Origin of the sequence: Desertibaculum subflavum, from assembly GCA_003576705.1 — a bacterium.
Lineage (GTDB): Bacteria > Pseudomonadota > Alphaproteobacteria > Ferrovibrionales > Ferrovibrionaceae > Desertibaculum > Desertibaculum subflavum.
This window is the reverse complement of record QOZS01000040.1, coordinates 1-50,842: the sequence shown is the minus strand read 5'-3', so window position 1 is coordinate 50,842 and position 50,842 is coordinate 1. Positions and strand designations below refer to the sequence as shown.

Genomic DNA, 50,842 nt, shown 5'->3' with positions numbered 1-50,842 from the left:
GATCATTGGATAGAGGTCGCGCCATCGATGCTGGCCTCCAGCTCCAGCCAGCATCTTGAATCACAAATCGACCAAAACCGGAATCCCCGCCGATTCAACAAAGCCGTGAACCGCTCTAATCTCGGCGCATGCCCGATTCACGTTACGCGATCTATCTCGCGCCGCCCGCCGATTCCGAACTGCACGCGACCGCCTCTGCCCTGCTCGGGCGCGACGCGCAGTCCGGCGCGGCGCTGCCGCAGCCTCCGATGGACGGCATCGCGCCGGCACGCTGGGCCGAGATCACGGAAGATGCCCGCGGCTATGGCTTCCATGGGACGATGAAGCCGCCATTTCGATTGGCCGCGGGCAGCGATATCGGCAACCTCGAACAGGCCCTCGCGCAATTCGCCGCGACGCGAGCGGCGTTCAACGGGCCGCCCTTGGTCCTGCGCGCGATCTCCGGCTTCCTGGCCCTGGTGCCGGAGCGTCCGGATACGCGGATCGATGGCCTCGCGGCGGATTGCGTGCGCGAGTTCGATCGCTTCCGCGCCCCGGCCGGCGAAGCGGAGCTGGCGCGCCGGCGCAGATCCGGACTGTCGCCGCGCCAGGACGAATACCTGCAGCGCTGGGGCTATCCCTATGTGATGGAGGAATTCCGCCTGCACTTCACCTTCACCTGCCGGCTCGGCGGGGCTGAGCGCGCGACGGCGGCGCAGGCCTTACGGCCGCATGTGGAGCGCTTCGCGGCCGAGCCGCTCCGTGTCGATGCGCTGGTCCTGTTCGAGCAGCCGGCGGCCGGCGCGCCGTTCCGGATCCGGCGGCGCTTCCCGTTCGGGGCTTAAGCGACGCGGCGGCCCTCGCGCCAGACCGCGCGGACGACGGGAACGTTCTCGACCACCCCGACCTGGATCAGGTCGGCGCGGCGGCCGGGCGCGATCTCGCCGCGATCGTCGAGGCCGACCGCCTCGGCCGGAATCTTGCTCGCCATCGCCACCGCGGCGGGCAGGCCGATGCCGCAATCGCTGTCGGTCAGCGAGAAGATCGAGATCAGCAGGCTGGACGGCACGTAGTCAGAGGACACGATGTCGAGATGGCCGCGCCGGGCGAGGTCGAGCGCCGAGACGTTGCCGGAATGGGAGAAGCCGCGCACCACGTTCGGCCCGCCCATGAGGACGCGCAGGCCCGCCGCATGAGACCGCGCCGCCGCCTCCACCGTGGTCGGAAACTCGGCGATCACCATGCGGTCGCCGATCGCCTCGTCGACATGGGCGGGCGTGGCGTCGTCATGGCTCGCCAGCGGGATGCTGCGCTCCTGGCACATCCGCACCACCCGCGCGCGGTTCGGCGCCGACCAGCGTTCCTGCTGCTCCTTCTTCTTGACGTGGAAATCGGCGATCTCCGCGTCCGACATGCCGAACTTGCCCTTGTAGTATTCGTGGTGCTTGTCGAGGTTGACGAACTGGCGCTGGCCGGGCGTGTGGTCCATCACCGAGACGAGGCGCAGGAAGGGCGTATCGACGAACGGATCGAACTGCGCCACCAGATCCGGCGTCGACACCTCGCAACGCAGATGCAGTAGATGCTCGGCGCGCATCATGCCGCGCTCGTTCGCCTTGGCGACGCCGGCGATCATGTCGCGCATGGTCTCGACGCGGATGCCGGTATCGCGGATCGAGCCGATCGAGATCGCATCCAGAACGGTGGTGATGCCGGCGCCGGCGATGCGGGCGTCGTGGTCCATCACCGCAGAAAGCATCGGCCAGCGCACGCCGGGGCGCGGCTGGACGTGGTTCTCCAGGTTGTCGGTGTGCAGCTCGACCAGGCCGGGCAGCAGGTAGTCGCCGCCGAGATCGACGGATGCGCCGGCGCGGCCTTCGTCGACGGCGGCGATTCTGCCATCCGCCACCTTGACGGAGCCATTAATCACCGCTCCCGCGGTGACGATACGCCCATTGCCGAACACCAACTCCGACATCACGCAGCCGCCTCCAACGGGGCCAGATCGACATAACGCGTCGCCACCGCCGCCCGGCTCGCCTCGTCATGCAGGATCGCGAGGATGGCCGCCCCGCGCTCCCGCGCTTCCCGCACCAGGTCGAGCACGAGCGCGCGGTTGGCGTCGTCGAGCGAGGCGGTCGGCTCGTCGAGCAGCAGGATGGGATAGTCGACCGCGAGCACGCGGGCAATGTTGACGCGCTGCTGCTCACCGCCGGAGAAGGTGGCCGGCGGCAGGTCCCACATCTTGGCCGGGATGTGCAGCCGGCCGAGCATGGTGCCAGCGCGCTCGCGCGCCTCGTCCGTAGGGACGCCGCGCGCCATCAGCGGCTCGGCCACGACGTCGAGCGCGGAGACGCGCGGAATGACGCGCAGGAACTGGCTGACATAGCCGATCGTGTTGCGGCGGATCTCCATCACCGTCCGCGGGCTGGCAGCTGAGAGATCGACCATCTCACCTTCGTGGCGCACTGCCACGCGGCCGCCGCCGATCCGGTAGTTGCCGGATACCGAGCGCAGCACGGTGCTCTTGCCGGTGCCCGACGGTGCCCGCAGCACCACGCATTCGCCGGTCTCGACCTGCATGGAGAAGGCCTGCAGCACGCGGAGCTCGACGCTGCCGCGCAGGTGCAGGGTGAAGGTCTTGGCGAGGCTCTCGATCGCGATCATCACGGTCTTGTCGTCGGGCATGGTCACACCGTCAGCACGGAGGAGACCAGCAGCTGGGTATAGGCGTGCTGCGGGTCGTCCAGAAGCTGGTCGGTGAGGCCCGCTTCCACCACGCAGCCCTGGCGCATCACCAGCATGCGGTCGGCGAGCAGGCGGGCGACGCCGAGATCGTGCGTCACCACGATGGCGGCGACGCCGGCCTCACGCACCAGGCGGCGGATCAGGTCGAGCAGGCGGGCCTGCACCGAGACGTCGAGGCCGCCGGTCGGCTCGTCCATCAGCACGATGGCGGGATGCGTGACCAGGTTGCGGGCGATCTGCAGGCGCTGCTGCATGCCGCCGGAGAAGCTCGACGGCAGGTCGTCCATCCGCGCCGGATCGATCTCGACAGCGTCGAGCCATTCACTGGCCGAGCCGCGGATATGGCCGTAATGCCGGCCGCCGATCGCCATCAAGGGCTCGCCGACATTGGCGCCGGCGCTGACGCCGAAGCGCAAGCCGTCGCGCGGGTTCTGCCGCACGAAGCCCCATTCGGCGCGCAGGATGGCGCGGCGCAGCGCTTCCGAGGCGGCGACGAGGTCGATCACCTCGCCCGAGCGGCGGCGGAAGCGCACGCGCCCGGCATCGGGCGGCACCAGGCCGCCCAGGCAGTTGAGCAGAGTGGTCTTGCCGGAGCCGCTCTCGCCGACCACAGCGAGCACCTCGCCGGGCCAGAGCTCGAACGACACGTCGCGGCAGGCGACGCGGCGGCCATAGGCCTTGGCGAGGCCTGTGACGGTGAGAACGGGATCGTCGGTCATTCAGCCGCCTCCTCGAGCGGGTTGGGCCCGCCATCGCCCCGGTGGCCGGCCTCGCGCCGCTCCTGGCAGAAATCGGTGTCGGAGCAGACGAACATGCGCCGACCCCGGTCGTCGAGGATCACCTCGTCGAGGAAGCTGGTCGTCGCGCCGCAGAGCGCGCAGGCCTGGTCCCATGTCTCGATGGTGAAGGGATGGTCCTCGAAATCGAGCGGGACGACATCCGTGTAAGGCGGCACGGCGTAGATGCGCTTCTCGCGCCCGGCGCCGAACAGCTGCAGTGCCGCCATGCGGTGCATCTTCGGGGTGTCGAATTTCGGGATCGGCGAGGGGCGCATGATGTAGCGGCCGTTGACCAAGACCGGATAGTCGTAGGCCGTGGAGACCCGGCCCTTGACCGAGATATCCTCGTAAAGCTTCACATGCATGACGCCGTATTCGCGCAGCGCATGCATCTTGCGCGTCTCGGTCTCGCGCGGCTCGAGCCAGCGCAAGGGCTCCGGGATCGGCACCTGGTAGACCAGGATCTGGCCGGGCGCGAGCTTGCGCTCGGGGATGCGGTGGCGGGTCTGGATGATGCTGGCCTCGGCGGTGCGCTCGGTCGTCGCCACATCGCACATGCGCACGAAGAAGTTGCGGATGCTGACGGCGTTGGTGGTGTCGTCGGCGCCCTGGTCGATCACCTTCAAGGTATCGCCCGGCCCGATCACCGCGGCGGTGATCTGGATGCCGCCGGTGCCCCAGCCATAGGGCAGCGGCATCTCGCGACTGCCGAACGGCACCTGGTAGCCCGGGATCGCCACGCCCTTCAGGATGGCGCGGCGGATCATCCGCTTGGTCTGCTCGTCGAGGTAGCCGAAGTTATAACCGTCGGCGGTCATTCGGCGGCCTCCTTGAACGGGCTTTCGGCCAGCGCCTTCTCCGCCTCGGCCCGCATGCCGCGCACGACATGCAGCTCGGACTGGAAGTCGACATGGTGCGGCAGCTTGAGGTGCTGCACGAAGCCCGAGGCCTCGACATTGTCGCAGTGATAGAGCACGAATTCCGGGTCCTGCGGCGGCGCGGTGATCTCCTCGCCGAGCTCCTCGGCGCGGAGCGAGCGGTCGACCAGCGCCATCGCCATCGCCTTGCGCTCGCCATAGCCGAAGACGAGGCCATAGCCGCGGGTGAATTGCGGGAGTTCCGTCTTCGAGCCCTTGAACTGGTTCACCATGTCGCATTCGGTGACGCAGATATCGGCGATGTCGATCGCGAACCCCAATTCCGGGGCCACCATCTCGACCGCCACCTCGCCCATGCGGATCTCGCCGGCGAAGGGGTGGTTGCGGGCATAGCCGCGCTGGGTCGAATAGCCCATGGAGAGCAGGAAGCCCTCGTCGCCGCGGGCCAGCGCCTGCAACCGCATGGCGCGGTCGGCCGGGAAGCGCAGCGGCTCGCGGGTCAGGTCGGCGATCGGGCCATCGTCCTGCTCCGCCGCGTCGGGCTCGAGCAGGCCCTCGCGGCCGATCGTGTCAGCGACGCGCGGCAGCGGATGGGCGACGCCCTGCCCGGCGGCCGGCGCGTCGGCGATCTCGCCCGTTTCGGCGAGGCTCGGATCGAGCAGGCGCTGGGTGTAGTCGAAGGTGGGCCCGAGGATCTGGCCGCCGGCGATCTCCTTGAAGGTCGCCGAGATGCGCCGGTGCACCCGCATTTCCGGCGTCGCCACCGGCTCGCTGTAGCCGAGCCTGGGCAAGGTGGTGCGGTAGGCGCGGAGCAGGAAGATTGCCTCGACCTGGTCGCCGCGCGCCTGTTTCAGGGCGAGCGCGGCGAGGTCGGGATCGTAGAGCGAGCCTTCCGCCATCACCCGGTCGATGCCGAGACGGAGCTGCTCGCGGATCTGCGCCGGCGTGATCTCCGGCACCGTGGGGTCGCCGCGGCGGTCCTCGGCCAGCAGCGCATGCGCGTTGGCGATGGCCTGCTCGCCGCCCTTGGTCGCGACATACATGGGCCTAGCCCTCCACTTTGGTGGTGCGCGGCAGCGCGACCACGCGGTCGCCGGCGCAGAAGAAGATGTCGAGCCCGCGCGGGAAGAGCGGCGCCAGCGCCGCCCGCGCCGGCCAGAAGCGGGCATCGATGCCGTCGACCGCGACGCGCCGCGTCGTCTCGATGCCGGGGCCGAACCAGACCGCGCCCGCATCCGCCGCGACGCCCCGCACCTGGACCAGCAGGCTGGCACCGAGCTCGGGCGATTCGTCGCTGCCGAGAGCGAAGCGGTCGAGCGGCAGGAGATCGTCGCCTTCCGCCAGCACGGCGAAGGCCGCGGCCGCCGGATCGGTCGCCAAAGGCGCGCCGGTATGGAAGGCGATCCAGTCGCCGGCCGCCTTGCCGATGCCGGGCGCGAGCCAGACCGGGGTCTCGAAATCGAGCAGGGTCAGGCAGGCCGAGGCCAGCGCGCGGCCGAGCGGCGCCGGCGCGTCAAGCGCGAGCTCGACCCGCTGCACCAAACCGGGCTCGGCGATGGCCGCCAGCATGGCGCGGAACGTGACTTGCGAATCGCGCGGCGGCTCGGCGAAGCCGGACAAGGTCACCGTCTGCATCGCTATTCTCCCCGCACCATGGTGAAGAACGACACCCGCGTTGCCGCCACCTTGGCGGCGCGGTTCGCGCGCGCCGCCTCGATCTCGGCCGCCTGCGGCTCGATCAAAGCCGCCATCAGCGATGCCCGGCGGTCCGAAAGCTGCAGCAGGGCGTCGAACACGGCGACCAGCTCGGCGCGGCGGCGGTCGCGGCCCGGCACATAGCCGATGCCGACCGGCCCCTCCTCCAGCGCGATGGCGGCCCGCGTCACCGTCATCTCACCGAGATTGAAGCGCGAGCCCGTGCCGCCGGCCCGGCCGCGCACCATGACGAGCCCGGCCTCGGCCGGCTTCAGCGGGCGGTAGCGCGGCGCCGGCATCAGTTCAGACAGCGCCGCCTCCAGTCGCTCGCGCGGCGTGCGTGCCAGCACCGCCAGCCAGCGCTGCCGCGCCGCCGTCTCGCTCCCCGTCCCGCTCTGGCCCTCGGAAATCGCCGCCATGGACCACTTCCCCACTTGTCTAGATGTCTATATCTGTTACTCTACGCCGGTCGCGATGTGAGGAAAGCAAAAGTTTCGCGACGGTGCTGTGACAGTGCGGGGAAGGACAGCGATATGGGCCTGATCGACCGGGGCGGCGCGCTCGCCATCTGGCGCCAGATCGCGCAGGCGATCGAAACCGATGTGGCCGGCGGGGCCTACGCCGCCGGCGCTCAGCTGCCAAGCGAGCACATGCTGGCCGACCGTTTCGGCGTCAACCGCCACACCGTCCGCCAGGCGATCGCCCATCTCGCCGATCGCGGCCTGCTCAGGGTCGAGCGCGGGCGCGGCATCTTCGTCCGCTCGCGCTCACTCGACTACGCGATCGGCCAGAGGACACGCTTCCACGAGATCGTTCGCCGCAGCGAACGTGCGCCGCGCCGCGAGGTGCTCGAGGTGATAGCCGTCGTTCCGCCGAAGGAGGTGGCCGCCGACCTCAAGCTCGCCGACGGCGCAGAGACTTGGCGGCTGATCGCCGTGAGCTCGGCCGATGGCAGGCCGGTCGGCACCTCCGATCACTACTTCCCGAGATCGCGCCTGGCCGATCTGCCGGCGGTGCTGCCGGCCGACAACTCGATCACCACGGCGCTGCGCCGGCTCGGCATCGAGGACTACACGCGGCGCTGGACCCGCATTTCCTCACGCCCGGCGACGGCGGAGGAATCCCGCCGTCTCGGCCTCAAGCGCGGCCGGCCGGTGCTGGTGACCGAAAGCCTGAATGTCGACCCTGACGGCGTGCCGATCGAATACGGCGTGACGCGCATGTCGGCCGATCTCGTTACGCTGATCGTCGAGCATTGAGGCGGCAGCGTCAGTTCGCTGCCGGACGCTCGGCGCCGACGCGCTGGGCCAGCGCGGCGCCCATGAAGCTGTCGAGATCGCCGTCCAGCACGCCTTGCGTGTCCGACGTCTCCACCTCGGTCCTGAGGTCCTTCACCATCTGATAGGGGTGCAGGACGTAGGAGCGGATCTGGTGGCCCCAGCCGATATCGGTCTTGGAATCGTGCATGGCCTGCTTCTCGGCCTCGCGCTTCTGCAGCTCCATCTCGTAGAGCCGCGCCTTCAGCATCGACATCGCCTGGGCGCGGTTCTTGTGCTGCGAGCGCTCCGCCTGGCATTGCACCACGATATTGGTCGGCATATGGGTGATGCGCACCGCACTGTCGGTGCGGTTGACGTGCTGGCCGCCCGCGCCCGAAGCGCGGTAGGTGTCGATGCGCAGGTCCTTCTCCTGGATGTCGACCTCGATGGTGTCGTCGATCACCGGGAAGACGCCGACCGAAGCGAACGAGGTGTGCCGCCGCGCGTTCGAATCATAGGGCGAGATGCGGACCAGCCGGTGCACGCCGCTCTCGGTCTTGAGCCAGCCATAGGCGTTAGGACCGGAGATGCGCACGGTGGCCGACTTGATGCCGGCCTCCTCACCCTCGCTCTCCTCGATCCACTCGACCTTGTACTTCTTGCGCTCGGCCCAGCGCACATACATGCGGAGCAGCATGTTGGCCCAGTCCTGGCTCTCGGTGCCGCCGGCGCCAGCATGCACTTCGAGGAAGGCGTCATTGCCGTCGGCCTCGCCGGAGAGCAGCGCCTCCAGCTCGCGCTGGGTGACGCGCTGCCGGATGCCGGCCAGCGTCGCGCGCGCCTCCTCGATCGAGCTCTCGTCGCCCTCGGCCTCGCCGAGCTCGGCCAAGGTCACCGAATCGTCGAGGTCACGCTCCAGCTCGCGGATGCCGTTGATCTGGGTCTCCAGGCGCGTGCGATCGCGCAGCAGCTTCTGCGCCGCTTCCTGGTCGTTCCAGAGATCCGGGGCTTCCGCCTTGGCGTTCAGTTCGTCGAGACGACGCAGCGAGACATCCCAGTCAAAGATGCCTCCTCAGCCGCTCCAGCGAGGCCTTGGCCTCGGCGGCTAGATTTTCGATATCGGCACGCATGACAAGCCCGTGGTCAGAAATGGTTCGGGGCCGCGGAACATAGGTGCCGCGGCCCCGAAGGTCAAAGGACGAAAGGCCCGGTTACTGGCCCTTGCCGTCGACGTAGTCGTATTTCCCGTCCTTCCAGACATAGACCTTGTAGGCCGGGTTGGAGACGTCGCCCTTGGCGTCGAACTTGATCGGGCCGAGCACGGTGTCGAAGCTGCCTGCCTTGACCGCCTTCAGCAGGTCCTCGTGCTTGGTCGACTTAGCCGCCTTGGCGGCATTGGCGAAGACCTGCACGGCGGCATAGGTGTAGAGCGTGTAGCCCTCCGGCTCGTAGCCCTGCGCCTTGAACTTCTGCACCACGGCGGCCGAGCGCGGATCCTTGCGCGGATCGGCGTCGAAAGTCATCAGGGTGCCCTCGCCCGCCTTCTGCGCGATGGCCCAGAATTCCTTGTCGACCAGCGCGTCGCCCGACATCAGCTGGGCGTTGAAGCCCTGTTCGCGCGACTGCTTGACGATCAGGCCGGCCTCGGGGTGATAGCCGCCGAAATAGATCACGTCGACACCGGCCTGCTTCAGCTTGCTGACCAGCGCCGAGTAGTCCTTCTCCTTCGGATTGATCGCCTCGTACATGACCTCCTTGATGCCAATCTTGTTCAGTTGCTTCTGCGTCTCGTCGGCCAGGCCTTTGCCGTATTGCGACTTGTCGTGGACGATGGCGACCTTCTTGCCCTTGAAGCGCTGGCTGATATAGGTGCCGGCCACCATGCCCTGCTGGTCGTCGCGGCCGCAGACGCGGAACACGTTCTGATAACCGCGCTCGGTGAAGACCGGATTGGTCGAGGCGGGCGAGATCTGCAGGATGCCCTCTTCCTTGTAGACCTCGGAAGCCGGGATCGAGGAGCCGGAGCAGAAATGCCCGGCCACGAACACCACCTTCTGGTTGGCCAGCTTCTCGGCCGCCGAGCGGGCCTCCTTCGGGTCGCAGCGGTCGTCAGCGACGGTCAGTTCCAGCTTCTGTCCGTTGACGCCGCCGGCCGCGTTGATGTCGGCCACCGCCATCTCGGCGCCGCGCTTCAGCTGCTCGCCGAAGGCCGCGAGATCGCCGGTGATCGGCCCGGCGACGCCAATCTTGATCTGCGCCGTCGCGGTGCCCGCCAACAGCGCCAGAGCGGCCGTGCCCAACAGAAGGGTCGAGAGTCGCGTCATGGTTCCCTGCTCTCCCTGAGTGTTTCCAATGTCGCACGCCGCAGAGCGGCGTTCATGCAACTGTAGCAAGCCGGCGCAGCCGGCAAAAGCAGCTCTCAATGGCCGCCTTCCAGATAGGCCGCCCGGACCTCGGGGTTGGCCAGAAGATCGCTGGCCGGCCCGGCCAGGGTGATGCGTCCGTTCACCATCACATAGCCGCGATGGGCCAGCCGCAGCGCGTGATACGCGTTCTGCTCGACCAGGAAGATGGTGACGCCCTCGGCCGCGTTGATCTCGCGGATGGTGGCGAAGATCTGCTTCACCAGCATCGGCGCCAGGCCGAGCGAGGGCTCGTCCAGCAGCAGAAGGCGCGGACGGCCCATCAGTGCGCGGCCGATCGCCAGCATCTGCTGCTCGCCGCCCGACAGCGTGCCGCCGCGCTGCGCCCGGCGCTCCTCCAGCCGCGGAAACAGCTTGTAGACCCGCGCGAGGTCGGCATCGTAGTGCTTCACGTCGGCGACGGTGGCGCCGAGCTTGAGGTTCTCCTCCACCGTCATGCGCGGGAACACGCGCCGGCCCTCGGGCGATTGCGCGATGCCGAGGCGCATGATCTCGAAGGTCGCGAGCCCGGCGATATCGCGGCCCTCGTAGCGGATGCTGCCGGCGCTGGCGCGCGGCTGGCCGCAGATCGTCATCAGCAACGTGGATTTGCCGGCCCCGTTGGCGCCGATCAGCGTCACGATCTCGCCCTGCGCCACGTCGATGTCGACGCCGCGCAGCGCCTCAATCGCGCCGTAGCGAGCATGCAGGCCGCGAACCTCGAGCATGGGGAAGCCCGGCATCAGGCGGCGCTCTCTTCCTCGCCGAGATAGGCGCGGATCACGTTCGGATCGCGGCTCACCTCGGCCGGCGTCCCCTCGGCGATCTTGCGGCCGTATTCCAACACGACGACGCGGTCGGAAATGCCCATCACCACGCTCATGTCGTGCTCGATCAGCAGGATGCCGCAGCCATGCTCGCGCCGGATCAGCAGCAGGATCTGGTTGAGCTCGGCGGACTCCCTCGGGTTCAGGCCGGCGGCCGGCTCGTCGAGGCAGAGCAGCACCGGCTCGGTGCACATGGCGCGGGCGATCTCGAGCCGGCGCTGGGCTCCGTAGGGAAGCTGGCCGGCGAGGTCGTCGCCGCGCTCTTCCATGCCCATGCGCGCGAGCCAGTAGCGCGCCTTCTCCACCGCCGCCGCCTCCGCCCGGCGGTAACCGGGCCAGCCGAAGATGCCGAGGAAGGTGAAGCCCGAGGCGCGCATCAGGTCGTTGTGCTGGGCGATCAGCAGGTTCTCCAGCGCCGTCATGCCCGGGAACAGGCGGATGTTCTGGAAGGTGCGGGCGACCCGGGCGCGACGCGCGATGCGGTGGCCCTGCATGCGCTCCAGCCGATGGACATGGCCCGCCGCCTGCAGGTGCAATGCGCCGGACGAGGGCCGGTAGAAGCCGGTCAGGCAGTTGAACAGCGTCGTCTTGCCGGCGCCGTTCGGGCCGATCACGGCGGTGATGGCGCCCTGGTCGGCGTCGAAGGACACGTCGTCGACCGCGGTGAGGCCGCCGAACCGCATGGTCAGGTTGCGCACGCTGAGCAGCGGCTCGCTCATCGCGCCGCTCCCGGATCCGGAGTGAAGTCGGAGAGCCTGACCGTCGGCGTGCGCTGGGTGACGAAGCCGGTCGGCCGCCACACCATGATCAGCACCATGGCGAGGCCGAACACCATCATGCGGTAATGCGCGAGGTCGCGGAATACCTCGGGCAGCAGCACTAGCACCGTCGCCGCCAGCACCACGCCGACCTGGCTGCCCATGCCGCCCAGCACGACGATGGCGAGGATGGTGGCGCTCTCGATGAAGGTGAAGCTCTCGGGGCTGATGAAGCCCTGGCGGGTGGCGAAGAACGAGCCGGCGAAGCCGCCGAAGCTGGCGCCGATGGCGAAGGCGGTGAGCTTGGTCGTCGTGCGGTTGATGCCGAGCGACTGGCAGGCAATCTCGTCCTCGCGCAAAGCCTCCCAGGCGCGCCCGACCGGCAGGCGCCGCATGCGCTCCACCGCCCAGCCGGTCACCAGGGCGAGAATCAGGATCAGGTAGTAGAGGAAGGTGATGCGGTGCTGGGTCGAGAAGGCGAGGCCGAAGAATTCGTGGAATGCCGTCTCGCCCGCGGCGGGACTTCGGGTGAAGGCGAGGCCGAAGAAATCCGGCCGCGGAATGCTGGTGAGACCGTTCGGACCGCCCGTCAACGTCGTCCAGTTGATCAGCAGGATGCGGATCATCTCGCCGAAGCCGAGCGTGACGATGGCGAGGTAGTCGCCGCGCAGGCGGAGCACCGGGAAGCCGAGCAGGATGCCGAAGAAGGCGGCGAAGGCGCCGGCCAGCGGCAGGCATTCCCAGAACGACAGGCCGAAATTCTTCGCCAGCAGCGCATAGGAATAGGCACCGACCGCATAGAACGCGACATAGCCGAGATCGAGCAGGCCGGCGAGGCCGACCACGACGTTGAGGCCCCAGCCGAGCATCACGTAGATCAGCACCTGGGTCGCGGTGTCGACGACATAGCGGTCGGAGAACGGCAGCTGCGGCAACGCCGCGGCGAAGACGATGAACGCGACCGCCGCATAGCGCACGAGGGTGCGTGACCTGCCGGCCAGCCCCTTCGTCCGGATCCGGCGCGGCCCCCTGGGCAGCCGGTCATACAGGAGCAGTGCCGTGAGTCGGCCGCCGAACACGATTCCCACGGCGATGGCGACCCAGCCGAAGCGATAGTCGAGACCGAGCACGGCACCGGTATCGACGGTGCGGATGCCGACCACCGGCAGGGCGAGCGCCAGCGCGACCAGCGCGGCTAGGCCGGCGTCGCGCAGCATCGCCGGCACGGTCATACCTTCTCGATCTCCGGCCGGCCGAGAATGCCGGTCGGACGGAAGATCAGCACCAGGACGAGGATGGAGAAGGCGGCGAAATCCTTGTACTCGATCGAGAAATAGGCCGACCACATGGCCTCGATCAGGCCGAGCAGCAGGCCGCCCAGCATGGCGCCCGGCACCGAGCCGATGCCGCCCAGCACCGCGGCGGTGAAGGCCTTCAGGCCGGCGAGGAAACCGTCGTAGAAGTTCACCACGTTGTAGTAGTAGGCAACCATCACGCCAGCGATGCCGGCGAGGCCGGCGCCGAGCACGAAGGTCGCCGAGATGGTGCGGTTGACGTCGATGCCCAGCAGCATCGCCATCTTCATGTCCTGCTCGCAGGCGCGCTGGGCGCGGCCGAACCTGGTGCGGTGAATCAGCGTCGTCAGGCCGATCATCAGCGCGACCGTCATCACCACGATGACGATCTGCAGCCAGCGCACCTGCACCGGGAAGCCGTCCGATTCCACCAGGGTGAAGCCGCCGGGGACGACCACCGGGATCGGCTTGTTGCGGGCGCCCTGCAGGAACTGCACCAGATTCTGCAGGAAGATCGACATGCCGATGGCTGAGATCAGCGGGGCGAGGCGGAACGAGCCGCGCAGTGGCCGGTAGGCGGCCCGCTCGATCGACCAGCCCCAGACCCCGGTGAACGGAATGACCAGCAGCAGGACCAGGGCGATGATGGTGAAGGTCGGATGGATGCCGAGCGAGCCCAGCACGGTGATGAAGATCACGGTCAGGAACGACCCGATCATGAACACCTCGCCATGGGCGAAGTTGATCATGCCGATGATGCCGTAGACCATCGTGTAGCCGATGGCGATCAGGCCGTAGATGGCCCCGAGCGTCAGGCCGTTGATGGCCTGCTGCAGGAAATACTCCATCCCCGTGATCGCGCTCCGCCGTGAAACCTGGGCCGTGAAGCCTTGCCGTTGTCGTTCAATTATCGGGCCGATTCGGGCCCCGGCAACTCTAAACCACGATGCCGCCCCGGCCGTCGCCGGCCGACCCGCCGCCTTGCGGGCTCTTTTTCCGGCGATTGAGGAGGTAGACGAGCTTCCGGCGCGCCAGCGCCTTCATATCGAATTCCGTGGCATTGGCCGGGGCGACGATGGTGGCCTCCACCCCGGTCTTCGGATCGATCGCACTGACCCGGGCGCTGTTGCCGAGCCACTGGATCTCGTAGAGCACGCCGTCGTCCATGCCGACAGAATAGCCGGGTTGGGCAGCGCCGGGCAGGTACCTGCCCCGGCAATCCGACAGCCGGTCGCCTGCGTATACCGTCCAGTTCTCAACAGCGTGAACGGCCGGATGGGCCCGATGCAGCAAACGACGATCGTCTGGTTCCGCGAGGATCTGCGCCTCGCCGACAACCCGGCCCTGACCGCCGCCGCAGCCCGCGGCGCGGTCCTGCCCGTCTATATCCTGGAAGGCGGGGCCGGCGGCGCCGGCCGCTGGTGGCTCCACCATTCGCTCGCCGCCCTCGCCGACAGCTTCGCCGCACGGGGCGTGCCCCTGGTGCTGCGACGGGGCGATCCGATGCAGGCGTTGAGCGAGCTGGCCCGCGAATCGGGGGCCGGCGTCATTGCCTGGAATGCGTCGACGCTGCCGGACCGCCGGGCGGCGGACCGCACGCTACGCAGCGGCCTCGCCGCGCAAGGTGTTGCGGTGGAGGAGCATGCCGCCGATTTTCTGTTCGCGCCGGACCGGCTGCGTACCCGCGCCGGCGAGCCGTTCAGCGTGTTCACGCCGTTCTGGAAGGCCTGCCTGGCCCAGCCCGAGCCGGCGCGCCCGCTGCCGGCGCCGCGGGAATTGCGCCGCGCCGACAAGCCGGTGGCATCCCACGCGCTCAGCGACTGGAAGCTCTGCCCGACGAAGCCGGACTGGGCAGCCGAGTTCGACGAATGGTGGACACCCGGCGAAGCCGGCGCCCATGCGCGGGCCAAGGCCTTCCTGGACAGCGCGCTTCCGACCTATGGCGCCGAGCGCGACCGGCCGGACCGCGCCGGCGTGTCCCGACTGTCGCCGCACCTGCACTTCGGCGAGGTCACCGCGCGGCAGATATGGCACGCGGTGCGCCGACGCGAGATCGCCGACGGCCATGTGGCCGGCGCCGAGGCGTACCTGCGCGAGGTCGGCTGGCGCGAATTCTCCCGTCATCTGCTGCTGCGCCATCCCGACCTACCGGAGCGCGCGCTGAAGCCGGAATTCGACAGCCTGCCCTGGCGCCACGATCCGGCCGGCCTGCGCGCGTGGCAGAAGGGGCTGACCGGCTATCCGATCGTCGATGCCGGCATGCGTGAGCTCTGGCGCATCGGCTGGATGCACAACCGGGTGCGCATGGTCGTGGCATCGTTCCTGATCAAGCATCTGCTGATCGACTGGCGCGAGGGTGCCGCCTGGTTCATGGACACGCTGGTCGATGCCGACCTCGCCAACAATTCGGCGAGCTGGCAATGGGTGGCAGGCTGCGGCGCCGATGCGGCGCCCTATTTCCGCATCTTCAACCCGGTGCTGCAGGGCGAGAAGTTCGACCCCGAAGGCGACTATGTTCGCCGCTGGGTGCCGGAGCTGGCCCGCCTCCACGCGCAATGGATCCATCGGCCGTGGGAGGCGCCGCGGGCGGTGCTAGAGCACGCCGGCATCCGACTCGGCCATACTTATCCCCATCCGATCGTCGACCATGCGGCCGGCCGCGCCCGCGCGCTCGCCGCCTTCGGGAGCGTGAAGGAGGCGGCGTAGTGCCGGTGCCAGGGGGCCAGAATATCGCGGTGATCGGCAGCGGGGTCGCCGGCCTCGGCGCCGCCTATCTGCTGAGCCGGCGCCACCAGGTGACGGTGTTCGAGGCGCTGCCGCGCCTCGGCGGCCATATCAACACGGTGGAGGTGGACGATCCTCGGGGCCGGTTCGGCATCGATACCGGCTTCATCGTCCACAACGACACCAACTATCCGCACCTGCTCGCCCTGTTCGGCGAGCTCGGCATCGCGACGCAGCCGAGCGACATGAGCTTCTCGGTCAGCCTCGACCAGGGCCGTCTCGAATGGTCGGGCGACAATCTCGACACCGTCTTCGCCCAGCGCCGCAACCTGCTGCGGCCGCGCTTCCTCGCCATGGTCGGCGAGATCCTGCGCTTCAACCGCCTCGCGCCGCGGGCGCTGGCGCTCGGCGCGCTGCAGGGCTGCCCGCTCGGCCAGTGGCTGGACGACAATCGCTTCGGCCATTCGTTCCGCACCGACTATCTGCTGCCGATGGCGGCGGCGATCTGGTCGGCCCCGATGAGCGCCATCCTCGCCTTCCCCGCCGCGAGCTTCGTGCGTTTCTTCGAGAACCACGGCCTGCTCCGCCTCGCCGGCCGGCCGAACTGGCGCACCGTCACCGGCGGCGCCCGCACCTATATGAACCGGTTGGTCGAGCGCCTGCCGCAGCGGCCGGTCGCCGGCACGCCGATCCGGCGCGTCGCCGCGACGCCCGACGGTGTCGTGCTGACCGACGCGACCGGCCATATCCGCGCCTTCGACCAGGTGGTGATCGCCACCCATGCCGACGAGGCGCTCGCCATGCTGGACGCGCCCACGGCGGCGGAGCGGCGCGTGCTCGGCGCCTTCCGCTTCCAGCCGAACCGGGCCATCTTGCACCGCGACCCGTGCCTGATGCCGGCGCGGCGCAAGGTATGGTCAAGCTGGAATTACCTCGCCGAAGGACCGCGTGAGATGACGAAGCAGGTCGGCGTGACCTATTGGATGAACCGGCTGCAGCGGCTCGATGCGGCCGGCGACTATTTCGTCAGCCTGAACCCGCCGCGCGAGCCGGCCGGCGATCGGGTGGTCGCCGCCTTCGACTATATGCACCCGCTGTTCGATCACGCCGCGATCGCCGCCCAGCACGACCTGCCCGCGATCCAGGGCCAGGACCGGCGCTGGTTCTGCGGCGCCTGGACCCGCAACGGCTTCCATGAGGACGGCCTGCATTCCGCCATGCTGGTAGCGGCCGCACTGGGCGCGCCGCCCCGCTGGGCCCAACCGACCGGCGACGACGCCGCGTTGCCAAGACGCGCCGCATGAGCGAGCCGGCGGCCAGCCTCTATGTCGGCGAGGTCAAGCATCGCCGCCTGCGGCCGTTCGCGCATCGCTTCGCCTACCGCGTGTTCTCGATCTGCCTCGACATCGACCGCGTAAGCGAGGTCGCCGGGTCGAGCCGGCTGTTCGGCTACAACACGGCGCGCCCATTCGCCTTCCACGACCGCGATCACGGCCCGCGCGACGGCTCGAGGCTGCGGCCCTGGGTCGAGCGCCAGTTGCGCGCGGCCGACCTGCCGGCGGATGGCGCGATCCGCCTGCTCTGCTTCCCGCGCATCTTCGGCTATGTGTTCAACCCGCTCAGCGTGTTCTTCTGCCACGACCGGGCCGGGCGGCTGGTCGCCATCCTGCACGAGGTGAAGAACACCTTCGGCGAGCAGCATGCCTATCTGATCCCGGTCGCGGGCGAGGGCATCGTGCGGCAGGAAGCGCAGAAGCAATTCCATGTCTCGCCCTTCATCGGCATGGACTGCCGCTATCGCTTCCGCATCCGCCCGCCGGGCGAGCGGATGAGCATCGCCATCCGGCAATCCGATGCGGCGGGCGACCTGCTGATCGCGACCCACCGGGCGCGCCGGCTTCCGTTCGGCGACCTGAACCTGCTGAAATGCTTGGCAACCCACCCCCTGATGGCTGTCAAGGTCATCGGGGCCATCCATTGGGAGGGATTGCGCCTCTGGATAAAAGGGGCACGATTGCACCAACGCCCGCCGGCGCCGGCCGAGCAGGTGACGTTGGGGAGAGCCGAATGACGGGGACAGGGGGCGAGGAAGCCGTCGCGCCGGCGGGCGCGCGTGAGATCTGGTCGCTGACCGGGGTTTCGCGTTGGACGCGTATGGGGCTGATCGCGGCCAGCGCCGCCGGGCGCGGCAGCCTGACGGTAAGGCTGCCCGACGGTCGACGCGTCCGCGTGGCCGGCGCCCAAACGGGGCCCGATGCCGAGCTTCACCTCAAGAACGAGCGGCTCGCCCGGCGTCTCCTGACCGGCGGCAATATCGGCGTAGCCGAGAGCTATCTCGACGGCGACTTCGACAGCCCGGATCTGGTCGCGCTGGTCGAATGGGCCGCCGCCAACCAGGCGCTCGACGACCCGCTGCTGGGCAAACCCTGGCGCCGCCTGGCCCGCCGGGCCCTGTTCGCCCTGCAGGCCAACACCCGCAAAGGCAGCCGTCGCAACATCGCCAGCCACTACGATCTCGGCAACGAGTTCTATGCCCGCTGGCTCGATCCCAGCATGACCTATTCCTCCGCCGTGTTCGCGGCGGCGGACGAGCCGCTGGAACAGGCGCAGGCAAACAAATACCGCCGCATCGCCGCGCTGGCCGAGGTCCGCCCCGACCACGAGGTGCTGGAGATCGGCGCCGGCTGGGGCGGCTTCGCCTGCTTCGCCGCGCGCGAGATCGGCTGCAAGGTCACCGGCATCACCATCAGCCGGGCTCAGCACGATTATGCCGCGAAGCGCGTGCAGGAGGAGGGCCTGGCCGAGCGGGTCAAAATCGAGCTGCGTGACTATCGCGACCTCGATCACCGGTTCGATCGCGTCGCCTCGATCGAGATGCTGGAGGCGGTGGGCGAGCGCTACTGGCCGGTCTTCTTCGACAAGCTGCGCGATTGCCTGAAGCCGGGCGGGCGGGCGGCGCTGCAGGTGATCACCATCGACGACCGCTATTTCGACGATTACCGCCGCTCGATGGACTTCATCCAGAAATACATCTTCCCCGGCGGCATGCTGCCCTCGCCCGCTGCGCTGCGCCGCCACGTGGAGGCAGCCGGCATGGCGTGGCTGGTCGATCACGGCTTTCGCAACGACTACGCCGAGACGCTCTCGCGCTGGCGAACGCGCTTTCTCGCCGCCTGGCCGGGCATCCGCGAGCTCGGCTTCGACGAGCGGTTCCGCCGCATGTGGGATTTCTACCTCGCCTACTGCGCCGGCGGGTTCCGCGCCGGCACCATCGACGTCAAGCAGATCGCCGTGGCGCGCTGAGCAGACCGGAAGCGGGCGCGCATCGTTCGCGCGCCAAACCCGGCTATGATCCCGCCCGTCTCTGTGGGAGGGAACCATGCCGAGCGTTCTGATCACCGGCGCCAATCGGGGCATCGGCCTCGAATTCGTCAAGCAGTACGCCGGCGAGGGCTGGCGCGTCTTCGCCGTCTGCCGCGATCCGGCCAAGGCGATGGAATTGAACGATCTCGCCAAGGCGAGCGGCGTCAAGGTCACGGTGCACGAGGCGGAAGTGACGGATCCGAAGGCGCTGGCGCGCCTCACCGCCGAGCTCAAGGGCCAGCCGATCGACCTGCTGATGAACAATGCCGGCGTCGCCGTGCGCGACGCCATGAGCTTTGGCGACAGCAATGCGGATAGCTGGCTCAAGGCGTTCAACGTCAACTGCATCGCGCCGACCAAGGTGGCCGAGGCCTTCCTGCCCAACCTGCTGGCCGGCGAAAAGAAGATCGTCGCCATGATGTCGAGCCGGCTCGGCAGCCACACCTACAATACCGGCAGCTATCTGGCCTACCGGGCGACCAAGGCCGCGCTGAACTCGGTCGTGCGCACCATGGCGGCGGAGCTGGCGAGCAAGGGGATTCTTACCGTGGCCCTGCATCCGGGGCATGTCGCGACCGATATGGGCGGGGCCAGCGCGCCGGTGAAGCCGGCCGACAGCGTGGCGGGGCTCCGCAAGGTGATCGCCGGCCTTACGCCCAAGACGAGCGGCAGCTTCTACGACTACACCGGCGCCGAGCTCGCCTGGTAGCAAGCATGTCAGGGTTTGTGTTGCGCCTGGTGGCGGCGGTCAGCGCCGCCTACATGCTGAGCCATTTCTTCCGCGCGGCGAATGCCGTGATCGGCACCGACTTGATGCGCGAGCTGGCGCTGACACCCGCCGATCTCGGCCTCCTCACCGGCGTGTTCTTCATCATCTTTGCGGGCTGCCAGCTGCCGGTCGGCATCCTGCTCGACCGCTACGGACCGAAGCGGGTGATGCTGAGCCTGATGATCATGGCGGTTCTCGGCGCCGTCGTATTCGCCGTCGGCCGCGACCTCGGGACGCTCGGCCTCGGACGGGCCCTGCTCGGCATCGGCACCAGCGCGCTGCTGGTCGGACCGCTGGTGCTGTTCGCGCGCTGGTTCGCCGCCGACCGCTTCGGCACCGTGGCCGGCATCTTCGTCGCGCTTGGATCGGCCGGCAGCCTGCTCGCCACCACGCCGCTCGCCCTCCTGGCCGAGGCGACCGGCTGGCGCGGCGCCTTCTTCGCCATGGCCGGCGCGACCGCCGTGATGTTCGCCGTCCTGGCGCTGACCGTGCGCGACGGGCCGGACGGTAAGCCCGCGCCGGCGCGCGGCGAGACCCTTGGCGAGGCGCTGCGCGGCGTCCTCGCCGTCGCCCGCGACCGCCGCACGCCCGGCATCTTCGGCATGAACCTAACCGTCTATGCCGCCGGCATCACCATCCTGGGCCTCTGGGGCGGCCCCTATCTCGCCCATGTCCATGGCCTCTCCAAGGTCGCGGCCGGTAACGTCCTGCTCGCCATCGGCATCGCTAATGTGGTCGGCTATCTTGCCTTCGGGCCGCTGGATCGCCTGTTCGGCTCGCGCAAGCGCCCGGCGCTGGCCGGCACTTTCGCCACTATCGCCATGCTGGCGCTGCTCGCCCTGATCCCGGGCCTGCCGCTCTGGGCGGTGGCGACGCTGCTGGTCGGCGTCGGATTCGCCAGCGGCGGCTTCGTGCTGGTGGTGGCGCATGGCCGCGCCATCGCGCCCGACCATCTGGTCGGCCGCGCCGTCACGCTGTTCAATATCGGCACCATGGGCGGCGCCGCGCTGATGCAGTGGCTGACCGGGCTGGTCATCGGCGCGGTGGCCGGGGCCGACGCCACGGTGCTGCCGGAGGCCGCCTTCCGCGCCATGTTCGGGCTGCTCGCCGCCTCGCTTACCCTCGCCGCGATCGGCTATATCAGGGTGCCGGAGAAAAGCCGCCCGGCCCAGGAGCCACGCCATGCGTCTTGACGACCTGCCGACCCCCGCCCTCGTGCTCGACCGCCGCGCGTTGCAGCGCAACGTCGCCCGCATGCAGGCCCGTGCCAAGCAACTCGGCGTCCGCCTGCGCCCGCACATGAAAACGGCGAAATCGATCGACGTCGCCCGCATGATCCTGGGCGAGAGCGGCGACGGCATCACCGTCTCCACCCTGAAGGAGGCGCGCTACTTCCTCGACCACGGCATCCACGACATCACCTATGGCGTGGGCCTGGTGCCGTCCAAGCTCGACGAGGCGGCGCATCTGATGCAGGGCGGCGCCGACCTCAAGCTGATCACCGACGATGTGGAGGCGGCGCACGCGGCTTCCCAGCGCGGCCAGGAGCTCGGCGTCACCTTCAAGGTGATGATCGAGATCGATTCCGGCGGCGGCCGCGCCGGCCTGTTCGTCGACGACCCGGCGCTGATCGAGCTCGGCCGCGTGCTGGCGGCCGGTCCGGGCACCACCCTGCATGGCGTGCTGACGCATGCCGGCCATTCCTATGCCTGCCCCTCGACCAACGACATCGTCGCCGTGGCGGAGCAGGAGCGCGCCACCATGGTCGATGCCGCCGGCCGCCTGCGCAAAGCCGGCCTCGCCTGTCCGGTGGTCAGCGTCGGCTCCACGCCGACCGCCATGTTCGCCCGCAATCTCGATGGCGTGACCGAGATGCGCCCCGGCGTGTTCTGCTTCATGGATCTGTTCCAGTCCCAGCTCGGCGTCTGCGCGCCGGAGGACATCGCCGTCAGCGTGCTCGCTTCCGTGGTCGGGCATAAATCGGACGGCTCGAAGGCGATGATCGATGCCGGCGCCCTCGCCCTCTCGCAGGACCAGAGCCTGGAAGGTTTCGGCCGCGTGCTCGGCAAGCCCTGGAAGGTCGCCAAGGTCAGCCAGGAGCACGGCCATGTCTACCCGGCCGATCCCGGCGCCAAGGTCGACCCCGTGGTCGGCCAGCGCGTGCGCGTGCTGCCCAACCACGTCTGCATGATGGCGGCGATGCACGAGCAATATCACGTGGTCGACGGCGGCGACGAAGTGGTCGCCGTGTGGGACCGCTGCAACGGATGGTAAGCGGCGTCAGGTCACCGCCAGCCCGTCATCCACCGCGATCACCGCGCCGTTGAACATGCGGGAGGCCTGTTCGGAGGCGAGCAGGAGCAGGATGCCGTCGAGATCGGCCGGCTCGCCGACGCGGCGCTTGGGCAGCTTCTCGACCAGCTTCTTGCCGCCCTCGGTCTGCCAGTAATCCTCGTTCAGCTCGGTGACGATATAGCCGGGGCAGATGGCATTGACCGAGATGTCGTAGCGCGCCCATTCCAGCGCGAAGGCCTTGGTCATCTGCACCAGGCCCGCCTTGGAAATGCCGTAGATCGAGACCATGGCGAGCTGTTTCAGCGCGATCGACGAGGCGACGTTGACGATACGGCCCTTGCGCTTGGCCGCCGCCATGCGCTTCGCCACTTCGATCGACATGAAAAAGGCGCCGCGCAGGTTGGTCGAAAGGATGCGGTCGAAATCCTCCGGCGTGCTGTCGATCGCCCGCTTGGTGACCGTCACGCCGGAATTGTTCACCAGCACGTCGACCGGCCCGAGCTTCTGCTCCACCTGCTCCACCGCGCGGCGGATCGCCTCCACATCGGTGACATCGCAGGCGACCGGCATCGCCGCGCCGCCTTGGTCTCCGATCTCCGACGCCAGCTTCTCCAGCCGGTCGGCGCGCCGGGCCAGCATGGCGACCTTGGCCCCGGCCCCGGCCAGCACGCGGGCGAAGCGCTCGCCGAGACCCGATGATGCGCCGGTCACGATCGCCGTGGTCCCGTCCAATCGATAGGCTGCCTGCATTCGCTCACGACTCCTCACGATTTGCTGCCGGGGCTTGGCCCGGAGGGCGAATTCTGCCTACAATTTCAATATGCTGATCGATATCGTCTCGGACACGATCTGCCCCTGGTGCTTCATCGGCAAGCGCCGGCTGGAACGCGCGCTGGCCGACCGGCCGGAGCTCGACGTGCAGATCGGCTGGCGGCCGTTCCAGCTCAACCCCGATATGCCGGTCGAAGGCATGGACCGCCAGAGCTATCTCGCCGCCAAGTTCGGCGGCGAGGCGCGGGCGAAGCGTGCCTACTCCCCGGTGATCGAGGCGGTGGAGCGCGAGGGCCTCGGCATCGATTTCGACCGCATCCGCCGCACCCCCAACACGCTCGCCTCGCACCGGCTGATCCGCTGGGCGGCGTCCAGCGGCCACCAGCACCGGGTGGTCGAGGGCTTGTTCCATCGCTATTTCGTGCAGGGCGACGATATCGGCGACCACGAGGTCCTGGTCGAAGTCGCGACGGAAGCCGGCATGGATGCCGGGCTGGTGGCGCGCCATCTCGCCGAGGGGCGCGATATCGAGCTGGTGAAGTCGGAGGATCGCATGGCCCGCGAGATGGGCATCCGCGGCGTGCCCTGCTTCGTGTTCGACCGGCGCTACGCGCTGTCCGGCGCCCAGGACCCGGAGGTGATCCTCAACGTGATCGACCTCGCCGCCCGCGAGGCTTTGGAGAAGGCGGCGCAGCCGGCTTAGTCGGCGAAATCCCGCAGCAAGCGGCCCGGCCTGCCGCAATCGGCGATCGGCCCCTTCTCGTCCGCCACGCGCACGCCGTTCACCCAGACGCCGGTGAGGCCGACAGCCGGCGTGTCGACCCGGCTCGCACCGGCCGGAAGATCGTTCATCCGCCGCTTCGGCCCGCGGCCGACCGTGTTCGGATCGAACAGGATCAGGTCGGCATGGGCGCCCGGCACCAGCCGGCCGCGATCCTTGATGCGGTAGATATCGGCGGCGCGGCTGGTCACCGACTGCACCGCCTGTTCCAGCCCGAGATCGCCTCGATCCCGCGCCCAGTGGCCGAACAGGTGCAGGCCGAAGCCGGCATCGCAGAGGAAGGAGAGATGCGCCCCGGCATCGGAGAGCGCCACCGCCGCGTGCGGATGCACCAGCAGGTCGCGCACCCGGCCCTCGTCGGTGTTGAACAGCTTGCAGTCGAAGAGCGCATCGAGCTCGCCGTCGAGCGCGAAGTCGAGCAGCCAGTCGAACGGGTCCTTGCCCGCCGCACGGGCGAGATCGGCGGCGATGCGGCCGACCAGGTCCGCGTGGTCGGGCCTGGTAACCGTCTTCACCGTCAGATGATCGAACTGGTGATACGAGAAGCGATTGGGCACGCCCCCCTTGCCGCGGGCCTCGGCCTTCACGGCGGCGCGGAAGGCGGGATCCGCCAGCACGCGGCGATAGGCTTCCGATCCTTCGGCCTCGATCGCCGGACGCCAGGCCATCAATGCCTCCAGCGGATAGGGGTGATGGATGGTGAACTCCATGCCGAGCGGGAAGCAGCCGACCTGGCCCCAGAGCTCGCGGCCGCGGGACCGTGCCGCCTCGATCTCGCCGAACTCGCGGAACACGCGCTCGGGATCGTTCGGGTCGATGAACATGGCGGCGATCATCACCGGCCGGCCGCTATTGGCGGCGATCTCCTCCAGCCAGGGGATGGTCGAGGTCATGCCCTTGGTCAGCATGAATACGCCGCGGCCGGCCTCGCCCAGCGCGCCGGTCAGTTCGCGCATCTCATGCGCGTCGGCGAGGCGGGACGGCATGGGGATGCCGTTCTCGCCGTTGTGCTGCTCGAGGGTGGAGGTGGCGAAGCCCACCGCGCCCGCCTGCACCGCCTCGATGACGATGCGCTTCATCTCCGCCACTTCGGCCTTGGTGGCCGCGCGCTTCGCCGCGTCCGGGCCCAGCACATAGGTGCGGACCGAAGAGTGGCCGACGAAGGAGGCGACGTTCGGCACGCTGCCGCGCCGCTCCAGCGCGGCGAGATAGTCGGGATAGCTCTCGAACTCCCAGTTCACCCCGGCGCGCAGCGCCTCCAGCGACATGCCCTCGACATGGGTCAGGTTGCGCAAGGTCAGATCGCGGTCGGCCGGCCGGCAGGGCGCGATGGTGAAGCCGCAATTGCCGATCACCACCGTGGTGCAGCCGAGCGCGACCGACGGAGTCGCGTAAGGGTCCCAAGTCAGCTGGGCATCGAAATGCGTATGCAGGTCGACGATGCCCGGGGCCAGCACGAGGCCCTCGGCATCGACGGTTTCGCGCGCCGGCCCGACATCTTCGCCGATGGCGGCGATGCGGCCGCCGCTGACGGCAAGCTCGCCCTCGCGGATCGGATTGCCGAGACCGTCGCAGATGCGGGCGTTGCGGAAGACGAGATCGTGCACGTCACTCCCTCCCCTGTTCGATCCTTCGTCCGGATCGTTGCGGGGGAGCTTAGGCGGATACGGCTTCTGGAGCTAGACTAGGCGCTGGGCGTGAGGAGGCCGTCGCGGGCGACGTGCCAGCTGGCTTCGTCGGGCGCGCAGATCAGGCCGCCGGTGCGCCGAGTCGGGCGATAGGGCGTGCCGTCGAAATGCGCCGCATAGCCGCCGGCCTCGCGGTGCAGCAGCCAGCCGGCGGCGTGATCCCAGGGCATCAGCTTGTTGTAGAGCAGCACGTGGCAATGCCCGCCGGCGGCCATGCGGTATTCATGCGCGGCGCAGCGGTAATAGGCCGAGGTGGCGAGACGGGCGAGATTGCCGTTCACCGTCGAGCGCAGCGGCTCCGGCAGGTAGGTCGTGCCGATGATGCCTTCCATCTCGCCGAGCGGCACCGGCGGCGCGACGCAGAGCGGCGTGCGGGCACCGCCATCCCGCTCGATCCAGGCGCCCTGGCCGCGTAGCGCCAGCGCGACATCGCCGCCCAACGGGTCGTGGATCGCGCCGGCGATCACCTCGCCGCGCGACACGACAGCCGCCATCACGCCGAACAGCGGCAGGCCGGACGCGAAGTTCTTGGTGCCGTCGACCGGGTCGACCAGCACGGCCAGTTCCGCATAGTCCAGCGCGTCGAGCAGGGCCGGATCGCGGCCCGTCGCCTCCTCGCCGATCACGATGGCGCCCGGAAAAGCTGCGCCGATGCGCGCGCCAATCAGGCGCTCGGCCGCTTCGTCGGCATCGGTCACGAGATCGATGGTCGAGGTCTTGGTGCGCACCGCGCCGTCGCCGAGATTGCGGAAGCGCGGCAGGATTTCGGCCCGCGCCGCCTCCGCGAGGAAGGACGCCAGCTGGCGCAGATCCGCTTGGGTGAAGGCGCTCAAGCCGCCAGGCCGCGCCATTCCGGCAAACGCCCCTCTTCCACCGCATGGCAGGCCACGTTCTGGCCGTCAACGCTCAGGGCCTGCGGCACCTCGGCGCGGCAGCGCTCGGTCGCGAAGGGGCAGCGGGTGTGGAAAGTGCAGCCGGAGGGCGGGTTGATCGGGCTCGGCACCTCGCCCGCCACCGGCGTGCGCGCGCGTCCCGACATGTCGAGATCCGGAATCGCATCGAGCAGCATGCGCGTATAGGGATGTTTCGGCCGGTTGAACAAGGTGCGCGTCTCGGCCCATTCGACCAGCCGTCCGAGATACATCACGCCGACCTTGGTCGAGACATGCGAGACCACCGCCAGATTGTGGCTGATGAACAGATAGGTCAGGTTCAGCGAGGCCTGCAATTCCTTCATCAGATTGAGGATTTGCGCCTGCACCGAGACGTCGAGCGCGGAGGTCGGCTCGTCGCAGACCAGGAAATCCGGCCGGCCGGCCAGCGCGCGGGCGATGGAGATGCGCTGGCGCTGGCCGCCGGAGAATTCGTGCGGGTATTTCTCGGCATCGCGGGCGCTGAGGCCCACCTGCTCCAGCAGCTCGCCCACCCGCGCCTTGACGGCGCCGCCTTCCAGCAGTTTCCGGAAGCGGATCGGCTCGGCGATGATGTCGCCGACGCGCCAGCGCGGATTGAGCGAGGCATAGGGATCCTGGAAGATCATCTGCATGCGCGCCTGCTTCTCGGGATGGCGCGCGCGTTCCGCCGGGTTGCTGAGGGAGACGCCCTCGAAGACGATGCTGCCATCGGTCGGCGGATAGAGGCCGACGATCAGCCGCGCGACGGTCGACTTCCCGCAGCCGCTCTCGCCCACAAGGCTGAAAGTCTCGCCCTTGCTGATCTCGAAGCTGACGCCGTCGACCGCCTGCACCACCTGGCGGCCGCCGCCTTCCAGCACCCGGCTGAGCCAGGGCTTCGACACGTCGAAATAGCGCTTCAGGTTGTCGACCTGCAGCACGGTCTCCTGCGCCATTACCGGCCCTCCCCGTAGAGCCAGCAGGCGACATCGGAGCCGCCGACCGGCATCGGGTCCGGCCGGTCCACCCGACAGCGGTCGAACACTTTCGGACAGCGCGGGTTGAAAGCGCAGCCCGGCGGGATGGCGTTGAGGCGCGGCATGCTGCCTTCGATCTGGGTCAGCGCCGCCACGTCGTGGCCGAGATTGGGGATCGCGCCCATCAGGCCCACGGTGTAGGGGTGATGCGGCTCCTGCACCACCTTGCGCACCGGGCCGATCTCGGCGATGCGCCCGGCATACATGACGGCGACGCGGTCGGCGGTCTCGGCGATCACGCCCATGTCGTGGGTGATCAGCATGACGGCGGTGCCGTGCTCGCGGCAGAGCCTCTTCAAGAGCGTGATGATCTGGGCCTGAATGGAGACGTCGAGCGCGGTGGTCGGCTCGTCGGCGATGATCAGCTTGGGCTCCGCCGCCAGCGCCAGCGCGATGACGACGCGCTGGCGCATGCCGCCCGAGAACTGGTGCGGGTAATGGTCGAGCCGCTCGGCAGCACCGGGAATGCCGACCTCCTGCAGGAGTTGCAGCGCACGCGCGCGCGCCTCCTTCTCGTTCATCGGCAGATGGGTGCGGATGGTCTCGATCAGCTGGTCGCTGACCCGGTAGAGCGGGTTCAGCGAGGTCAGCGGGTCCTGGAAGATGGCGCCGACCTCGCGGCCGCGGATCCTGCGCATCGCCTCGTAGGGCAGATTGTCGATGCGCCGCCCGGCGAGAAGGATCTCGCCGGCGGTGATGCGGCCCGGCGGCTCGAGCAGGCCGATGATCGCCGTGCCGGTCAGCGACTTGCCGGCGCCGCTCTCGCCGACGACGCCGAGCACCTCGCCCGGCGCGATCGAGAAGGACACGTCGTCGATGGCGACCAGCGGCCCGCGTCGGGTCTCGAACTCGACGCGCAGGCTGCGCACTTCGAGCAGCGGCGCGTTGGGGCGATCCGTCACCGCGGCCTCAGCGGAGCTTCGGGTTGAGGGCATCGCGCAGCCAGTCGCCGAGCAGGTTCACCGCCAGCACCAGGATCGCCATGGTGATGCCCGGAAAGATCACGATCCACCACTCGCCGGAGAACAGGAACCCGTTGCCGATCTGGATCAAGGTGCCGAGCGAGGGTCTGGTCGCCGGCACGCCGACGCCGAGGAAGCTCAGGGTCGCCTCGGTCAGGATGGCGACGGCGAGGTTGATGGTGGCAATGACCAGTACCGGCCCCATCACGTTGGGCAGCACGTGGCGCAGCATGATCAGCCGCGCCGGCAGGCCGATCACCCGCGCCGCCTGCACATATTCCTTGTTCTTCTCGACCAGGGTCTGGCCGCGCACGGTGCGGGCGAACTGCACCCATTGCGAAAGCCCGATCGACAGCACCAGCACATAGACGGCGACCGCCTCGAAATCGGCCGGCGTCATCACGCCGCGCACGATGCCGCCGATCAGCAGCGCGATCAGGATGGCCGGGAAGGTCAGCTGCACGTCGGCGACGCGCATGATCACGGTGTCGGTCATGCCGCCGAGATAGCCGCTGGCGAGGCCGAGCAGGATGCCGAGCACCATGGCGAAGATCACGGCAAGGAAGCCGACGACGAGCGAAACGCGGAGCCCGTAGAGGATGGCCGAATACATGTCCCGGCCCTGGTTGTCGGTGCCGAGCGGGAACTCCCAGGTGCCGCCCTCGATCCAGACCGGCGGATTGCGCGAGTTGATCAGCTGCAGCGCGCCGGGATCCCAGGGATCCTGCAGCGAGATCCAGGGCGCGATCAGCGCCGCAACGAACAGCAGCAGCGTGACGATGGCGGCGCCGACCACGACCTTCGACCGGGTGAAGCTCCACCAGAGATCGCTGTCGAGGATGGCGTTGAGGCGTTGGGCGACCATGTCAGCCTCCCCGCCCTGCGCGGACGTCGACGCGAAGCCGCGGGTCCACGACGTAGTAGAGCAGGTCGACGATCAGGTTGATCAGCACGAAGAGGAAGCCGATCAGCACGAGATAGATCGCCATCACCGGAATGTCGGCGAACTGCACCGCCTGCAGGAAGAGCAGGCCCATGCCCGGCCACTGGAACACGCTCTCGGTGATGATCGAGAAGGCGATCAGCGCGCCGAGCTGCAGGCCCACGATGGTGATCACCGGGATCAGCGTGTTCTTCAGCGCATGGCCGAAATTGACCGCCCGGTTGGTCAGCCCGCGGGCGCGGGCGAACTTGATGTAGTCGGTGCGCAGCACCTCCAGCATCTCGGCGCGGACGAGGCGCATGATCAGCGCGAGCTGGAACATGCCAAGCGTGATCGCCGGCATGATCAGCGATTGCAGGCCGCTGGCCGAGAGCAGCCCCGTGGACCAGGGCCCGAGATGCACCACGTCGCCGCGGCCGAACGACGGCAGCAGGCCGAGCATCACCGAGAAGAACAGGATCAACATGATGCCGATCAGGAAAGTCGGCAGCGACACGCCGAGCAGCGACAGCGTCAGGAAGGCATTGGAAAGCCGCGACCTGGGATAGAGGCCGGTATAGACCCCCATCGGCAGCCCGACGGCGAGGGCGAAGATGCCGGCGACGATGGCGAGCTCGAGCGTCGCCGGCAGGCGCTCGGCCATCAACTGGCCGATCGGGATGCCGGTGCGCAACGACGTTCCGAAGTTTCCGCTGACGATCTGCTGTACGAAACGGAAGTACTGCACCACGACGGGCTGGTCGAGCGCCAGCTGCTCGCGGATGCGGATACGCTCCTCTTCCGGCGTGTCCTGGCCGACCATGTTGATGACCGGATCGCCGACATAGCGGAACAGGGAAAAGGCCACCAGCGCGACGGCCAGCATGACGACGACGGCCTGCGCCAGGCGCTGCAGAACGAATGCGATCATCTAGGAAACGACAGCGGAATCACGAAATGCCCCAAGCAAGGGCCCTGCCACGCGGCGCGCGACAGGGCCCCAATGCATTCGAGGACCGCTACTTCACCATCACGCGGGACCAGTCGTAGCGGTTGAACGGGCTGACCACCACGCTCACGTTGTTCCGCACGCCCCAGGCCAGCGCCTGCTGGTGCAGCGGCAGGTGACCGATATCGTCGATATGGAGCTTCCAGGCCTGCGAGATCATGGCGTCACGCTTGGCCTTGTCGGTCTCCACCAGGATCTTGTCGGTCAGGTCGTCGAGCTGCGGGCTCGACCAGGCGCCGTAGTTGAACAGGCCCCGCACGATCCGGCCCTGGCTGTCCTTCTTCACCGAGCCGACGATGTTGTAGAGCACGTTCCAGCTGTCGACCGAGCCGGGGGTCCAGCCCAGCATGTAGAAGCTGGTATCGCGCTTCGCCGCGTAGAACGGGAAGATGATGGTCTTCGACTGGGCGTTCAGCGTCACCTTGACGCCGATGCGCGCCAGCATGCCGACCACCGCCTGGCAGATCGCCTCGTCGTTGACGTACCGGTCGTTCGGGCAGTCGAGCGTCACGCTGAAGCCGTTCGGATAGCCGGCATCGGTGAGCAGCTTCTTCGCCGCCGCCGGGTCATAAGCCAGCCGCTTGATCGACTTGTCGTAGCCGTTGACGCCATCGCCGATCATCATCGCCGACGGCACCGACAGGCCCCGCATGATCTTGGTCTTGATCGCCTCGATGTCGATCGCCTGATAGAAGGCCTGGCGCACCCGCTTGTCCTTGAACGGGTTCTTGCCCTTCACGTCGGAATAGACGAGCTCGTTCCGGTCGGTGTCCATGCCGAGGAAGATCGTGCGCAGCTCCGGCCCGATCTGCACCTTGGCCTGGCCCGACTTGTTGATGCGGTCGATATCCTGCACCGGTACCGGCTCGACCACGTCGATCTGGCCGGAGAGCAGCGCCGCCACGGCGGTGGCCGGGTTCTTGATCGGCCGGTAGATCACCTTGGTGACGTTGAACTTCTTCTTGCCCTCGGCATCCCACCAGGCGGGATTGACGGCGAATTCGGTGCGGACATCCGCCTCGCGGTAGGTAAGCAGGTAGGCCCCGGTGCCGTTCGCGGAGGTGGAGGCGAAATTCGGCGTCGTCTTGGTGACGTCCACCGTCTCCAGCGCATGGTTCTCCTTCGCCCAGCTGGCCGACAGGATGTACCAGGTATCCCACTCGTAGTGGATGATCGGGTTCGGCACGTCGGTGATGAAGTCGACGGTGAAGTCGTCGACCTTCTTCGCCTCCTTGATGCCGGCGACGCGGGTCTTCAGATCAGAAGCGCCGACCTTGACCCGGTTGAACGAGAACACCACGTCGTCGGCGGTGAACGGCCGGCCGTCATGGAACTTGACGCCCTGGCGCAGCCAGAAGCGCCAGCGGGTCGGCTCCTGCTGCTCCCACTTGATCGCCAGGCCGGGCTGGATCTCGAGCGTCTTGGTGTCGCGCCGCGTCAAGCCCTCGTAGACGTTGCTCATCACGCCGAGCGTGAGCGATTCGTTGCGGACGTAAGGGTCCATCGAGAACGCATCGCCCTGGCTCGACCAACGCAGCACTTTTTCCTGGGCCAGAGCGCCGCCGGCGGCCATGGCAAGCACGGCCGCGCAGGCGCCGGTCTTCAGAACCGATCGCATATCCATTTTCATCGCCTCTCTAGATTGCTCCCCAGAGCTGCGGACACGCCTCACGCCGGCGATGTGTCCGCTCCGTGGCGGCAACAATAATCATGACAATTGTGCCGTGTCCACCGACGGCGCCGGCCGGCCCGATCACGCGAAGCGGAGCAGCCCATAGGCGCCGAAGCCCAGCATGACCAGAGCGCAGGCCCTGTTCAGCAGGCGCTCGCCGGCAAGGCCCAGACGCCCGGCCAGCCGCCCGGCGCCAAAGGCCAGACTGAGCCACCACACCATCGAGCCGGCAAATACCCCTGCGACCAGCAGGGCCGCCATGCCGGGCCGATCGCCGAGATCGCCGGCGCGCAGATAGTCGAACAGCACGAGGAAGGTCACCAGCGTGATCGGGTTCGATACCGTCAGCGCGAAAGTGGCGCCGAACGCATGCGGCGCGTCCATCGGCTCGAGTTGGCGCTGGCTCGGCTCGTCGGTCGGCTTCGGCTGGATCAGCAACAGATAGATGCCAAGCGCGATGAGCAGCCCGCCGCCCACCAGATCGATGGTCTGGCGGTGCAGCGCCAGCCAATCGGAAATCACGGTCAGGCCGAAAGCCGCGACGGCGGCGTAGATCATATCGGCCGTGGCCGCGCCGAGACCGGAGACCAGGCCCGCCGATGGGCCATAGATCAGGCTGCGCCGGGCGCACAGCAGTGCCACGGGGCCCAGCGGCGCCGACAGCACCAAACCCGCAACCACCCCTTTTGCGATCAGCAATAGCTCTTCCACGTCACCTGCTCAGCCGGCTGCGGGCGGCGCCCCATAGCACGCGGTCCCGCCGGCGACCAACTCGCGAAGGCGGAGCCTTACGGGCGGCGCGCGAGGGCGAGGCCGATCGCCGCACCGATGATGCAGCCGCCGCTCACCCGGTTGACCAGCTTGCCGCGGCGGGCGTCGAGTCGGCCGCGCAGGCGCCCGCCGGCCCAGGCCCAGCCGCAATCGAGCAGGCCGGCCAGAGCGGTGTAGGTGGCGCCGAGCAATAGAAGCTGCGGCCCGGCCGCCACGGCGGGATCGACGAATTGCGGCAGGAAGGCCGCGTGGAACAGCAAGGTCTTCGGATTGGTGATTGCCACCAGGATGCCCTGCGCGAACAGGTTGCGGAGCGACACCGCCCGCCGGCTGCCTTCGTCCAACAGCGCCGCCGGCGCCCGCCATTGCTGGATGCCGAGATAGATCAGGTAGGCGACGCCGGCCCAGCGGATCCAGTCGAAGGCATCCGAGGCCAATGCCAGCAGCGAGGTCATGCCGCCGACCACCAGGGCGATCTGCAGCACCGTTGCCGTGGTGGTACCGCCGACGGTGAACAGGCCCAGCCGGGTGCCGTGGCTGATGCTGTTGCCGACGATCAGGGAGACGTTGGGGCCGGGGGTCAGAATCAGCAGCGTCGCCGCGGTGACGAACAGGAAGTACAGCTCGAGCGACATCATGCGGGTCAGCTCAGGTCGACCGCGTAGCGCTTGAGGTCGTCCAGCGCGACGACCTGAAGCGCGGCCGCATGCGTCGCCGCCAACACGACCCGCGGCGCCGCATCCGCCTCCAGCGCCTCCTGCCAGCGCGCGGCGCAGAGGCACCAGCGGTCGCCGGGCTTGAGCCCCGGAAAGCCGTATTCCGGCACCGGGGTCGACAGGTCGTTGCCGCACGATCGGCTGAAGGCCAGGAACTCCGCCGTGGTCACCACGCAGACGACGTGCAGGCCGTGATCCTCCGCGCCGGTATTGCAGCAGCCGTCGCGGAAGAAGCCGGTCACCGGCGCTTCCGAGCACGACTTGAGCGGCTCGCCCAGCACGTTGATCGAGGCCGCGCGCCGCGGCCGTCGCGGATCCTGGTACATGCCGAACCTCTCCGAGCGGATGGGTACGCGCAGACTATCGTCCCGGAGGGCAGGCGATCAACGCGCCCGCAGCGCCCAGACCGAGGTCCGCTTGATCTCGGCATCTTCCAGCGCCCGGGTGGTCGGCACCGAATACTCCGCCAGACGCTCCAGGCGGTGCTTCGGCAGGTAGCTGCGCCCGGGATCGCCGAGCAGCACCTCGATTCCGGCAGCGGCCGCGGCTTCCAGCCACAGGATCACCCGCTCTGCCATCGGCCGCTCGTAGCAGACATCGCCGGCCAGCACGACGTCCCATGCCGCCGGATCGACCGGCCGCTCCAGCACGTCGCCGGAGAGAATCTCCAGCACGATGCCATTCGCCACGGCATTGATCTCGATGGCCGTCAGCGCGAAGCCGTCGATCTCGGTCGCGGCGACGCGCGACGCCCCCGCCTGCATCGCGGCAATGGCCACGAGGCCGGAACCGGACGCGAAATCGAGGACGCGTTTGCCGCGCACGATGGCCGGCCGGTCCAGGATGTGCCGCGCCAGCGCCTGCCCGCCGGCCCAGGCGAAGGCCCAATAGGGCGGCGGCAAGCCCAATGCACCGAGCTCCTCCTCGGTCTTCTCCCATAGCGCCGTCGCCTCGTCGGCGAGATGGAGACGGATCTCCGGCGCGTGCGGCACCGGCAGCAGGCGCGTATTGGCGCGGATGAAGGCGGCGGGGTCGGCGATCATCGCCGGCGCGCGGTCGCCAGACCGCGCTTCAGCCGGCCGACCAGCCCCGGCCCTTCATAGACCAGCGCGGAATAGACCTGCACCGCCACGGCGCCGGCGGCGAGCTTTGCCAGCACGTCCTCGACGGTGAAGATGCCGCCGGTCCCGATCAGCGGCACGCGGTCGCCGACCCGCTGGCGCATGGCGGCGAGTATGCGCGTCGACAGGGGAAACAGCGGCGCGCCGCTCAACCCGCCCGTCTCCACGCGATGCGAGCTCTGCAGCGTGTCCGGCCGGCCGATCGTCGTATTGCCGACGATCAGGCCGTCGAGCCGGCATTCGATGGCGAGTGCCGCGATGTCGTCGAGATCCGCCTCGCTCACATCCGGTGCGATCTTCAGCACCAGCGCCGCCTTGATGCCATGCCGCGTGCGGGCTTCCAGCACCCGGTCGAGCAGACGCGCCAGCTCGTCGCGGCCCTGCAACGCCCGCAGGCCGGGCGTGTTCGGCGAGGAAACGTTGAGCGTCGCGAAATCGACCAGCGGCCCCAGGCGCTCCAGCACCGTCACATAATCGCCGGTGCGATCGGCGCTCTCCTTGTTGGCCCCGATATTGACGCCGAGCAGGCCGCGGGCGGGGTCGCGGCGGGCAAGCCGCGCCGCCATCGCCTCCACGCCCTCGCTGTTGAGGCCGAACCGGTTGATCACCGCCCGGTCCTCGGCCAGGCGGAACAGGCGCGGCCTGGGATTGCCGACCTGCGGCAGGGGCGTGACGCCGCCCACCTCGACGAAGCCGAAGCCGAGATCGAACAGCCGGTCGGCCGCTTCGGCCTGCTTGTCGAAACCGGCGGCGAGGCCGACGGGATTCGGGATCTCGCGCTCGAACAGCCGGGTCTTCAGGACGGCGTCGTCGGGCGCCGAATCCCCCCGCACGAGGCCGCGCGCGACCGCCCAAACGGCCAGTTCGTGAGCCCGCTCGGGTTCCAGGGCGAACAGGAATGGCCGGATGAGGGGATAGAGATCCACAGGGACGGTCAGGTGAATTGCGGCGGGCAGACTGGCCGGGAACTCGCCCCCGCGCAACGGTGGCATCCGGGACCCGCTCTGGCCTCGGGCCTGTCGATTTGCTATTCCGCCCGGCCATTGACCAGAAGAAAACGCCCCGGAGACGCGCGCCTATGCAGGACATCATCGCGGAGCTGGAGAAGAAGCGGGCCGCGGCCCAGCTCGGCGGCGGCACCCGCCGGATCGAGGCCCAGCATGCCCGCGGCAAGCTCACCGCCCGCGAGCGCGTCGACCTGCTGCTCGATCCCGGCTCCTTCGAGGAATGGGACACCTTCGTCGAGCACCGCTGCACCGATTTCGGCATGGAGACGCAGAAGATCCCGGGCGACGGCGTGGTGACCGGCTATGGCACCATCAACGGCCGGCTCGTCTTCGTGTTCAGCCAGGATTTCACCGTGTTCGGCGGCGCCCTCTCGGACGCGCATGCCAAGAAGATCTGCAAGGTGATGGACACCGCGATGAAAGTCGGCGCGCCGGTGATCGGGCTCAACGATTCCGGCGGCGCCCGCATCCAGGAAGGCATCGACAGCCTGGCCGGCTATGCCGAGGTGTTCCAGCGCAACGTGCTGGCCTCCGGCGTGGTGCCGCAGATCTCGGTCATCATGGGCCCCTGCGCCGGCGGCGCGGTCTATTCGCCGGCGATGACCGACTTCATCTTCATGGTGAAGGATTCGTCCTACATGTTCGTCACCGGCCCGGACGTGGTGAAGACGGTGACGCAGGAGGTGGTGACGCACGAGCAGCTCGGCGGTGCCATCACCCATACGGCGAAGTCCTCGGTCGCTGACCTCGCCTTCGAGAACGATGTCGAGACCTTGCTGCAGACGCGGCGGTTCTTCGACTTCCTGCCGCTCTCCAACAAGGAGAAGCCGCCGGCGCGCGCGAGCGAGGATCCGATCGACCGCGCCGAGATGTCGCTCGACACTCTGGTGCCGGCCAATCCGAACAAGCCCTACGACATGCAGGAGCTGATCCTGAAGGTCGTCGACGACGAGGATTTCTTCGAGCTGCAGCCGGCCTTCGCCAAGAACATCATCACCGGCTTCGCGCGGCTGCAGGGCCGCACGGTCGGCATCGTGGCGAACCAGCCGATGGTGCTGGCCGGCTGCCTCGACATCGACAGCTCGCGCAAGGCGGCGCGCTTCGTCCGCTTCTGCGACTGCTTCAACGTGCCGATCGTCACCTTCGTCGACGTGCCGGGTTTCCTGCCGGGCACGGCGCAGGAATATGGCGGCATCATCAAGCACGGCGCCAAGCTGCTCTACGCCTTCGCCGAGGCGACGGTGCCGAAGGTCACGCTGATCACCCGCAAGGCCTATGGCGGCGCCTATGACGTGATGAGCTCCAAGCACCTGCGCGGCGACGTCAACTTCGCCTGGCCCTCGGCCGAGATCGCGGTGATGGGGCCGAAAGGCGCCGTCGAGATCATCTTCCGGGCCGAGATCGGCGACCAGGCCAAGATCGCCGCCCGCACCGAGGAGTACCGGCAGAAATTCGCCAATCCCTTCGTCGCCGGCAACCGCGGCTTCATCGACGACGTGATCATGCCGCACGCCACCCGCACCCGCCTCGCCCGCGCGCTCGCCATGCTGCGCGACAAGGACCTGCAGAACCCCTGGAAGAAGCACGACAACATCCCGCTGTGACGTGCCGCCTCCGGGCAGAACCATCGCACCGCCAAGGACGCCAAGAGCGCAAAGGAACGCCAAGGACATGATCAGCGCGGAGCGCAAAGCAGCTTCTTTGCGTAACTTGGCGCTCTTCGCGTCCTTCGCGGTCACCCTGCGACGCGCTATCGAGGGGTAGTCGAAGAGAATGTTCAAGAAGATCCTGATCGCCAATCGCGGCGAGATCGCCTGCCGGGTCATCAAGACCTGCCGCAAGATGGGCATCAAGACGGTGGCGGTGTATTCCGACGCGGATGACGGCGCGGTGCATGCCCGCATGGCCGACGAGGCGGTGCATATCGGCGCCGCGCCGGCGGCCGAGAGCTATCTGCAGATCGAGCGCATCGTCCAGGCCTGTAAGCAGACCGGCGCCGAGGCGGTGCATCCGGGCTATGGCTTCCTGTCCGAGAACCGCCGCTTCACCGAGGCGCTGGACAAGGCCGGCATTGTCTTCATCGGCCCCTCGGCGCACGCCGTCTTCGCCATGGGCGACAAGATCGAGTCCAAGAAGCTCGCCAAGGAAGCCGGCGTCTCCACCGTGCCGGGCTATCTCGGCGCCATCTCCGGCCCCGACGAGGCGGTGAAAATCGCGCATGAGATCGGCTATCCGGTGATGATCAAGGCCTCGGCCGGCGGCGGCGGCAAGGGCATGCGGCTCGCCTATACCGACCAGGAGACCCGCGAAGGCTTCGTCTCGGCGACCAGCGAGGCCAGGTCGTCGTTCGGCGACGACCGCGTCTTCGTCGAGAAGTTCATCGAGAACCCGCGCCATATCGAGATCCAGGTGATCGGCGACAAGCACGGCACCATCCTCTATCTCGGCGAGCGCGAATGCTCGATCCAGCGCCGCCACCAGAAGGTGATCGAGGAGGCGCCCTCGCCGCTGCTCGACGCGAAGACCCGGAAGGCGATGGGCGAGCAGGCCGTCGCGCTGGCTAGGAAGGTCGGCTACTACTCCGCCGGCACGGTCGAGTTCGTCGCCAGCCAGAAGAAGGATTTCTACTTCCTGGAGATGAACACCCGGCTACAGGTGGAGCATCCGGTGACCGAGCTGGTCACCGGCCTCGACCTGGTCGAGCTGATGATCCGCGTCGCCGCCGGCGAGAAGTTGCCGCTGCAGCAGAAGGACGTGAAGCTCGACGGCTGGGCGATGGAGAGTCGGATCTACGCCGAGGATCCCTATCGCGGCTTCCTGCCCTCCACCGGCCGACTGGTGCGCTGCGGCTTCCCTGAGGAAGTGGACGGGGTGCGCATCGATACCGGCGTGACCGAGGGCTCGGAGATCAGCCTCTACTACGACCCGATGATCGCCAAGCTCTGCACCAAGGGCTCCAGCCGGGCCGAGGCGGTGAGCCGCATGACAGATGCGCTGGACGCCTGCCGCATCACCGGCATCTCGCACAACGTGCCCTTCCTGCAGGCGATCTTCGCGCATGAGCGCTTCCAGGACGGCCGTCTCTCCACCGGCTTCATCGCCGAGGAGTTTCCGCAAGGCTTCAGCGGCGCGACGCTCGCGGAGCAGCGGCTCGCTGCCGTCGCGGCCGTGGCGGTGATGGCCCGCCTCAAATACCGCGAGCGCGACCTGACGGTCAGCGGCCGCATGCAAGGCTTCAAGCCGGCGGACGGGCGCGACTGGGTTGTGCGCGCGGCCGATAAGAGCTGGAACGCGCATGGCCGCCTGGTCGAAGGCGGCGCCGAGATCGAACTCGCCGGCAAGGCGCATACGATCCAGAGCAACTGGCGGCCGGGCGAGACCCTGTGCCGTGCCGATGTCGACGGCGAGGCGCTGACTTTCCTGATCGAGCCGCGCCCGCTCGGCTTCCGGGTCAGCCATGGCGGCGCCGTGCTGACGATCGACGTGCTGCGCCCGCGCGAGGCCGAGCTCGCCGCCCTGATGCCGTTCAAGGCACCGCCCGACACCTCGAAATTCCTGCTCTGCCCGATGCCGGGCCTGGTGGTCGCGATCCACGTCAAGGAGGGCGAGGAAGTGAAGGCCGGCCAGCCGCTCGCCGTGGTCGAGGCGATGAAGATGGAGAACGTGCTACGCGCCGAGCGCGACGGCACCGTCGGCAAGGTCTCGGCCAAGCCCGGCGAGAGCCTCGCCGTCGACCAGGTGATCCTGGAATTCGCGTGACGGCATGGCGGGCACGCGCGCCGTCCGCCTTCTGATCAAGGGCCGCGTTCAGGGCGTCGGCTACCGCGACTGGGCGATCGATGAAGCGCGCGCGCTCGCCCTCGACGGCTGGGTGCGCAACCTCAGGAGCGGCGAGGTCGAGGCGCTGATCGCCGGCCCCGACGCGGCCGTCGAGCGGATGATCGAAGCCTGCCGACGGGGCCCCGCCATCGCCCGCGTCGCCGATATCGAGATCAGCCCGGCCGCGCCGCCGCCGGAGCGTGGCTTCCGGCGCCTGCCGACGGGATAGCACCGGCCGGATTGACAATTGGGCCGCTTGTGCGCATATGTCGCGGCATGACGAAGCTGGTCGCCATCCGACGCCCGAACACCGCCCGCCCGCGGTCGCGATGACGTTCGCCTGAACGCCCTCCGCGAACCGCGCCGAAGCGCGGTTTTTTTATGTCTGAGGCCCCGGATATGTTGGGGCGCGCCAGTCGAAGGAAGACCACCGTGACCCTCGCCGACACCCAGCGGCCGCAAGGCCAAGCCCCCAAGACCTCCACCAAGAAGCCGATCGTCTTTGTCGACGGCGAATCCGGCACCACGGGGCTGCAGATCCGTGAGCGTCTCGATGCCCAGGGCGACGTGGCGGTGAAGAGCATCGCCGCCGAGAAGCGGAAGGACGCAGGCGCAAAGCGCGAGCTGATGGCCGAGGTAGATCTCGTCGTGCTCTGCCTGCCGGACGACGCCGCGCGCGAGACCGTCGCGGTGATCGACAGCATGGGCAACAGCGCGCCCAAGGTGCTCGATGCCTCGACCGCGCATCGGGTCGCGCCGGATTGGATTTATGGCTTTGCCGAGCTGGCCCCCGACCAGGCCGACAAGATCCGCAATGCGCGGAAGGTGTCCAATCCCGGCTGCTACCCGACCGGCTCGATCGCGCTGATCCGGCCGCTGGTCGATGCCGGCCTGCTGCCGGCCGACTATCCCGTCACGATCAACGCGGTCAGCGGCTATTCCGGCGGCGGCAAGTCGATGATCGCCGATTTCGAGGCCGGCACGGCGCCGCATTTCGAGCTCTACGGCCTCGGCTTCGAGCATAAGCACGTGCCGGAGACGCAGCTCTATGCGCGGCTGACCCGGCGGCCGATCTTCGTGCCCTCGGTCGGCAATTACCGGCAGGGCATGCTGGTCTCGGTGCCGCTGCATCTCGACACCCTGCCGGGCAAGCCGCTGGCGGCCGACCTGCACGCCGCGCTGGCGAAGCGCTATGCCGGCAGCGCCTATGTCGAGGTCATGCCGCTGGAGAACACGGCCACCAAGAGGGGCCGGCTGGAGCCCGAGGCGCTGAACGAGACCAACAAGCTCGAGCTCTATGTCTTCGCCAGCGAGAAGCACCGCCAGGCGGTGCTGGTCGCCCGGCTCGACAATCTCGGCAAGGGCGCCTCCGGCGCGGCGGTGCAGAACCTGCGGCTGATGCTCGGGCTGGACTAAGGCTCGACCGGTACGGTCGCGCGGCCGAACACCGCCTCGAAGCTGGCGCGCAGTTGGGCGTCTACCTCCTCCATGCTGACGAGCTGGCCGAGCGCGTGCAGCGAGGTCACGCCGTGCTGGGTGATGCCGCAGGGCACGATGCCGGCATAGTGGCCGAGTTCCGGCTCCACGTTCAGCGCCACGCCGTGATACGTGACGCCGCGGCGGACGCGGACGCCGAGCGCGGCGATCTTGTCCTCCGCCCCGCCCCCGCCCGGCCGCTTCACCCAGACGCCGACCCGGCCGTCGCGCCGCTCCCCGGTCACGTTGAAGGCGGCGAGCGTATGGATCAGCCAGCGCTCCAGGTCGCAGACATAGGCCCGGATGTCGCCGCCCCGCTGCTTCAGGTCCAGCATCACATAGGCGACCCGCTGGCCCGGCCCGTGATAGGTGTATTGCCCGCCCCGGCCGGTCCGGTGCACCGGAAACCGCCCTGGATCGACCAGGTCGGCATCCTGGGCCGAGGTGCCGGCGGTGTAGAGCGGCGGGTGCTCGACCAGCCAGATCCGCTCGGCCGCCCGCCCCTCGCGGATCGCGGCGACCCGGGCCTCCATCTCGGCCACGGCCGGCTCGTAGGGCGCAAGTCCCTGAGCCACTACCCATTCCACCGGCCCAATTGGCGCACCCATCCGGCCTAACGCTCCATTTACCGCAAGCTAACCTTGTGCCTTCACGTTGGGGGCAAGCGTATGGCAGAAGGGCGCCCCGGTCGTGAGTAAGAAGGCCATCGAGAAGGTCAGGTTGGAGATCTCCGTCGTCCTCGGCAAGGCGACGATGCCGATCAACCAGCTGCTGAAGATGGGCCGCGGCGCCGTCATCGAGCTCGATGCCGGGGTCGACGACTACGCCTATATCTTCGCCAACAAGAAGCTCGTCGCCCGTGGCGAAGTGGTGGTGTCGGGCGAGAACGTCGCCGTCTCGATCACCGATCTGGTCCGCGGCGACTGACCGCCGCCTCCTACCCCGTTGCCCCTACCCCGTTGAATGGCCGGAATTGATCTGCTATTCCCCGCCGGCCTCGCGGTCGTGGCGGAATTGGTAGACGCGCAGCGTTGAGGTCGCTGTGGCCGAAAGGCCGTGGAAGTTCGAGTCTTCTCGACCGCACCATCACTTGAGCCCGACGCCCGCCGGTCACCTGATCGGCGGGCGTCGGCTTTCCAGGGGCCCCGCCCCGCCCGCTATAGTGGCCGGACTTGAGGGTCAGGAGGGGTCGGACGGATGACGGATTCCACGCGCGAGGCGGCGCTCGACTATCACCGCCGGCCGACCCCGGGGAAGCTCGCCGTCACCCCGACCAAGCGCCTCGCCAACCAGCACGATTTGTCGCTCGCCTATTCGCCCGGCGTCGCCGCCGCCTGCGAGGCGATCGTCGCCGATCCGGCCGAGGCGGCGACCTTGACCGCCCGCGCCAACCTGGTCGCCGTCGTCACCAACGGCACCGCTGTTTTGGGCCTCGGCGCGATCGGTCCCCTCGCCGCCAAGCCCGTCATGGAAGGCAAGGCGGTGCTGTTCAAGAAATTCGCCGGCATCGACGTGTTCGACCTGGAGGTGGCCGAGAACGACGCCGACCGCCTGGTCGAGGTGATCGCGGCGCTGGAGCCGACCTTCGGCGGCATCAACCTGGAGGACATCAAGGCGCCGGAATGCTTCGTGGTGGAGCAGAAGCTGCGCCAGCGCATGAAGATCCCGGTGATGCACGACGACCAGCACGGCACCGCGATCTGCGTCGCCGCCGCGGTGAAGAACGGATTGCGTGTGGTCGGCAAGGAGCTGCCGGAGATCACCGCGGTCTGCTGCGGCGCCGGCGCCGCCGCGCTCGCCTGCCTGGACCAATTGGTGGAGCTCGGCCTCGACAAGGCCAAGCTCTATGTCGTCGACCTCGCCGGCGTGGTCTACGAGGGCCGGGCCGAGCTGATGGACCCGTTCAAGGCGCGCTATGCCCGCAAGACCGGCTTCCGCTCGCTCGGCGACGTGATCGACGGCGCCGACCTGTTCCTCGGCCTCTCCGGCCCCAATGTGCTGAAGCCGGACATGCTGAAGCGGATGGCACCGCGCCCGCTGGTCCTGGCGCTGGCCAACCCGACGCCGGAGATCGACCCGAAGCTCGCCCGCGAGGCCAGGCCCGACGCGGTGATCGCCACCGGCCGGTCCGACTTCCCGAACCAGGTCAACAACGTCCTCTGCTTCCCCTTCCTGTTCCGCGGCGCGCTGGATGTCGGCGCGACGCAGATCAACGGCGAGATGAAGCGCGCCGCGGTGGATGCGATCTCAGACCTGGCGCTGGCCGAAAGCTCCGACATTGTCGCCAAGGCCTATGGCGGCGAGGGCGCCTTCGCCTTCGGCCCCGAATACCTGATCCCGAAGCCGTTCGATCCCCGCCTGATCCTGCGCATCGCGCCGGCCGTGGCGGAAGCCGCCATGCGATCCGGCGTCGCCACGCGGCCGATCGCCGATATGGAGGCCTACCGCCAGAGCCTCGGCCGCTTCGTCTACCGCACCGGCTTCGTGATGAAGCCGGTCTTCGACCGCGCGCGCGCCGCGCCGGCCCGCGTCGTCTATGCCGAGGGCGAGAACGAAACGGTGATCCGCGCCGCCCAGATCGTGGTCGACGAGAAGCTGGCCCGGCCGGTGCTGATCGGCCGCGAGGACGCGCTGGCGCGGCGCATGAAGGAGCTCGGCATCCGCCTCTTGCCGGGCCGCGACGTGGAGATCCTCGACCCCCGCACCTATGCGGCCCGGGCCGAGTTCGCCGATGCCTATCACCGGATGATGGCGCGCAACGGCGTGCTGGCCGATGCCGCGCGCATCACCTTGCGCAGCGATGCCACCGTGATCGCCGCCATGATGGTCAAGCGCGGCGAGGCCGACGCCATGATCTGCGGCACGCTCGGCGAATACGACCATCACCTGCCCAAGGTGCGCGACATCCTCGGGCTCAGGCCGGGCGCGCAGGAGCTCGCCGCGCTGCAATTGCTGGTGCTGCCCAACCACACGCTGTTCCTCACCGACACCAATGTCGCCGACGACCCCTCGCCCGAGGCGCTCGCCCGCATCGCCGTGATGGCGGCGGCAGAGGTCGGGCGGTTCGGCCTAGAGCCGAAGCTCGCCGTCGTCTCGCACTCCAATTTCGGCGGCTCGGCCAAGCCCTCGGCGGACAAGATGCGCCGCGTCGTCGAGCTGATCCGGGCGGAGGCGCCGGCGCTGGAAGTCGACGGCGAGATGAAGCCTGACCTCGCCATCAACCTGGCCCGGCGCGACTGGATCTTCCCCTATTCGACGCTGAGCGGCGCGGCGAACCTGCTGATCATGCCGACGGTCGACGCCGCCAACATCGCCTTCAACCTGGCGAAAGAGGTGGCCGAAGGCTTCTCCGTCGGCCCCATGCTCCTCGGACTGAACGCCGCCGCGCATGTGGTGACGCCGGCCATCAGCGTGCGCGGCCTGGTCAACATGACGGCCGTCGCGGTGGTGGATGCGCAGGATCTGCAGGCGCGAGGCGGCTGAGGGCGGTCAGAGCCGGCCCAGCCGCCTGAGCTCACCGCGCGCCAGATCGTATTCGTTGAACCATGTCACGCCCGTGGCGACAACGGCCTGGAACGCGCCGATGGCGGCGTCGATCCTGCCGTCCGCCATGTGGCGTTGCGCGATGAAGAATTGCGCCTCGCAGAGCCGCTCGTCTGCCTCGCGCTCCGCTTTGACATCTTCCTTCGTGCGGGCGACCAGCGCCTCCGCGGCGATCCTGTCGCCGAGGAACTCCGCCACGGTGTTCGCCCATCCCTTGGTGAATGCCAGTTCCTGGCGGCGCGCGAGATCGGCGCGATCGGACTGACCGAGGCGCAGCCGCGCCGCTTCGAGATAGACCGCGACATAGGGCGCCGGCAGGCCGGTCCCGAGACCCAGATCGTAGGCGCGCTTCAGGTCGCGTTCCGCCGCCGCGAAATCGCCGCGCGCGAAATGCACCATGCCGCGCTCCCGCAGCGCGATTCCGCGATCGTCGCCGTCCGCCATGGCGCGTTCGAGCGCGGCGAGGGCGGCATCGAAGTTGCCCATGCCGCGCAGGATGATGGATTTCTCGATCAACATCGCCGGATCGTGCGGATTGCGCACCATCACCATGTCGATATCGACGAGGGCGGCCTGCTTGTTGCCCGCCAGGCTATGCGCCAAGGCTCGATTGTAGCGCGCTTCCGCGTCGTCCGGGCGCTCGGCCAGAACCCGGCTGTGATCCGCCGCCGCATCGCCCCAGCGGCGCAGATCGGACAACATGCGCGCACGTGCCCGATAGGCCGGCAGGAATTTCGGCTCGACTTCGATCGCCTTGTCGAGATCGGCCAGTGCCTTGGATCTGTCCCCGCGCAGCGCCTCGTAGGAGCCGCGCAGGAAAAACGGCAGGGGATATGCGCCGCTTATGGCGATTGCGCGGTTGAGATCCTCGATCGCCCGGTCGATCCGCTTGGCGCGGATCTCCTGCTGCGAACGCGCCGTCAGGATGACGATCTGCTCGCCTGCCTGCCGGCCGCGCTCGGCCTGCAGCAGCAAGGCGGTCAGGCGGGCAATCGCCTGGTCCGGATCGTTCGCGTTCTCGGTCCGGATGGTCCCCAGCTGCTGGTCCAGCGCCCGCGTGATCGGCGGCAGCAGAAGCGGCCCGGACGCCGGCTGAGACAGGGCCGGCCGGGAGGCCCCTGCTGCGAGCGCGACCGGCAGCAGGAGGGCGAGAATCAGACGGCGCATCGGATCAGATCGTGCTCCCCAGCCGGATCAGGCGCTTGCGGATGGCTTCCGCTTTCTCGACGAAGATCTCGGCCTCCGCCCCCTGGCCGTTGATCCGGTAGGCCTCCGCCTGCCGCAGCAGGGCCGTCGCATAGGCCGGATGCCCGTCGGTATGGGCGGCCCGGATCAGGTCGATGCCGCCTGCCATATGCGTCCGCCCCGCGTCGAACTCCCCCAGCCTCGATTCGGCGACGCCAAGGGCGAGAAGCGAGAAACCGGTTTCCGGATGGCCCGGCCCGAAGACCGTCAGGGCGGCCGCCAGGCCGCGGCTCAGGCTCGCTTTGGCGTCGGCGTAAAGTCCGGCCGCCAGCTCGGCCTCGCCCTGCTGGTTCAGCGCCGCCGCATAGTCCCGCCCCTCCCCTTTGGTCACGGCGAGGACGATGGCGTTCGCGCGCCGGACGATGCCGGCCGCCTCGTCGGCGCGCCCGCCGGCCGCGTAGGTGCGGGCCAGCCCGATCAGAGCCGCGGCGGTATCGAGGTGCTCGGCGCCCCAGGCGTTCTGGGCGATGTCGAGCGCCTCGAGGCGGATCGGCTCCGCCGCCTCGTACTTTTCCAGCTGGTCGAGCGCCGCGGCCCGCTGCCCCAGGCCGCGACCGACGAAGGGATGCTTGGGGCCGAAGGACCGACGCACGATCTCGACATAGCGCTGCGCCAGGATGTCGGCTTCATCGAAGCGGCCGAGCAGCATGGCGAGGTTGAACTGCTTGCGCAGGAACTCGGCGATGTCGGGATGCTGCGCGCCCCGCAGGCGCTCGCCGATCTTCATCGCACGGTCGAGATGCCGCTCGGCCTCCGCGAAGTTGGCGACATTCATGTTCTGGTCGGCCAGCGCGCTCAGGGCGAACGCCGTCTGCAGGCTGTCGCCGCCGGTCGCCCGCTCGACCACCCCGGCCGCCTCGCGAAGGTCGCGCTCGGCGGCGGCATATTTCCCTTCCGCGTCCAGCTTCTTGGCACGCTCGTACAGCGCCTTGACCCGGACGCCCTCCTCGGCGGCGACACGCGGCCCGCCGCCGGGTCCGGCGGTCTGTTGGCAGGCCGGCAAGGCAAGCAGCAACAGGCCGGTCAGCAGCATTGCGACGGAAGTTCGGAAGAGCGATGTCGGCATGACGGAAGGTTCTTTGGCGGCAGGCAAGGTTGCAACGAATAGAACATATGGTACGGCAGCCGGCCACAACCGATTGCAGCGTTAACGACGATTGGCGGCTTTCGGCAAAGCTTTGCTCCTTGCCCGCCCAGCGGTAAAACCGGGCTCGGTTCCCGGGAGGAAACGATGATCCCCAACAAGCTGCCGGATTTCGATTTCGGCCTCGGCGAGACCGCCGACATGCTGCGCGACCAGGTGGCGACCTTCACCGCCGCCGAGGTGACGCCGATCGCCGCCGAGGTCGAGAAGGCGAACGACTTTCCGGCGCCGATGTGGAAGAAGCTCGGCGCGCTCGGCCTGCACGGCATCACGGTGGAACCCGAATATGGCGGAGCCGGCATGGGCTATTTGGAGCATGTCATCGCGGTCGAGGAGGTCTCGCGCGGCTCCGCCGCCATCGGCCTCTCCTACGGCGCGCATTCCAACCTCTGCGTCAACCAGATCCGCCGCAACGGCAGCGAGGCGCAGAAGCGGAAATACCTGCCGAAGCTGATCTCGGGCGAGCATGTCGGCTCCTTGGCGATGAGCGAGCCCGGCGCCGGCTCCGACGTCGTGTCGATGAAGCTCCGCGCCGACAAGAAGGGCGACCGCTACGTCCTCAACGGCACCAAGATGTGGATCACCAACGGGCCGAACGCCGACACGCTCGTGGTCTATGCCAAGACCGATCCATCCGCCGGCCCGCGCGGCATCACCGCCTTCATCATCGAGCGCGGCTTCAAGGGTTTCTCCACCGGGCCCAAGCTCGACAAGATGGGCATGCGCGGCTCCAACACCTGCGAGCTGATCTTCCAGGATTGCGAGGTGCCGGCCGAGAACGTGCTCTCCGAGGTCGGCAAGGGCGTCAACGTGCTGATGAGCGGCCTCGATTACGAGCGCGCCGTGCTCGCCGCCGGCCCGCTCGGCATCATGCGCGCCTGCATGGACGTCGTCGTGCCCTACGTGCACGAGAGGAAGCAGTTCGGCCAGCCGATCGGCGAGTTCCAGCTGATGCAGGGCAAGCTCGCCGACATGTACACGACGATGAATGCCTGCCGGTCCTATGTGTACGCCGTGGCCAAGGCCTGCGATGCCGGCCGCACGACGCGCAAGGACGCCGCCGGCGCCATCCTCTATGCCGCCGAGAAGGCGACCTGGATGGCGCTCGAGGCGATCCAGGCGCTCGGCGGCAACGGCTATATCAACGACTACCCGACCGGACGCTTCCTGCGCGACGCCAAGCTCTACGAGATCGGCGCCGGCACCAGCGAGATCCGCCGCATGCTGATCGGCCGCGAGCTGTTCGCCGAGACGGCGTGAGTCACTCCGCGCCGCGCGCGCTCTCGTGCCAGCGGCGCAGGATCAGGTGGTTGAGCGCCGTCAGCGCCAGAAAGATCAGGATGCCGACGCCGGCGATCATGACCAGCGCCGCATACATGCGCGGCACGTTGAGGCGGTAGCCGGCCTCCAGGATGCGGTAGGCGAGGCCGGAGCCCGAGCCGGCCGTTCCGGCGGCGAACTCCGCCACCACGGCGCCGATCAGGCAGAGGCCGCCGGCGATGCGGAGCCCGCCCAGGAAATACGGCAGCGCCGCCGGAAAGCGGAGCCAGGCCAGCGTCCGGAACCGTCCGGCGCCGTAGAGCCGGAACAGGTCGAGCAGGTTGCGGTCGGTCGAGACCAGGCCGAGCGTGGTGTTGGACAGGATCGGGAAGAAGGCGACGATCCAGGCGCAGATCAAGAGCGCCGCGCGGGTATCGTCGACATAGATCAGGATGAGCGGCGCGATCGCCACGATCGGCGTCACCTGCAGCACCACCGCATAGGGGAACAAGGTCAGCTCGACCAGGCGCGACTGCGCGAAGAGCAGAGCCAGCGCGACGCCGCCGACGGTGGCGACGAGCAGCGCGAGCGCGGTGATCTCGAGCGTCACCAGCAGGCTCGGCCAGAGCGTGCCCCAATCGGCGACCAGCGTCTCAGCGATCAGGATGGGCCCCGGCAGGATATAGGGCGGGATCTCGTTCGCGCGCACCACCGCCTCCCAGCCGCCAAGCGTGGCGAGGCCGACGAGCACGGGCAGCAGATAGCGGAACGAAGCGGCGGCTGGCATCGCCGGCCACGATGCCAGAGCGCTTCGCCGCGCGCTACGACACAATCGCTCGGGCGGCGCCCGCCGCTGCTATAGTCCTGATTCGAGGAAACGCCCGCAGTGACCGTCACCACGCATACCAAGGCCGCCCCCGTCGAGACGGCCGGCATCATCTGCGCCATCGCCGCCACCGCGGTGCTGACGACGCATGACGCCGTCTCGAAATGGCTGACCGAGCGGTTCTCGATCGGCGACATCCTGCTCTATCGCGGCCTGCTCACCCTGCCGCTCTGCCTCGCCATCCTGATGCAGGCGGGCGGCCTGCACCTGATCCGCTCGCGCAAGCCGGTGTTGAACCTGACCCGCGCCGGCCTCGGCGTGCTGTCGAGCGTGCTGGTGGTGGCGAGCTTCACCTTCATGCCGCTGGCCGAGGCGCTGGGCGTGATCTTCGTCTCGCCGCTGCTCACCGTCGCCTTCGCCATTCCGCTGCTCGGCGAGCGGGTCGCGCCGACCATCTGGTTCGCCGTCGCCGCCGGGCTGGCCGGCGCCCTGGTCATCATCGATCCCGGCGGCGCCGCGCTCGACTGGCGCATCGCCATCCCGCTCTGCGCCGCCGTCTCCTCGGCGCTGCGCGACATCGTCACCCGGCGCCTCGGCGGCGCCGAGCATCCGGCCACCGTGCTGTTCTGGACCATGCTGGCCTTGGTCGTCACCGGCGCGGTCTGGGCGGCGCTGGCCGGCACGCGCTTCCCGGATGCGATGGAATGGTCGGTTCTGGCGGGCACCGCGGTGCTGCACACCGCCGCCTACTACCTCGCCATCCAGTCGCTGCGCCTCGCCCGCGCCTCCACCGTCGCGCCCTACAAATATCTGTCGCTGGTCTGGGCGGCCCTGCTCGGCTGGGCCTGGTGGGGCGATTTCCCGGGCCCGGCCAAGCTCATCGGCGGCCTGCTGGTGGTCGGCGCCGGGCTCTATGTGCTGCGCCAGGAGATGCGGTCGCGCTGACCCCAATCCCGCCGATGTGAACTGGCGGCCGAATTCCCGCCGCAATTCCGCTCGGATTGGCCGCGAGCGTAGGACCGGTAGAATCGAGGTTGGTCCCATGCGCGCTCTGGCACGCCGGCTCGTCCCCCTCCTGCTGACGCCCGCTCTGGCGCTGCTCAGCCTGGACAATGCCGCCGGCCAAACCGCTCTGCCGGGCGACCCGCCTGCGCGGGTCGGGCGGCTCAGCCATGTCGAGGGCCAGGTCTCGGCCCGCATGCCGGACCAGGCCGACTGGTCGGCGGCCGTCTTGAACTATCCGGTCTCGACCGGCCTTGCGCTCTGGACCGAACCCGGGGCGCGGGCCGAGATCAGCTATGGCGACGGCGCGCTCCGCCTCGACCACGAGACCTCGATCGCCGTGGAGCGGCTCGACGACAGCGCCCTCGACCTCCGCCTCGACCAGGGCAGCGTGCAGTTGAGCGTCCGCCAGCTCGAACCGGGCGAGCGGGTCAGCATCGCCACGCCGCAGGGCCGCATGGAGGCGCTGGCGCCCGGCACCTACCGCATCGATGCCGGCACCGGCGAGACCCCGGCCGGCGTCACCGTGCTGGACGGCAAGGCCCGGTTCGCCGACCAAGGCCGCAGCGTCGAGGCGGTCGGCGGCGAGAGCGCCATCGTCCGGCCCGATGGCAGCCTCGGCACTGTCGCCGCCATCCGCCAGCCATTCGACGAATGGGCCCTGGCGCGCGAGACGGAGGTGAAGGCCGCCACCGTCACGCCGCGCCACCTGCCCCAATCGATGCCGGGCCGCGAGGATCTGGAGCGCCACGGCAGCTGGCAGGAAACGCCGGAATACGGCGCCGTTTGGTATCCCGCCGCCGTGCCGGTCGGCTGGGCGCCCTATCGCTACGGCCACTGGGCCTGGGTGCATCCCTGGGGCTGGACCTGGATCGACGACGCGCCCTGGGGCTTCGCGCCGTTCCATTACGGGCGCTGGGCGCATTACCACGGCCGCTGGTGCTGGGTGCCGGGCCGCTATGCGCGCGCCCGCCCGGTCTATTCGCCGGCGCTGGTCGCCTTCGTCGGCGGCTCGAATTTCAGCATTGCCGTCTCCATCGGCCGCGCCCCGGCGATCGGCTGGGTGCCGCTCGGGCCCCGCGAGGTCTACTACCCGCCCTATCGCTCCAGCGTGACCTACGTGCGCAACGTGAACGTCGTGCAGGTCAACCGCACGGTGATCAACAACATCAACGTCACCAATATCCGCCGCGGCCCGCCGCAGCGTGACGGCGCCGCCTTCGTCAACGCCCGCGGCGCCACCGTGGTGCCGGTCGACGCCATGCGCCGGGCCGAGCCGGTCCACCGCGCGGCGCCGAAGCGCGAATTCGACCGCGCCGACCTGCAGGGCGCCCGGCCCACCACCAACCTCGCCGCGCTGCAGCCGAGCCGGGCCGCCCGCGCCGGCTTCGAGACCGAGCGCGACG

The 50,842-nt window shown here is 68.7% G+C and carries 50 protein-coding genes and 1 tRNA gene; 20 read left to right on the top strand and 31 right to left on the bottom strand.

Features of this window, described 5'->3' with window-relative positions; genetic code table 11:
• The first annotated feature begins 128 nt into the window (after positions 1-128).
• Entirely contained in the window at positions 129-824 is a 696-nt protein-coding gene (locus DT074_RS19625) for a DUF1045 domain-containing protein (protein ID WP_119421562.1), read from the top strand.
• On the opposite strand, the gene DT074_RS19620 is transcribed toward DT074_RS19625, so the two are convergent.
• From DT074_RS19620 to phnG, 7 genes are read right to left on the bottom strand one after another with little or no spacing between them, the layout of a single operon-like run.
• Positions 821-1,960: an alpha-D-ribose 1-methylphosphonate 5-triphosphate diphosphatase gene (locus DT074_RS19620; protein WP_162915026.1), complete on the bottom strand. Its 1,140-nt coding sequence runs from the start codon at positions 1,958-1,960 to the stop codon at positions 821-823. The genes DT074_RS19625 and DT074_RS19620 overlap by 4 nt on opposite strands.
• Positions 1,957-2,667 carry a phosphonate C-P lyase system protein PhnL gene (gene phnL / locus DT074_RS19615; protein WP_119421560.1) on the bottom strand — a complete coding sequence of 237 codons (711 nt, stop codon included), beginning with the start codon at positions 2,665-2,667 and terminating at the stop codon, positions 1,957-1,959. The genes DT074_RS19620 and phnL overlap by 4 nt, the downstream gene beginning before the upstream one ends.
• Before the next feature lie 2 nt (positions 2,668-2,669).
• Positions 2,670-3,446, bottom strand: coding sequence for a phosphonate C-P lyase system protein PhnK (gene phnK / locus DT074_RS19610; RefSeq protein WP_119421559.1), 777 nt, complete (start codon positions 3,444-3,446; stop codon positions 2,670-2,672).
• Entirely contained in the window at positions 3,443-4,324 is an 882-nt protein-coding gene (locus tag DT074_RS19605; RefSeq protein ID WP_119421558.1) for an alpha-D-ribose 1-methylphosphonate 5-phosphate C-P-lyase PhnJ, read from the bottom strand. Before DT074_RS19605 ends, phnK begins: the two co-directional genes overlap by 4 nt.
• Positions 4,321-5,427: a carbon-phosphorus lyase complex subunit gene (locus tag DT074_RS19600; RefSeq protein ID WP_119421557.1), complete on the bottom strand. Its 1,107-nt coding sequence runs from the start codon at positions 5,425-5,427 to the stop codon at positions 4,321-4,323. Before DT074_RS19600 ends, DT074_RS19605 begins: the two co-directional genes overlap by 4 nt.
• Before the next feature lie 4 nt (positions 5,428-5,431).
• Positions 5,432-6,019 carry a phosphonate C-P lyase system protein PhnH gene (phnH, locus tag DT074_RS19595; protein WP_368744783.1) on the bottom strand — a complete coding sequence of 196 codons (588 nt, stop codon included), beginning with the start codon at positions 6,017-6,019 and terminating at the stop codon, positions 5,432-5,434.
• 2 nt (positions 6,020-6,021) lie between these two features.
• Entirely contained in the window at positions 6,022-6,498 is a 477-nt protein-coding gene (gene phnG / locus DT074_RS19590; RefSeq protein ID WP_119421556.1) for a phosphonate C-P lyase system protein PhnG, read from the bottom strand.
• Positions 6,499-6,612: 114 nt separating this feature from the next.
• Between phnG and phnF the strand changes: the two genes are divergently transcribed.
• Entirely contained in the window at positions 6,613-7,338 is a 726-nt protein-coding gene (phnF, locus tag DT074_RS19585; RefSeq protein WP_119421555.1) for a phosphonate metabolism transcriptional regulator PhnF, read from the top strand.
• 10 nt (positions 7,339-7,348) lie between these two features.
• Here the strand turns inward: phnF and prfB are convergent.
• The 7 genes from prfB to DT074_RS19550 form a co-directional block, all read right to left on the bottom strand.
• Positions 7,349-8,468 (bottom strand): peptide chain release factor 2 gene (gene prfB, locus DT074_RS19580; protein ID WP_119421554.1). Its coding sequence is split into 2 segments (ribosomal slippage): positions 7,349-8,398 and positions 8,400-8,468, totalling 1,119 coding nucleotides; the frame shifts between segments, so codons are not numbered across the junction.
• Positions 8,469-8,549: 81 nt separating this feature from the next.
• A complete protein-coding gene (locus DT074_RS19575) occupies positions 8,550-9,662 on the bottom strand; it encodes a branched-chain amino acid ABC transporter substrate-binding protein (RefSeq protein WP_119421553.1) in 1,113 nt (370 codons plus the stop codon).
• A 95-nt stretch (positions 9,663-9,757) separates the two neighbouring features.
• Entirely contained in the window at positions 9,758-10,468 is a 711-nt protein-coding gene (locus DT074_RS19570) for an ABC transporter ATP-binding protein (RefSeq protein WP_119421564.1), read from the bottom strand.
• A gap of 14 nt (positions 10,469-10,482) precedes the next feature.
• Positions 10,483-11,286 (bottom strand): ABC transporter ATP-binding protein, encoded by an 804-nt coding sequence (locus tag DT074_RS19565; protein WP_119421552.1) that lies wholly within the window; start codon positions 11,284-11,286, stop codon positions 10,483-10,485.
• Positions 11,283-12,557, bottom strand: a complete 1,275-nt coding sequence (livM, locus tag DT074_RS19560; protein WP_119421551.1) for a high-affinity branched-chain amino acid ABC transporter permease LivM — start codon at positions 12,555-12,557, stop codon at positions 11,283-11,285. Before livM ends, DT074_RS19565 begins: the two co-directional genes overlap by 4 nt.
• Positions 12,554-13,468 carry an ABC transporter permease subunit gene (locus DT074_RS19555; protein ID WP_119421550.1) on the bottom strand — a complete coding sequence of 305 codons (915 nt, stop codon included), beginning with the start codon at positions 13,466-13,468 and terminating at the stop codon, positions 12,554-12,556. The genes livM and DT074_RS19555 overlap by 4 nt, the downstream gene beginning before the upstream one ends.
• Before the next feature lie 88 nt (positions 13,469-13,556).
• Positions 13,557-13,787 (bottom strand): DUF6898 family protein, encoded by a 231-nt coding sequence (locus tag DT074_RS19550; RefSeq protein ID WP_119421549.1) that lies wholly within the window; start codon positions 13,785-13,787, stop codon positions 13,557-13,559.
• Positions 13,788-13,904: 117 nt separating this feature from the next.
• Here DT074_RS19550 and DT074_RS19545 point away from each other — a divergent pair, with 117 nt between their 5' ends.
• From DT074_RS19545 to DT074_RS19515, 7 genes are all read left to right on the top strand, one after another.
• A complete protein-coding gene (locus tag DT074_RS19545) occupies positions 13,905-15,326 on the top strand; it encodes a cryptochrome/photolyase family protein (protein WP_119421563.1) in 1,422 nt (473 codons plus the stop codon).
• Positions 15,326-16,648: an NAD(P)/FAD-dependent oxidoreductase gene (locus DT074_RS19540; protein WP_119421548.1), complete on the top strand. Its 1,323-nt coding sequence runs from the start codon at positions 15,326-15,328 to the stop codon at positions 16,646-16,648. Before DT074_RS19545 ends, DT074_RS19540 begins: the two co-directional genes overlap by 1 nt.
• Positions 16,645-17,415 (top strand): DUF1365 domain-containing protein, encoded by a 771-nt coding sequence (locus DT074_RS19535; protein ID WP_119421547.1) that lies wholly within the window; start codon positions 16,645-16,647, stop codon positions 17,413-17,415. The genes DT074_RS19540 and DT074_RS19535 overlap by 4 nt, the downstream gene beginning before the upstream one ends.
• A complete protein-coding gene (locus DT074_RS19530; RefSeq protein WP_368744782.1) occupies positions 17,412-18,647 on the top strand; it encodes a class I SAM-dependent methyltransferase in 1,236 nt (411 codons plus the stop codon). Before DT074_RS19535 ends, DT074_RS19530 begins: the two co-directional genes overlap by 4 nt.
• A gap of 76 nt (positions 18,648-18,723) precedes the next feature.
• Positions 18,724-19,416: an SDR family oxidoreductase gene (locus DT074_RS19525; RefSeq protein WP_119421545.1), complete on the top strand. Its 693-nt coding sequence runs from the start codon at positions 18,724-18,726 to the stop codon at positions 19,414-19,416.
• 5 nt (positions 19,417-19,421) lie between these two features.
• Complete coding sequence (locus tag DT074_RS19520) at positions 19,422-20,669, top strand: MFS transporter (RefSeq protein ID WP_119421544.1); 1,248 nt, start codon at positions 19,422-19,424, stop codon at positions 20,667-20,669.
• A complete protein-coding gene (locus DT074_RS19515) occupies positions 20,659-21,750 on the top strand; it encodes an alanine racemase (protein WP_119421543.1) in 1,092 nt (363 codons plus the stop codon). Before DT074_RS19520 ends, DT074_RS19515 begins: the two co-directional genes overlap by 11 nt.
• A gap of 6 nt (positions 21,751-21,756) precedes the next feature.
• Here DT074_RS19515 and DT074_RS19510 read toward each other — a convergent pair whose 3' ends face one another.
• Positions 21,757-22,521, bottom strand: coding sequence for an SDR family NAD(P)-dependent oxidoreductase (locus DT074_RS19510; protein ID WP_119421542.1), 765 nt, complete (start codon positions 22,519-22,521; stop codon positions 21,757-21,759).
• A 70-nt stretch (positions 22,522-22,591) separates the two neighbouring features.
• On the opposite strand from DT074_RS19510, the gene DT074_RS19505 reads away from it, so the two are divergent.
• Positions 22,592-23,245, top strand: coding sequence for a DsbA family oxidoreductase (locus tag DT074_RS19505; protein WP_119421541.1), 654 nt, complete (start codon positions 22,592-22,594; stop codon positions 23,243-23,245).
• On the opposite strand, the gene DT074_RS19500 is transcribed toward DT074_RS19505, so the two are convergent.
• From DT074_RS19500 to DT074_RS19445, 12 genes are all read right to left on the bottom strand, one after another.
• Entirely contained in the window at positions 23,242-24,930 is a 1,689-nt protein-coding gene (locus tag DT074_RS19500) for an N-acyl-D-amino-acid deacylase family protein (RefSeq protein ID WP_119421540.1), read from the bottom strand. The genes DT074_RS19505 and DT074_RS19500 overlap by 4 nt on opposite strands.
• Before the next feature lie 77 nt (positions 24,931-25,007).
• On the bottom strand, positions 25,008-25,862 hold the full coding sequence (locus tag DT074_RS19495; RefSeq protein WP_119421539.1) for an inositol monophosphatase family protein: 855 nt from the start codon (positions 25,860-25,862) through the stop codon (positions 25,008-25,010).
• On the bottom strand, positions 25,841-26,860 hold the full coding sequence (locus DT074_RS19490; RefSeq protein ID WP_119421538.1) for an ABC transporter ATP-binding protein: 1,020 nt from the start codon (positions 26,858-26,860) through the stop codon (positions 25,841-25,843). Before DT074_RS19490 ends, DT074_RS19495 begins: the two co-directional genes overlap by 22 nt.
• Positions 26,860-27,843, bottom strand: a complete 984-nt coding sequence (locus DT074_RS19485; RefSeq protein ID WP_368744780.1) for an ABC transporter ATP-binding protein — start codon at positions 27,841-27,843, stop codon at positions 26,860-26,862. The genes DT074_RS19490 and DT074_RS19485 overlap by 1 nt, the downstream gene beginning before the upstream one ends.
• A 7-nt stretch (positions 27,844-27,850) precedes the next feature.
• Positions 27,851-28,768: an ABC transporter permease gene (locus DT074_RS19480; RefSeq protein ID WP_119421536.1), complete on the bottom strand. Its 918-nt coding sequence runs from the start codon at positions 28,766-28,768 to the stop codon at positions 27,851-27,853.
• A 1-nt stretch (position 28,769) separates the two neighbouring features.
• Positions 28,770-29,756: an ABC transporter permease gene (locus DT074_RS19475; protein ID WP_119421535.1), complete on the bottom strand. Its 987-nt coding sequence runs from the start codon at positions 29,754-29,756 to the stop codon at positions 28,770-28,772.
• Between the two features lie 88 nt (positions 29,757-29,844).
• Positions 29,845-31,458: an ABC transporter substrate-binding protein gene (locus DT074_RS19470; protein ID WP_438503697.1), complete on the bottom strand. Its 1,614-nt coding sequence runs from the start codon at positions 31,456-31,458 to the stop codon at positions 29,845-29,847.
• A gap of 129 nt (positions 31,459-31,587) precedes the next feature.
• Positions 31,588-32,205 carry a LysE family translocator gene (locus tag DT074_RS19465; RefSeq protein WP_162915025.1) on the bottom strand — a complete coding sequence of 206 codons (618 nt, stop codon included), beginning with the start codon at positions 32,203-32,205 and terminating at the stop codon, positions 31,588-31,590.
• Positions 32,206-32,294: 89 nt separating this feature from the next.
• Positions 32,295-32,915, bottom strand: coding sequence for a LysE family translocator (locus DT074_RS19460; RefSeq protein ID WP_119421532.1), 621 nt, complete (start codon positions 32,913-32,915; stop codon positions 32,295-32,297).
• Positions 32,916-32,920: 5 nt separating this feature from the next.
• Positions 32,921-33,319, bottom strand: a complete 399-nt coding sequence (locus DT074_RS19455; protein WP_119421531.1) for a DUF2237 family protein — start codon at positions 33,317-33,319, stop codon at positions 32,921-32,923.
• A gap of 57 nt (positions 33,320-33,376) precedes the next feature.
• Entirely contained in the window at positions 33,377-34,036 is a 660-nt protein-coding gene (locus DT074_RS19450; RefSeq protein WP_119421530.1) for a class I SAM-dependent methyltransferase, read from the bottom strand.
• Positions 34,033-35,040 carry a quinone-dependent dihydroorotate dehydrogenase gene (locus DT074_RS19445; protein ID WP_438503698.1) on the bottom strand — a complete coding sequence of 336 codons (1,008 nt, stop codon included), beginning with the start codon at positions 35,038-35,040 and terminating at the stop codon, positions 34,033-34,035. Before DT074_RS19445 ends, DT074_RS19450 begins: the two co-directional genes overlap by 4 nt.
• 152 nt (positions 35,041-35,192) lie before the next feature.
• Between DT074_RS19445 and DT074_RS19440 the strand changes: the two genes are divergently transcribed.
• The 4 genes from DT074_RS19440 to argC all read left to right on the top strand — a co-directional run bounded on the left by DT074_RS19440 (position 35,193) and on the right by argC (position 40,356).
• Positions 35,193-36,725, top strand: a complete 1,533-nt coding sequence (locus DT074_RS19440) for an acyl-CoA carboxylase subunit beta (protein WP_119421528.1) — start codon at positions 35,193-35,195, stop codon at positions 36,723-36,725.
• Positions 36,726-36,894: 169 nt separating this feature from the next.
• Entirely contained in the window at positions 36,895-38,880 is a 1,986-nt protein-coding gene (locus DT074_RS19435; RefSeq protein WP_119421527.1) for an acetyl-CoA carboxylase biotin carboxylase subunit, read from the top strand.
• A gap of 4 nt (positions 38,881-38,884) precedes the next feature.
• A complete protein-coding gene (locus tag DT074_RS19430; protein WP_119421526.1) occupies positions 38,885-39,169 on the top strand; it encodes an acylphosphatase in 285 nt (94 codons plus the stop codon).
• Positions 39,170-39,372: 203 nt separating this feature from the next.
• Positions 39,373-40,356: an N-acetyl-gamma-glutamyl-phosphate reductase gene (gene argC, locus DT074_RS19425; protein ID WP_119421525.1), complete on the top strand. Its 984-nt coding sequence runs from the start codon at positions 39,373-39,375 to the stop codon at positions 40,354-40,356.
• On the opposite strand, the gene lipB is transcribed toward argC, so the two are convergent.
• A complete protein-coding gene (gene lipB / locus DT074_RS19420) occupies positions 40,353-41,024 on the bottom strand; it encodes a lipoyl(octanoyl) transferase LipB (protein ID WP_119421524.1) in 672 nt (223 codons plus the stop codon). The two genes, argC and lipB, sit on opposite strands and share 4 nt — an antisense overlap.
• Before the next feature lie 82 nt (positions 41,025-41,106).
• Here lipB and DT074_RS19415 point away from each other — a divergent pair, with 82 nt between their 5' ends.
• From DT074_RS19415 to DT074_RS19405, 3 genes are all read left to right on the top strand, one after another.
• Positions 41,107-41,343, top strand: coding sequence for a FliM/FliN family flagellar motor switch protein (locus DT074_RS19415; protein WP_119421523.1), 237 nt, complete (start codon positions 41,107-41,109; stop codon positions 41,341-41,343).
• A gap of 72 nt (positions 41,344-41,415) precedes the next feature.
• A tRNA-Leu gene (locus DT074_RS19410) sits at positions 41,416-41,502 on the top strand.
• 111 nt (positions 41,503-41,613) lie between these two features.
• Positions 41,614-43,899: an NADP-dependent malic enzyme gene (locus DT074_RS19405; RefSeq protein WP_119421522.1), complete on the top strand. Its 2,286-nt coding sequence runs from the start codon at positions 41,614-41,616 to the stop codon at positions 43,897-43,899.
• Positions 43,900-43,905: 6 nt separating this feature from the next.
• Here the strand turns inward: DT074_RS19405 and DT074_RS19400 are convergent, their stop codons facing one another.
• Positions 43,906-45,126, bottom strand: coding sequence for a tetratricopeptide repeat protein (locus DT074_RS19400; RefSeq protein ID WP_119421521.1), 1,221 nt, complete (start codon positions 45,124-45,126; stop codon positions 43,906-43,908).
• Positions 45,127-45,130: 4 nt separating this feature from the next.
• A complete protein-coding gene (locus tag DT074_RS19395; RefSeq protein ID WP_119421520.1) occupies positions 45,131-46,270 on the bottom strand; it encodes a tetratricopeptide repeat protein in 1,140 nt (379 codons plus the stop codon).
• 165 nt (positions 46,271-46,435) lie between these two features.
• Between DT074_RS19395 and DT074_RS19390 the strand changes: the two genes are divergently transcribed.
• The gene (locus DT074_RS19390; RefSeq protein WP_119421519.1) at positions 46,436-47,608 is read left to right on the top strand and encodes an isovaleryl-CoA dehydrogenase; all 1,173 of its coding nucleotides are present in this window, start codon (positions 46,436-46,438) and stop codon (positions 47,606-47,608) included.
• 1 nt (position 47,609) lies between these two features.
• On the opposite strand, the gene DT074_RS19385 is transcribed toward DT074_RS19390, so the two are convergent.
• On the bottom strand, positions 47,610-48,395 hold the full coding sequence (locus DT074_RS19385; protein ID WP_119421518.1) for an ABC transporter permease: 786 nt from the start codon (positions 48,393-48,395) through the stop codon (positions 47,610-47,612).
• Positions 48,396-48,494: 99 nt separating this feature from the next.
• Between DT074_RS19385 and DT074_RS19380 the strand changes: the two genes are divergently transcribed.
• Together DT074_RS19380 and DT074_RS19375 are read left to right on the top strand one after the other, a co-directional pair.
• Entirely contained in the window at positions 48,495-49,379 is an 885-nt protein-coding gene (locus DT074_RS19380) for a DMT family transporter (protein ID WP_119421517.1), read from the top strand.
• A gap of 97 nt (positions 49,380-49,476) precedes the next feature.
• Positions 49,477-50,842: DUF6600 domain-containing protein (locus DT074_RS19375; RefSeq protein WP_162915024.1), on the top strand; the 1,366-nt coding region annotated here is incomplete at its 3' end.

What these genes read in the sequence shown, in the direction of transcription:
- phnG (WP_119421556.1), bottom strand. Translation starts at nt 6,498, where the DNA reads ATGGCGGCGATTTCCGAGGGCCAGAGCGGGACGGGGAGCGAGACGGCG.
- phnK (WP_119421559.1), bottom strand. Translation starts at nt 3,446, where the DNA reads ATGACCGACGATCCCGTTCTCACCGTCACAGGCCTCGCCAAGGCCTAT.
- phnL (WP_119421560.1), bottom strand. Translation starts at nt 2,667, where the DNA reads ATGCCCGACGACAAGACCGTGATGATCGCGATCGAGAGCCTCGCCAAG.
- DT074_RS19535 (WP_119421547.1), top strand. Translation starts at nt 16,645, where the DNA reads ATGAGCGAGCCGGCGGCCAGCCTCTATGTCGGCGAGGTCAAGCATCGC.
- DT074_RS19575 (WP_119421553.1), bottom strand. Translation starts at nt 9,662, where the DNA reads ATGACGCGACTCTCGACCCTTCTGTTGGGCACGGCCGCTCTGGCGCTG.
- DT074_RS19570 (WP_119421564.1), bottom strand. Translation starts at nt 10,468, where the DNA reads ATGCTCGAGGTTCGCGGCCTGCATGCTCGCTACGGCGCGATTGAGGCG.
- DT074_RS19490 (WP_119421538.1), bottom strand. Translation starts at nt 26,860, where the DNA reads ATGGCGCAGGAGACCGTGCTGCAGGTCGACAACCTGAAGCGCTATTTC.
- DT074_RS19390 (WP_119421519.1), top strand. Translation starts at nt 46,436, where the DNA reads ATGATCCCCAACAAGCTGCCGGATTTCGATTTCGGCCTCGGCGAGACC.
- DT074_RS19480 (WP_119421536.1), bottom strand. Translation starts at nt 28,768, where the DNA reads ATGGTCGCCCAACGCCTCAACGCCATCCTCGACAGCGATCTCTGGTGG.
- livM (WP_119421551.1), bottom strand. Translation starts at nt 12,557, where the DNA reads ATGACCGTGCCGGCGATGCTGCGCGACGCCGGCCTAGCCGCGCTGGTC.
- DT074_RS19555 (WP_119421550.1), bottom strand. Translation starts at nt 13,468, where the DNA reads ATGGAGTATTTCCTGCAGCAGGCCATCAACGGCCTGACGCTCGGGGCC.
- DT074_RS19385 (WP_119421518.1), bottom strand. Translation starts at nt 48,395, where the DNA reads ATGCCAGCCGCCGCTTCGTTCCGCTATCTGCTGCCCGTGCTCGTCGGC.
- phnH (WP_368744783.1), bottom strand. Translation starts at nt 6,019, where the DNA reads ATGCAGACGGTGACCTTGTCCGGCTTCGCCGAGCCGCCGCGCGATTCG.
- DT074_RS19600 (WP_119421557.1), bottom strand. Translation starts at nt 5,427, where the DNA reads ATGTATGTCGCGACCAAGGGCGGCGAGCAGGCCATCGCCAACGCGCAT.
- DT074_RS19545 (WP_119421563.1), top strand. Translation starts at nt 13,905, where the DNA reads ATGCAGCAAACGACGATCGTCTGGTTCCGCGAGGATCTGCGCCTCGCC.
- DT074_RS19430 (WP_119421526.1), top strand. Translation starts at nt 38,885, where the DNA reads ATGGCGGGCACGCGCGCCGTCCGCCTTCTGATCAAGGGCCGCGTTCAG.
- DT074_RS19510 (WP_119421542.1), bottom strand. Translation starts at nt 22,521, where the DNA reads ATGCAGGCAGCCTATCGATTGGACGGGACCACGGCGATCGTGACCGGC.
- DT074_RS19515 (WP_119421543.1), top strand. Translation starts at nt 20,659, where the DNA reads ATGCGTCTTGACGACCTGCCGACCCCCGCCCTCGTGCTCGACCGCCGC.
- DT074_RS19495 (WP_119421539.1), bottom strand. Translation starts at nt 25,862, where the DNA reads ATGGCGCGGCCTGGCGGCTTGAGCGCCTTCACCCAAGCGGATCTGCGC.
- DT074_RS19475 (WP_119421535.1), bottom strand. Translation starts at nt 29,756, where the DNA reads ATGATCGCATTCGTTCTGCAGCGCCTGGCGCAGGCCGTCGTCGTCATG.
- lipB (WP_119421524.1), bottom strand. Translation starts at nt 41,024, where the DNA reads ATGGGTGCGCCAATTGGGCCGGTGGAATGGGTAGTGGCTCAGGGACTT.
- DT074_RS19400 (WP_119421521.1), bottom strand. Translation starts at nt 45,126, where the DNA reads ATGCGCCGTCTGATTCTCGCCCTCCTGCTGCCGGTCGCGCTCGCAGCA.
- DT074_RS19605 (WP_119421558.1), bottom strand. Translation starts at nt 4,324, where the DNA reads ATGACCGCCGACGGTTATAACTTCGGCTACCTCGACGAGCAGACCAAG.
- DT074_RS19405 (WP_119421522.1), top strand. Translation starts at nt 41,614, where the DNA reads ATGACGGATTCCACGCGCGAGGCGGCGCTCGACTATCACCGCCGGCCG.
- DT074_RS19455 (WP_119421531.1), bottom strand. Translation starts at nt 33,319, where the DNA reads ATGTACCAGGATCCGCGACGGCCGCGGCGCGCGGCCTCGATCAACGTG.
- DT074_RS19450 (WP_119421530.1), bottom strand. Translation starts at nt 34,036, where the DNA reads ATGATCGCCGACCCCGCCGCCTTCATCCGCGCCAATACGCGCCTGCTG.
- DT074_RS19625 (WP_119421562.1), top strand. Translation starts at nt 129, where the DNA reads ATGCCCGATTCACGTTACGCGATCTATCTCGCGCCGCCCGCCGATTCC.
- DT074_RS19460 (WP_119421532.1), bottom strand. Translation starts at nt 32,915, where the DNA reads ATGATGTCGCTCGAGCTGTACTTCCTGTTCGTCACCGCGGCGACGCTG.
- DT074_RS19520 (WP_119421544.1), top strand. Translation starts at nt 19,422, where the DNA reads ATGTCAGGGTTTGTGTTGCGCCTGGTGGCGGCGGTCAGCGCCGCCTAC.
- DT074_RS19550 (WP_119421549.1), bottom strand. Translation starts at nt 13,787, where the DNA reads ATGGACGACGGCGTGCTCTACGAGATCCAGTGGCTCGGCAACAGCGCC.
- DT074_RS19470 (WP_438503697.1), bottom strand. Translation starts at nt 31,458, where the DNA reads ATGGATATGCGATCGGTTCTGAAGACCGGCGCCTGCGCGGCCGTGCTT.
- DT074_RS19565 (WP_119421552.1), bottom strand. Translation starts at nt 11,286, where the DNA reads ATGAGCGAGCCGCTGCTCAGCGTGCGCAACCTGACCATGCGGTTCGGC.
- DT074_RS19530 (WP_368744782.1), top strand. Translation starts at nt 17,412, where the DNA reads ATGACGGGGACAGGGGGCGAGGAAGCCGTCGCGCCGGCGGGCGCGCGT.
- DT074_RS19435 (WP_119421527.1), top strand. Translation starts at nt 36,895, where the DNA reads ATGTTCAAGAAGATCCTGATCGCCAATCGCGGCGAGATCGCCTGCCGG.
- DT074_RS19525 (WP_119421545.1), top strand. Translation starts at nt 18,724, where the DNA reads ATGCCGAGCGTTCTGATCACCGGCGCCAATCGGGGCATCGGCCTCGAA.
- DT074_RS19395 (WP_119421520.1), bottom strand. Translation starts at nt 46,270, where the DNA reads ATGCCGACATCGCTCTTCCGAACTTCCGTCGCAATGCTGCTGACCGGC.
- phnF (WP_119421555.1), top strand. Translation starts at nt 6,613, where the DNA reads ATGGGCCTGATCGACCGGGGCGGCGCGCTCGCCATCTGGCGCCAGATC.
- DT074_RS19505 (WP_119421541.1), top strand. Translation starts at nt 22,592, where the DNA reads ATGCTGATCGATATCGTCTCGGACACGATCTGCCCCTGGTGCTTCATC.
- DT074_RS19440 (WP_119421528.1), top strand. Translation starts at nt 35,193, where the DNA reads ATGCAGGACATCATCGCGGAGCTGGAGAAGAAGCGGGCCGCGGCCCAG.